This window comes from Enterococcus sp. LJL120, from assembly GCF_054871765.1.
On record NZ_JBTXLV010000004.1, the window covers coordinates 1 to 56,426 of the forward strand.

Genomic DNA, 56,426 nt, shown 5'->3' on the forward strand with positions numbered 1-56,426 from the left:
GAAATTAGCCACCTGGCTAAGTTAAAGGCAGAAGGCCTTTATTTTTTTGCCCAAATTTGAATGAGTAAAACAAAAAATAGGCTTTTAGAAGAATTTTACTTCTAAAAGTCTATTTGTCTACAGTCTGAACCTCTTCTGGAAAGAAGAGGCTTACTAGTTTACTTAAAGGACACTTGTAAATAACCAATAACCGAGGACGATAATTCCGAGCACGATTCGGTACCAGCCAAACACTGTGAAGTCATTGCGTTTGATGTAGTTCATCAGGAAGCGAATGGCAATAATCGAAACGAAATAAGAAACAGCTGTACCGACTAACAAGACGACAATTTCGCCAATGGAAAAACTATTGCCGGCTGTAATAAATTTCAAAATTTTGTAGCCGCTGGCAGCGAACATTGTCGGAATTCCTAGGAAGAAGGAGAATTCCGTTGCCACAAAGCGGGAAGCCCCAATCATAATACCACCTAAAATGGTAGCGCCAGAACGAGAAGTTCCGGGAACAAGTGACAGGACTTGGAAAAAGCCGACAATTAAAGCTGCTTTATAGGTGAAGCGATTCAAATCCGTACATTTCGGCTGTTTTGTTTTATTAATTCTTTCGACAATAATAAAGGCAATCCCATAAATAATCAGGACGATAGCCACACTAACAAAGTTTTGGAGATGAGCTTCTAAAAAATCATTAATCAGCAGTCCGATAATACCAGAGGGGATAAAAGCAATAACGACTTTACTCCACAAACTCCACGTATCTTTTTTCTCAATTTCTGTTTTAGTTTGGGAAAAAGGATTTAACTTATCGAAATAGAGGACAACGACGGCCATAATCGCTCCCAGCTGAATGACCACATTAAACATGTTCATAAATTCAGCCGACAAATTCATTTTAATAAATTCGTCCAGCAAAATTAAATGACCGGTACTACTTATCGGCAGCCATTCGGTGATGCCTTCAACAATCCCAAAGAAGACTGCTTTAATAATATTTACAAATAAAACCATTTTTTCATTCCTTTCATCAGGGTAATTATAATTAAGCGAATCAAATAACTGAAATACCTTTTCTAGTATACCGATAATCTTGAAAAAAACCAATGCTATTAGAAAAAATAAAAAAACTGCCAACAGGTTTCCTTAATGAGACAGTTTTCACAGCTCATTCACAAAGGCCTGCAGCAGTTTATAAACATTATTATTGTAATAACTCGTGGGAAATCTTTTTGCCCGCTTCAATATGGCTGATATCATTAATCCCTTCAATCGAAAATTTACTATTTTCGTAGCTGAGTTTGGTGACTGAGCCGTTCTCAATGCCGGCGCCCATTGGTTGTTGATTATCAATCAGACTCAATAAAAAGGCAATCGTCAAACCGTGGGAGACAACCAAGACGTTGCCGCCACCAGCTTTTTCCCGTTTATAAGCGATGTCTTCAAAGCCAGTCCAAACCCGATGGCGTAACTGTTCGTAAGTTTCCGCCCAGTTGGCTGTGTCCGCTTGGAAAACTGCATCAGCAACTTCTTTAAAGTCCATTTGATTCATAGGCGTATCGGGATTGATATTTAAAACGCGGGGAATAATGCCCCACATTTCCGCATCATAAGCGCCTTCAAGGGAACCAAAGCACCATTCACGAATACGGGGATCTGTCGTATAAGGAATTTGACGGCCATTAAAATGTTCTCCCAAAAGGATGCGAGAGGTTTCAATTGCTCGACCGCTATCAGAGGAATAGGCTTCCTCAAAAGGAATCTCCCGCAAACCCAGAGCTGCAAAGTGAATTCCTTGCTGGCCTTCTTTAGTCAAAGGCGTATCACACCAGCCTTGAACACGGGTTAAAGCATTGAACATTGTTTTTCCGTGGCGCACAACATATAAAACTGTTTTTGTCATGGTAAAGTCTCCTAGCTCATTTTAAAGTAATAATTTTTTTTCAAAAATTTAGGTTTATTTTCGTACGTATACCATCCCACTAGATTGTTTCTCTAAGATAAGTGGTAGTTATTTGCCTTATTGGTTTACGTTTGTTAACTGGAAGAGTGGGACTGGCATCCTAGCTCATTTTAATGTAATAAATTTTTTTCAAAAATTTAGGTCTATTTTCGTACGTATACCATCCCACTAAGTTGTTTCGCTAAGATGAGTGGTAGTTGTTTGTCTTGATGGTTTACGTTTAACAACTCGAGAATAGTGGGACTGGCATCCTCATTCGTATTAAGGTACTAAATTTTTTTACAAAAATTTAGGTTGATTCTCATTCCGTATACCATCCCACTAGGTTGTTTCGTTAAGATGAGTGGTAGTTGTTTGTCTTGCTAGTTTACGTTTAATAACTCGAGAAAAGTGGGACTGGCACCCTAGCTCATTTTAATGTAATAAATTTTTTGCAAAAATTTAGGTTTATTTTCGTACGTATACCATCCCACTAGGGTGTTTTGACTTGGTGAGTGATAGTTGTTTGTATTGTTGGTTTACGTTTGTTAACTTGGGAAAGTGGGACTGGCATCCTAGCTCAACTTCAATTAGTTATTGAAAAAAGGATTGGTTTTGCGTTCCCGCTCGATTGTAGTCGCTTCGCCGTGTCCGGGGAAGGCAGGCATTTCGCCGGGCAGGGTGAACAATTGGGTTTTGATGCTGTTTAATAATTGTTCCAAATTGCCAGTGGGTAAATCGGTGCGGCCAATACTGCCACGGAATAAAGCATCGCCGACAACCGCAAAGTCATCGAAGATAAAGCTGACGCTGCCAATTGAATGTCCCGGTGTTGCTACAACTTCAAAGCGCATGCCGCCAAGAATGTACTCCTTTAAATCAAATTCATATTCTGCTGGCTGAACGATAATATTATCCATATCATCGTGGCGGCCTAAGCCAGATAGATTCAAGAGGGGATCACTGAGCCAAGCCTGCTCTAATGGGCTGACATAGACTGGGATGTGATAAAGTGCCCGCAGGTCCTCCACGGCACCAATGTGATCATAATGGGTGTGGGTCAATAAAATCGCTATGGGTTTGCGTTGCAATTTTTTTATTTCTTCTGCGATGACTAGCGCATCTTCACCTGGATCGATGATTAATAAGTTTTCTTCGTTTGATACCAGATAGCAATTTTCTTCAGCGATACCGGTTTTTATTTGTAAAATTTCCACGAAATAGCCTCCTTTGGTTCTTCTTGTTTCATTATAGATATTTTTCTTGGATTACGCTAGGGACAGCTGCTAACTTTAGTAAAAAGACGAGGCCGTGACATTAGTCTTGTTAACAGATGGAATCCCGAATTATATTGTATTTGCGACTGTGGCCCAGTAGGTCCTCGACGCAAATTCTCAATACTTGATGGTGCTTGGCAGATATTGTTCGGAAAAATCAGTTCTGTCTTAACTAATGTCACAGCCTCATCTACTGTTTGTTAACGAAAATTGGTAAATTGTAATTCAATCGGCAGGTCCAAATCTCTTAATAGGGTAATAATTTTTTGTAAATCATCGCGACTTTTGCCGGTGACACGAATCTGATCGTCTTGAATTTGTGATTTTACTTTGATTTTGCTATTTTTGATGGCCGTGTTAATTTTCTTGGCATTGTCTTTATCAATGCCGGTGATAAGATCCGCTGATTGGCGAACGGTTCCACCTAAGGCGTGTTCACTCTCAGAAAAATGAATATTTTTTACCGGTACTTCTCGTTTGATAAGTTTACTGAATAAAACATCTTTAATTTGCTCCATTTTAAAATCATCATCGGCGACAACGACAACTTTTCCCCCCTCCAATTTGATTTCAACTTTGGCCCCTTTGAAATCAAAACGGTTGGTAATTTCTTTTAAAGCGATTTGAATCGCATTTTTAACTTCTTCTAAATTTACTTCGCTGACAACATCAAAGCTTGCATCTTTTGCCATAAGAATCCCTCCAATTGCTTTTCATCTATGGTATCAAAGTTTCCTGAATCAGACAAATTTTCAAAAATAAAATTGTTCTCATTAAATCACGGCATATCTTGCTTTTAGACTAATTTCTAGCTATTCTAGCACTAGCGATTTTGAAATAGCTTAAGAAGTGAGGGCAGTTGTGTGAAAATTCAACAACGGGAGTTTATAAAAAAGATTTTAGTGATTATCCTCTGCGGGCTGACCGGTGGTTTGGCCTTAAATTTCTTTTTAATTCCGGGTCATATTTTATCGGCCGGGATGAACGGGGTTGCCCAAATTATCACCAGCGTGCTGTGGCAAAACTTTCAAATCCATGTTAGCACTGGACTGTTTATTTTCCTTTTGAATGTGCCATTATTTATTTTAGGATTTGTAAAATTAGGGAAAGAAAATGTGATTTACAGCTTTGCTAACGTAATTTCGGTCTCACTGTTTACAATGATTATTCCGCTGGGGGAAATTACCGATAATATTATGATGAACGGGATTGTCGGCGGGGTGCTTTTAGGAATTGGCGCTGGTTATTCACTAAAAATGGGTTTTACCAGCGGCGGTATGGATATTCTTTCGTTGGTTCTATCAAAAACGACGGGCAAGACCGTCGGCAAATATATGTTTTTGTTAAATGGCGTGATTGTTTTGATGGCGGGGCTAATTTTTGACTGGGAGAGTGCTCTGTATACGATTATTTCCATTTTTTGTATGAGCCAAGTTGTTGACGTGATTCACACCAGTCATCAAAAATTGACAGTTATGATTGTTACACAGAAGGCTGATGAGGTTGCTGACAAAATTAGCCGGCAATTATTCCGCGGGATGACGCTTTTTCCATCGAAGGGTGGCTTTTCAAAAGCCGACAGCACCACAATTATGATGGTGATTACCCGCTATGAATTGTATCAACTGGAGCAAATTTTAACGGCCGTTGATGAAGGGGCTTTTGTCAACGTCATGCCGACACAAGCGGTCTTAGGCCAGTTTGCCAATGAAGATGAGCAAAAATATTTTCAGACAACGGGCAATTTTCCTAATTTAAAAAAACATAATAGCAAACGCTAATAATAGTAGTAAACTCTGTCTCAAAATTGTTGCGGCAGAGTTTTTTTCGATTATTTTCTGAAAAAAGAAAAAAAAGCGTGATTTTTCTACTGATTATGCTATCATGCTACATATGAATTCTTTGGAGGTATGTGTATGTTATTCGGGACAGCAAAATTTAATCAAGACAATCATTTAGAAATCGGCGGGGTGGATACAACTGAGCTGGTCAAAGAATATGGCAGCCCGCTCTTTGTCTATGATGTGGCTCATATTCGGCAAATGGCCCGAGGCTTTAAGCAAACCTTTGAAGAAATGAAGTTAAAAAATAAAGTGATTTATGCCAGTAAAGCCTTCAGCTGCTTGGCAATTTATGATTTATTAAAAGAAGAGTCCTTGTCCTGCGATGTGGTTTCCGGCGGCGAATTATTCACCGCTTTAAAGGGAGGCTTTCCGGCGAGTGAAATTGAATTTCATGGCAATAATAAAACAGCTGTCGAGCTGAGAGAAGCTGTTGCAGCTGGAATTGGTACTATCATTATCGATAATTTTTATGAAATTGAATTACTCAGCAGCATTTTACATGAAGCTGGGAAAAAACAAAAAGTGCTTTTCCGAGTATCTCCGGGTATTGAAGCTGAAACCCACGAATATATTTTAACTGGTCAAGAGGATTCAAAATTTGGCTTTGATGTTGCCAGCGGTCAGGCGGAACAGGCATTACTAATGTTGTTAAATGATAATGCCTTTGAGGTTGCTGGTGTTCATTGCCATATTGGTTCGCAAATTTTTGACACGACGGGCTTTAGTTTAGCAGCCGATAAAATGATTGAACTTTTGGCTGCTTGGGCGAAAGCTTATCATTTTGAAGCCAAAATTTTAAATGTCGGCGGTGGTTTTGGCATTCGCTATACATCATCAGATGATCCATTGCCTCCGGCGGAATTTGTCAAAATTATTGCCGCAAAAATTCAAGAACATTGGAAAAAAATCAGTTATCCATTGCCAGAAATTCAAATTGAACCCGGGCGGAGCATTGTCGCAGAAGCCGGGACCACTTTATATACTGTAGGCTCGCAAAAAGAAATTCCCGGCATTCGCAATTATGTGTCTGTTGATGGCGGGATGGGGGATAATATTCGCCCGGCCTTGTATGAAGCTGAATATGATGCTCATCTAGCAAACCGAGCAGGGGACAATCCTGAAAAAATCCGTTTGGTCGGCAAATATTGCGAATCCGGCGACATCCTCATCCGCAATATTGAAATGCCGCGATTAGTTCCAGGAGATTTAGTTGCCTTAACCAGCACCGGTGCCTATGGTTACTCGATGGCTAGTAATTATAACCGCAATCTTAAACCAGCTGTGGTCTTTGTTGAGAATGGTGCAGCGACTTTAGTTGTTCGCCGGGAGACCTATGAAGATTTAATTGCGCTGGATGTCCCTATCAAATAATAACAACTCGTTTACACTTACTAAAAAAAAGAGTAAAATAAAAGAAATAATTTGTTTGGCAGCGTGATTACGCCAAACAAAATAATTAAAGGAGTGGTTCCAGTGACTGAACAAAATCAAGAATGGTCCCCAACAGAAATCGAAGCCATTAAAGAGCGGATTTTAACCGCTTTGGAAACCGTAATCGATCCCGAGTTAGGCATTGATATTGTCAACCTTGGTTTAGTATATGAAATTGAATTTGAACCAGATGGCGAAACAGTCATTAAAATGACTTTGACCACCATGGGCTGTCCTTTGGCGGATATTCTAACAGAACAAATTCATGAAGCGATGAAAGAAGTGCCAGAAGTTGCCAATGTTGAAGTCAAACTCGTTTGGTATCCTGCTTGGACAACGGATAAAATGAGTCGCTATGCTCGGATTGCTTTAGGGATTCGTTAAAAATTAGAAAAAATCAACTCCTGATACAGTTTTAGTATCAGGAGTTTTTTTTTGAGTTGCGATGCCACTTCTTTGATAAAACAACATACGTTTAGTTTATAAGGAATAATCGGAGAAACCTGTGATTTTTTCTCTGACAGCCTTTCAATTTTCTGCTATCCTTATAGGAAGAATAGAAACGTGCAAGAGAGGAAACATACTATGACAAAAATCAAAACCTACTGGCAGCAATTCGCTGCCAAACATAATCTAGCCACCGAATTGCCAGAGGCCTGGATGTTTGGCGATGGCAGTCCAGAAATGGCTGATGAATTAGGTCAACTGGTAGTTAAGGGAATAAAGACTGGAACCTGCTCAGCTTTTCCTTTATATAAGCTTGAAGGGGAGGAGATTCCTCAAGTCGGCCAATATGAGATTATTCTTGATGGCCGTAATTTACCATTAGCTATTATCCAGACCACCAAAGTGGAAATTTTGCCGATGAATCAAGTCTCTGAAGAATTTGCCCGCTCAGAAGGGGAGGGAGATTTAAGCTATCGTTATTGGTATGATGCCCACGAAGCTTTTTTCCGACAAGCGCTACGGGAGTTTGACCTTGAGTTTACCCCAGAATTATTGCTAGTCTGCCAAAACTTTCAGGTGGTTGGTTGATACCAAACTACTTAGGAGGCAAAATATGGAAAATAAAACGACAGAGTTCACTGTTTTACTCCAAAAAAATGATTTTTTTATTTATCATATTTTATTGATTCCTGAAGTACTAATGCCGACTGTTCAGGCAACTGTCACAGAAGACAGCATCACAATTCAGGAAAACTTTCCAGAGGACTTGAAAAAATCAATTGGATACGATGAAGAGTGGCGCTTTCTCAAAATTTTTGACCAACCAGAAAAGTCAATTGGGCAATTAGCTGACACTTTCATAACTAGTTTATTGAATTATTTGATACGGGATTCGAATAATCAGTTTATCTGTAGGGTTGTTATTGAGACACCGGCATCCCAGCTATTAGAAGCAGCTATCAAAAAAGAGCTGTTTCGCTTAACGAAGGTTTCGCTGGGGAATAGTAATCTATTTAGCCAATTGCTAAATCTTAAAGAAGTTTATCACGCGGAGTTTTTACCAAAGAGCCCTTTTGAAGAACCTCTGGATTTTTCAGAAATAACCTATATTAGAGAACACTTTACCGACGAACTATTGTTTGAGGAGCTGCTGCGGTGTAAATACGCTGAAAAAACTTTGCTTCAATTATTGCAGCTCCCGCCTGAATTACAAAAATCTTTGGCTGAATTAATGTCAGTAAGACCTTACTATTCAAAAGCGGGGATTCATTATCTTGATTTTACCGCACTTTTCTTGGCTAATCTTGAAAAATTGTTTCGGGGAAATCCGCAGATTTTCCGCCAAGATTTAATCAAGGAAAATTTAGCAAAGACCAATCTTTTTTTGCAACTTATGTCGTCTCCCCAATAGGTAAAATAAAAACACTTAAACAGCGAAGACTTTTATCAAGATTCTGATTGGAAACTTTGATAAAAAGCCATCTAAACCGTTTAAGTGTTTTTTTTCTTCTGAAATTATTGGGCTGATCTAACTTTTTTTCCGTAAAAGTAGCGGACACAGAAAAGTAAAGCAACGAGTAATAAGGCTAATAAAAAGAAAATCGCAATTTGCGAACCAAGGATTGTTCCTTGTTGGTAATCGGTTTGGCTCGCTTGGGCTAAATCAATAATACTGGCGACAATTGCCGTGGAGACAGCACCAGAAAATTGTTGCAGTGTATTAAATAAAGTATTGCCATCGCCATAGTCTTTTTCTGAAAGACTATTCATCCCTGTGGTCATCAAATTACTATAGCAAAGACCGCTACCAATCATATAAGTGACATGGGCGGCGACAAAGCCCCACAAAATTGGATTTTTCAATAAAAGTGCTAAGGCTAACCACCCAATAGCAGAAAGACTGAAGCCAATGATAATCGGTTTTTTGGCACCGATATTATCTAATAGGCGTCCAGAAAATGGCGCCAATAACGCTCCGACAGTTGCCCCCGGCAGCATCACTAAGCCGGCGATAAAGGCATCTTGGCCTAAAACAACTTGTAAAAAATTCGGCAAGATGAAAGAAATTCCCAATAGTAAAAATTGGCAAACTAAAAAGCCAAAAAGAAAGGTACTAAAACTGGCTTTTTTCAAGACCGCCAAATTGACTAACGGTTCCGCCACATTTTTTGCTCGCTGTAGATACACAATTAATCCGACTACCGCAATGGCTAAAGCAATCCAACCTAACCAACTGCTGAGGTAGCTTAAAAAGATTAAAGCCCCACTAAAAAAGATTCCTAAGGCTAACAGACTTTGCCAGTCCAATTTTGCAGAGCTGTGGACCGCCATTTTCGGAATGGCGTAAAGACCCAAGGCTAAAGAAATTAGCATCAAAGGGATCAGAAAAAGAAAAATATAATGCCACGACAAAGCAGAGGTTAAAATTCCGCCATAGGTTGGGCCAATCGCTGGGGCAATTGAGGTGGTCATGGTCCCTAAGCCCATCATGGCACCACGATTTTTTAGCGGCGTATAGGTTAAAATAATATTGAACATCAATGGCAAGGCGATGCCGGTGCTAATCCCTTGGAGGACACGTCCCACCAGTAAAATGGAAAAATTTGGTGCCAAGAAGTCCGTTAAAAGACCGACTAGGAAAAATAAATTAGCAGCCAAAAACAACTGTCTTAGCGTAAATTTTTTCAAGAGATAATTGGCTAAAGGCACCATAATCGAAATGATTAATAAATAAATTGTCGTCACCCATTGGACCATCGCGGTAGTCACTTGAAATTCTGTAATCAAAGTTGGAAAGGTGACATTCATGGCAGTTTCGATTAACACGCCGGAAAAAGACATGATTCCGGTTGCCAAGACGGCTAAAACTAAGTGGATTTTTTTCTGTTGCATTACTACACCTCATATTTCTTCTCACAAAAAAAGAGAGGGGTTTCTATTTTCATAGAAACCGCCTCTCTCTCGACATGGGCTCGCCCATGTTATCTGTACGATTTTTTTGCTTTACTTATATTAGCGGAACATTCGACCTGCGTCAAGAAAAAATTCTCGCTGGAGGGCTAGTTTCTTTTTTAATCTCAGCAACTGACCTCAACATTTTGAATCAACGAGACTAAGAGAAGACTGCCTTAAACTTAGTAAACTAATCAGCAAGCGGGACAAATTCTGACATTGTCTTTTGCAAAACTAGTTTAGGTGCGTGCTCTTTAGCAAGATGGGCCTCCCGATGCTCAGCTAAATGTTCGGGGCGCTTCAACCAGTTTTGAAAATCCTTTTTGTCCTGCCATTTTGAAACCATTTGAAAGACAACGCTCTTCTTATTTTCCTGCAACCACGCTTCACTTGATAGGCAGCCTGCTGCTGTTTTTAATGAAGCTAAATCTTTTTTTATTTTTTCTTGAAAATGGACCTTGCCTTCAGGCACCACTTCAAAAGTAACCGTCTTAATAATCATCGAAATCCACCTTTCTTTCAGATTAGTATACGGTCAATTGAGAATGGTTGTCAATTAGCTTTTTTTGAAATTCACTTTATTATATTGGAAAATTGTTTCGTGCTATAATAATTTTCGAAATAAAAGAGGTGTCGTCAGATGAATTGGTTGCAGAAAAATGGTTTTTTTATCTTATTGCTCGGCGTTATCAGTGATTTTTTAACGCCTTATGTTTTAAATTTATTTTATCCAGGCTTTAATCCGCTGACTATGTATGTCAGCGCTTTGGGCAGTGACGATAGTCCAGTCCAGCTGGCCTTTAATCTCTGGTCGATTATTTCCGGCTGCTTAATGCTCTTAGGTATTCCAGCAGTCTGGCAGCGGTATTCCAGAAAAACACCGCTTTTGGCCGTGCTGTTATCGTTAGCGATTGCTTTTTTTGCAATTGGCGATTGTATATTTACCGGTGTCTTTACTTATTCGGCTGAGACAGGGTCGTTGACCTTAGAAATGCTTGTGCACAACCTTGCTTCTGGAGCCGGAATTGTTGGCTTTATGGTGGTGCCGCTGCTATTGAGTATTTATTTTCGCAGGAGTCATCCCAAGCGCTCCCGCAATTTATTGATAGTCTTTTTCTTATCAACGATTATTTCAATCATATCTGGTTCTAAAGATTTGCCCTTAATTAATCAAATTCCAGTGACCTATGAAGGCGTTTGGCAACGGCTTAATCTTTTCTTTTTATATTTGCCAGTAGCCCTTTTGGCGATTTTTGAAATTCAAAACAGAAATCACCAGAAAGAGTAGGCGGGAAAAAAGTTTTTTGGTAAACTGTTGACAGAAGGTGGGAATTATATGAAGGTATACGTCAGAAAAGCAACGATTTTGGATTTGGACCAAATCGAAAAAATCATTGAAGATGGCAAACGTTATTTACAGGCTCAGGGGTCGCCTCAATGGCAAAACGGCTATGGTCCAACACGGGAGAAAATTCAAGCGGATATTGAAAAAAAGGAAAGCTATGTTATGTTAGTTGAGGGCGTCATTGCGGGAGTGGCGGCTTTAGTTTCCGGGGTTGATCCAGTTTACACAGCAATTTCAGCCGGCAGCTGGCAGGAAAATTCTGCCGAAAATTATCTGTCGGTACACAGAGTGGCCTTTAACCAAGAGCTAAGAGGGCAGGGCTACGCTAAATTGTTTATGCAATTATTAGTGACGGTGGCTGCCACTATTGGTTGTCGTGATTTGCGGATTGATACCCATGAGATGAATCAAATTATGCAAAAAGTGATTTTAGGAGCTGGCTTCACTTATCAAGGGGAAATTGAATTCCCCATGCCTAATGGTGAACGGCGGGCTTATCAAATTATTTTAGATTAAAGGCAAAGAAAGACTTGCTTTTTTTGCGGATTTTGACTACCATAGAAAAGAAATTGGAATAGTAATAAAAAAATGTTTTTAGAGAGTTTGACCTCGGCTGCAAGTCAGATAACCACTTTTTTTATGAACCTGCCAGAAAATTGATTGCCAACAATCGGTGTGAAGACCTTATCCTTCAGCGAGCTGGACTGTCAAACAGTCAATAAAGGTGGTACCGCGAAATCCAAGCATTTCGTCCTTTTTCATAAGGGATGAGATGCTTTTTTTATTTGCTGAAATTTGTAGCCGGCCGCAAGCGCAACTAACTTACAATTTTATCAGGAGGAACAACATGGCAAAACAGACAAATGATTTTACAGAATGGTACATCCAGACGATTTTAAAGGCGGAATTAATGTCATACTCGCCAGTCAAAGGCTCGATGATTTTCCGGCCAGATGGCTATGAATTGTGGGAACACATTCAAGAGGAGTTCAACAAATTTTTACGTTCAGAAGGGATTCGCAATGCTTATTTTCCCATGCTCATTCCCCAAAGCTTCTTTATGAAGGAAGCCGATCACATTGAAGGCTTCGCTCCAGAATTGCCATGGGTCACAGAAGTCGGCAATGAAAAATTAGAAGAACCCTTAGCCCTGAGACCAACCTCTGAAACAATGATTGGTTCAGCCTTTTCCGATTGGATTAATTCTTACCGGGATCTGCCCTATGAAATTAATCAATGGGCGAATGTCTTCCGCTGGGAAAAGAAAACTTTACCATTTTTAAGAACTTCAGAATTTTTATGGCAGGAGGGCCACACTGCCCATGCCAATGAAGAAGATGCCCGCATCAGAACCATGAGTGTCTTAGAAGAATATGCTCGCCTATGCGAAGAATTCTTGGCCATTCCGGTCTACAAAGGACAAAAAACTCCTTCCGAACGTTTTGCTGGCGCAGTCGATACCTATTCAATTGAAGCGATGATGCAAGACGGCAAAGCCGTGCAGGCGGGAACCAGCCATTATTTAGGGACAAAATTCGCTGACGCCTTTGACATCACATATTTGACAAAGGAAAATCAGCACACTCATGTTCACACAACTTCTTGGGGAGCTTCCACTCGCTTGATTGGCTCCTTGATTATGACCCATGGAGATGAAAACGGCCTAGTTTTCCCACCAACTGTGGCGCCAACACAAATTGTTTTGATGCCAGTCGGCCCGTGGAAGAAAAATCCAGCGATTTTAGAAAAATTGTCGGAAATTTTTGCCAGCCTTAAAAATAAAGGCTATCGTGTTCGCCTAGACGACACAGACAATTCTCCTGGTTATAAATTTAATGAATGGGAATTAAAAGGTGCTTGTGTGCGGATTGAATGCGGACCAAGGGATTTAGAAAATAATCATGCGATGGTTAAGGTGCGGGATTTAGCTGATAAGGAAGCTGTTGATTTTGCGGACTTAGAGGGCTACGTTGAAGCGCAACTGGAATTGATGACGCCTCGTCTACTAGAAAAGGCTCAATTGCGTAATCAAGAAAATGAACATTTAGAAATCGAAACCTTAGCAGATTTAAAGGCCCATATCGAAAAATCACAAGCCGAAGACAAAGTCCCGGGCTTTGTTTTAATCGGTTGGGATGGTAGCGAGGAAACCGAAGCAAAAATTAAAGAGGAAACTGGTTTTACGACCAGAAATATTCCCTTTAATCCACCTGTTGAAAAAACTGTTGACTTAATCAGTGGCAAACCAGCTAAACACACAGTCTGGATTGCTAGAGCTTATTAAGCTGCTTACACAATAAGAAGGCCCGCTAACACTGAAGTTAAAAGCTGTCCTTAGAAATGTTAACATTTCCAGACAGCTCATCTTCTTAAAAAGTTAGTGGGCTTTTTAGTTATGCTTTTTTCTTTTGCCTAAATTCACGGGTCATCGCGGTTAAACTTTGATTGGCATCAATTTCAATCAAGAGAGGATAGCGATCTAAGCTTTGATTAGCTTTGACCTCCGTTTGAAAGAGGGCCAAGCGCTTAGTGATACTTTGATCGTCTTCCCCCCGTTGCAGCATCCGTTTTTTCGTTTCTTCCTTTGAAATATTTAAGCGCACAGGAATAATCTGCTGACCAAAGCGCTGATAAAGGTTGATAAATCCCGGCAAAGTCAGCACATCAAAACAGTCATCTTGCAGCAATTTTTCTTGAATCGCTTTTAAGGAAACCCCATAATAATTGCCATTATAGCGGTCAAATTCCGCAAAGGCTTCCTCAGCAATCATTTGTTCAAAAATTCTCGGCGTCACAAAGAAATAATCCCGCCCAGAAATCTCCCCGGGGCGAGGCGCTCTGGTGGTGTGGGAAATCACTTTTTGCTGCTGATGAAACACCGCTTCAGCCAAGCTAGTTTTACCGGAACCACTGGGGCCCACAAAGATATAACAAAGATTTTTCATACGCTCCGCCTTCTCAAGTTCTAGATTATTCTCAGTATACACAAAAGTTGGCAAATCCAGCCACTTTTTAGACTGAAAAAAGTCTAGACAATGCTATAATCATCTTGGGAGTGGAAAAATGAAAACTTTTATCAATTTTTTTAGAAGTGATTTGCTGTTTAGCCTGTCATTTATTTTAGCAATTATCGCTTGCGGGGCAGGGCGCTTTGCTTTGTCATTCGTTGATGGCGATGTGATTTTGACTTTACTTGGTCTGATGGCAGTTATCAAGGTCCTTGAAAGACTTGGAGTGTTGGATTTTTTTGCCGCCAAGCTGATTCAATTATCCAAAGATGAACGGGCCTTAGTCACCAATCTGACTTTTTTAGCTTTTTTTTCATCGATGATTCTCACCAATGATATTGCGATTTTAACTTTATTGCCGGTGTTTTTAAAAATTATCGGCCACAATAAAGCCTTTAAAAGTAAAATTCTTGGAACCACACTGATTATTATTGCCGCAAATTTAGGGAGCAGTAGTCTGCCCTTTGGCAATCCGCAAAATTTATATTTGTACGGCTATTACGATGTGCCTTTTGGCCAATTTGAAGTCTGGATGCTGCCATTTTTCCTATTGTCAGCCGTTAGTCTCTTAGTTATCACACGTTTTATCAATAAAAATCCTCTAGAGGTCAACAGTCCGCAGCTGAAAAAAATTTCGACCAAGCAATTGGCTTTGGCGCTCGTTGGTCTGCTTCTGATGATTTTGGCAATCCTGCATATTCTGCCGCTGACAATAGCAGTTGTTGTCAGCATTTTATTAGTGGTCTTAGCTGATTTAAGAGCCCTAAAAGAAGTCGATTATCGGCTCTTGGCAACTTTTGTGTTCTTTTTTTTAATCGTCGGCAATCTAGCGGAAATTCCAACCTTTGTTACGTTTATCCAAAACATCATGGGAAATTTCTTGTCAGTGCTGGTGGGCTCCAGCTTAATTAGTCAGCTGATTAGCAATGTACCGGCAGCTTTGCTGTTAGCTCCCTTCACTGAACAAAGTCAAGCATTACTCTTAGGGGTCAACATCGGTGGGCTTGGGACTTTAGTCGCTTCCTTAGCTAATTTAATCGGCTTTAGAGTGTTCTCCCTTTATGCACCAGGGGAGAAGGGGCAGCTTTTGCGAAATTTTTCCCTGTTAAATTTCTGCCTGTTAGCCGTCTTTTTACTTTTCTTCAGCCTCTTTAATTTTTTCTAATTTGACTCTTGAGGAGCCTTTGATAAATTGGTAAGATATGACATGAGGAAGGTGTCCCATGAAAAAAAGATTAAAGAAAAAAGTGGCTTATAAAGCCTATATTCGCAATATTTTTGAAGGCTACGAAAAAATGCTCCAAGATGCTAGCATCCCTGAATTAACCTTTACTTATTTAAAGGAGAAAACAATTCTCTCTAGGGATGATCAAGGCGCCATTCACTTTTTAACTAAAGACATGTAAAGGGAGTTCTGGGATAAAATCTGTTACACTTTATCCTAGAGCTTTTTTTGCTGCTTAGAACTTTAAGAAAAATCAAGCATTTTAAATAATGGCTTAAGATAACATTTTTTTGACTGATTGCCTTTACGAATAGACTAAAATTAAAGAAACGAAAGGAGTCTACCATGAAAATTTCAAAAATTGGCTTACTTACAAGCACTGCTTTACTATTCAGCAGTCTTTTAACAATTCCCACAGCAGCTTTAGCCACTAGCAGTTCAACTACTAGTGAAGAAACAACCTGGGATAAACCGATGTTTGTCGCTGGCGCCGGATTAACAGCCGCGCAATTAAATGAAACCATGAGTTTATTAAATATTACTGCAACTGATGTCGATACGGAGGTAGCAACGGCTCAAGATTTAATTAATTATCTTGGCTCCGGTTCTGGTGATGATTCCGCTATGTTAAGTTCCGTTGTTGTAACCAAAGAAGCAAGCGGCAGCGGTATTCAAGTGGATATTGTGACGCCTGCTAATATTACGTTAATTACGGCGGAGCAATATATGAATCCATTGGTAACTGCCGGCATCACCGATACCTCAATTGAAGTGGCTAGCGTTGTGCAAGTCACCGGCGAAAGTGCCTTAACGGGGGTTTATAAAGCCTTTGAAGCCCATGGCGTGACGATTGATCCTGACCGCGCGCAACTGGCGCAAGAAGAATTAACAACAACCACAGATATTGCCGATGAAATTACCAGCGAGGCATCTCAAGACAGCACGTTATCTTCTGAAGAACAATCAGCCGCAGATGAAGCTTATCAAACACAATTGAACCAAGCTTTAGTTGATATTAAAACAGAGTTGGCCACCCTCAAAGAAGCGCAAGGGGACAATGTCACAGCTGAAGATGTTGAAAATGTGGTCAACCAAGCCTTAAAGGACAATGATTTGTCGCAATATATTTCTCAAGACAGCATCAATCAGTTGATTGCCTTGGCGCAAAAGTATTTGGAGACTGATGGCGTTTTATCACAGGAATCTTTAGATCAGCTGCAAAAAATTTCAGACAGCTTTAAAGATACCCTCAGCCAATTAGGCGACCAATTTGGCGGATTAACAGATGCCTTGAAGGCTAACGAAGGCTTTTTCCAAAATTTATGGACCTCGGTTAAAGACTTCTTTACCAATTTGTTTAATTAATAGGTTTTTTGACAAAGAATTTTTAGCGTGCTACGGTGTTACAAGAAAAGTTTTGATGGTGGTGAAAAGATGAAAAGTCAGGAATTGGTGGAACAGCTGAATAAAAAAGTACCCTTGACAAAGCGGTCGATTTTGCTGATTATTTTAGCGGCTGTTTTGCTTTTTCTAGTTATTTTTTTCGGCTTTTTCGTTTCCCAAGGAGTTGTTGATGGTGATTCCATGAACCCGACGTTGACTGATGGCGATCGGGTTTTAATTTTTAATTATGAAAAGGTCGATCGCTTTGATATTGTCGCCTTTAATCCACCGGGACAGCCGGCTGAAGAATATGTCAAACGGGTGATTGGAATGCCTGGAGATGATGTGGCTTTTGATGATGGGGTGTTGTATATTAATGGAGAGGTCACTCCAGAGGACCATCTAGAGCCTGAGGACAATTACAGTAGTCCTTTTTGGAATTTTGACCTGCAGGATATTTTGGAAATTACCCCGAGTTTAGCCGGTGAAGCCATGCCTGCAACAATTCCTGATGAGATGTATCTCGTCTTAGGGGATAATCGCAATAATTCTGAGGACAGCCGGACCTTTGGCCTGATTTCAGCAGAGGAAATTATCGGCGTGGTCCATTTCCGTTACCGCCCACTAACTGATTTTGGCATTTTACATTAAAGAAAAGGGGAGACCATGACAGACAACAGCCCATATCTAAGAAGAGCTCAATATTATGAAACCGATCAGATGGGAATTATCCATCATTCCAATTACATTCGCTGGTTTGAAGAAACTCGTTTAGATTTTCTCGCAAAAAATCAAATCTCTTATCAAAAAATCGAAGAGCTGGGAATTATCATCCCAGTGCTTGCCGTAGATTGTCAGTATAAAGAGATGGTTCATTTTGATGACCAAGTCTTGATTTATTCAACCGTAGAAGCTTATACAGGAACCCGTCTGACAATTACTTATGAAATCAAAGATACCAGTGGCAAACTTTATACGACCGGCGCCAGTCAGCATTGCTTTTTATCCAAGGAAACTGGCCGGCTCATCAGTTTAAAGAAAAGTTTTCCTGAAGTGCATCATCAGTTTGAAGCGTTAAAAAATCAGACAAAGGAGTAACTAAATGGAGATAATTGACTACTCACTGCAAAAAAATAATCAAGAACTGACGGCACTTTTAAACGAACATCAATTAGAAAATAGTGATGGGCCTATCGGTAAAGCTGTTGAATTTTCTTTTGCAGCATTTTCTGAAGGCAGCTATCTGGGCGGAATCAGCGGTCACAAATGGCTAAACACTCTGCATATCAGCCTGTTGGCGACTAAACCGGCAGTGCGTCAGCAAGGTTTAGGGACTCAGCTATTAAATCAAGCCAAAGACTTTGCCTTAACAAATGACTGTCGCTTTATCACAATCAATACACAGGATTTTCAGGCTAGGGATTTTTATCTGGATTATGGTTTTGCAATTATCGCCGAAGTCGCTGATATGCCATTTGCTGGGACTACTAAATATTTTATGTTAATGGATTTAACAGGAATCGAAAATACTTAAAAATGGTTTAAGCGATTGGGGAAAAAAGTAGATAACTCACCGTATTTACTACGTTTCAATGAGTCAGCTGAATTGCTATTTTAAAAAGAGTCTTTATCAACAGTGTTGCCATTTTAAAAGGAGTCTTCGATGGATCAAACGATGCGTTTATTAAAAAAATTTTTTGTGGAAAATGCAGACTTGCGAGTCTTTGCCATGAATGGCTCACGGGTGAACCCACAAATCGCTGATGATAAATTTAAAGATTACGATGTGGTGTTCTTCACCGATCAAGTTAAGAAATATCGACTTCAGCAAGATTTTTTACAAAACTTTGGTGAGGTTTTAATTATGACAGAACCCGAGGATGACGATTTATCGCCGCCTTGGTTTCCAAAAGACCAAGGCTACATTTTTTTAGTTCAATATACCAATGGGGTGCGAATTGATTTCCAGTTTCGTTCTTTGAAACTGTTACCGGAGTATTTAGAGGAAGATTCGTTGACTCAAATTATTGCTGATAAAGAGGGACTGACTGAGCAAATTGTCTCAACAGATCAAGATTATTGGCTGACCTATCCCTCTCAAAAAGCCGTGATAGCTTCTATTAAAGAATTTTGGTGGCAATCCCTCAGTGTCTTGAAGGCAACTTTGCGGGGAGAATTGCTGCTGGATCAATTTTATTTACGAATCACCCGGGATGAAGTGATTCGACTGATGACCTGGCAAACGGCCTTGACTTATGGATTTGAACGCAGTTATGGCAAACAGCAAACACAAATTTTGCCTTTACTCGATGAAAACGAGAGGGCAGCACTACTGGCAACCTATCATTCTGACGGCTCTGAAGCGATTTATACTTCACTGCTGCAATTAATGGCATTGACAATGAAATTTTTCCAGCTGCTTAAAAATGAGTTTCACTTGTCTGAAGGTTTTTTACAGGAATTACCAAAAATTCCTGAGAAATATCTTTTAAGCAAGCAGGAAAATGATTTAGCTGAAACATTCAAACTATAAAAAATTAGGAGAAACATCTGGCTATTGCTACAGGTTTCTCCTAATTTTTTTATTATTCTTCTGTAATACTGGAGTCAGTCGCCATCAGACTTCTTTGCGCCTCTAAAGCGGCATCCAGAGTCGCTTGGTCAGTTTCTTCAGTGACTAAAATTTCGCTGTAATTTGGAATAAAGGCTGGGTAGCTAAAGCCGATGATTCCGCTATAAGTGATGTTAACCACTAAGCCGGCAATCAATTCGCTCGTCGCTGGTTCATTACCATTTTCCATTTTCACCTTGTCCAAATCAACTTCAAGTCGATACATATCGGTGCCTTGACCGACTCGGGCAACGACTAAAACATTATTTTCATTGGAAACAATCACACTTTCTAAATGTTCAGTTGTGTCAACCATGCTAGTCATACTGCTATCCTCCGTCACTGAGCTGCTTTCAATTGTCGTTGTAGTAGAGCTAGCCGTGCTGTTGGCAGAATCGCTACCACCACAGCCAGCTAATATTAATCCGCTTAAAAGGGTGACACCCAATAGTTTTACTTTCATATAATCATCTCCTTGATTCTTGCTTGTTACGTTATTTTATCCGCTTTCTTTTTTATTATGACATAAATTAACAGAGAGAGAAACCCTTTCAAGCTATCAACTTTCTAAAAAATTTATGTTATGATAAAGGCGTGTAAGGGGAGGGTGACAGGATGCGGGTCTTAGCCAATTTATTTAGTTTTTCGCGAATTATAGCAGCACCCTTCTTAATTTTCTTTGGGACAGAATCTTGGGAATTCTTGGCAATTTATTTGTACTGCGGTGTCAGTGATATTCTCGACGGCCGTATCGCCAAATCAGCAGGGATTGCAGATGAAGCTGGTTTTCATGCTGATTTAATCGGCGACTTAGCCTTTTTATTTATTGCGTTAATCAGATTGGGCCCTCAGCAAACATTGCTTTCATGGGAACTTGTTTGGTTAGCAGGTATTTTGTTTTTTAAAGTGGTGGCAATCGTTATTGCCTATGATAAATTTCAACGATTTATTCTCGTGATGCCCACGTTTTTAAATCGCTGGGCATGGATTTGTCTCTTTTTTGTTCCATTCTACGATTATCTGGACGGTTATCTGGAGCAATATTTAAAAATCGAAACCAGCAGCAACTTTTTATTGCTGGCATTTTTACTGCTTGCCAGCTTAGCGGTTATCGAAGAATTATCGATTATTTTGTTGAGCAGAGAGTATGATTTTCAAGTCAAATCTATCTTTATGATAGAAAAAATATAGAAATGACTGTGACAGTAGTCATGTGAACAGATAGATTTTTGAATGATATTGTATTTGTCTCTGTGATTCGGTGGGTTTTCGAGACAGAAAGTGCGTGTAGGACTGCAGCCCAGGAGTTCCTCATCGCAAATTCTGAATATTTTGTGGTGCATGTCGGCTATTGTTCAGAAAAATTTTCTCTGTTTAATCTAGTGTTACAGCTTCTATTTTATCTCGGTAAAGCCTTGATGTTTTAAGAAGTCCTTCAACTGTGGTCGTTTGGCAGTGGCAAAATAATCAGTGACTTTTTGGCTCCAGTTGGTTTGCTGCTGATTGTTACTTCGCTGAGTGTAGTAGTTTTCCATGGCTAAATCATAATCTGTAATTTCCTTCATATCAAAATGATAGCGGTCAATTGGTGCAGCAAGTATTTTTGGCAGTCGTCGCTTCACTTGATTTTTATTTTTTGGATAACCAATTACCAAACCAAATAAGGGGACAGTCAGCGGTGGTAATTCCAAAAGATTCGCAACTTCAAAAATTTGATTGCGAACACCGCCGATAAAACAAATGCCCAGACCTTGACTTTCAGCAAAGGTCGCCATGCCTTGAGCTGCCAAAGTCGTATCAATAATGGACACAAGCAGCGGTTCCATCGTTTTTAAATGGGTAGTATCTTTCTGCTGCGCCTGCAAAATTCTGGCATGCCGCTGCAAATCTGCAACAAATACATAAAAGGTCCCAGCCTGTGAAATAAATCCCGGATTACGACTATAGCTCTCAATAGCACGCAATTTTTCAGGATTACGAATTTCAATAATGGAATAGGCCTGTAAAAAATTTGAGGAAGAGACACTCTGAGCGGCAGCCACCAATTGCTCCTTTAATGCCTTCGGGATATCCTGCTGAGTAAAATCTCGAACTGATGTATGTTGAATCATGGTTTCAAATAAATCCAAAAGAAAACCTCCTAAAATAGTGATAGTAACAGTGTAACAGAGTTAAGAAAAAGAATACTGGTTAGAAGTTTAAGTGAGGAAGTTTTTTTATTAATGTCAGTAATTTTAATAAAGAATCTAAAGCAATAATAATTGTGGCTAGATGATGGAGATTTTCCTTTTGTGATTTTAAGTTGATCATGTAAATGAAAATAAAGTTTAATAGTTATGACTAAAATATCAATTATTTCAAAGCAAGCAATATTGATTTAATTCACAGCGCTAGACTGGTGAAACATAAACCTAAACTGGCAAAAAAAACTTTCAACTATTTTTCTTCGTAATTTCGATTCGTTTTAGCAATAGAACAGCGATTTTATAGAATCTGCATTTTATACTTTGATTTTGCAGGCGGAGGAGAGGTTAAAACGAGTAGAATTGTCTGGAATTATGTCGAGCAGCTAAAATTTTATATCTTAGTTTACATAATATATATTATACAAAGTTAACTTTGTTTTAAATAGAAAAAAGCAGATTGAAATCCAATTCATTTCAACCCACCTACTGATTCTTTTACTAATCCACTATCTATACATAACTTAATATTTTCTCTATTCTTTTTACTATTTGGAATTCAAAACTTAAATCTATTCACTTTCTAACAAACTAAGCTGTTGTTTGATTTCAGCAAGCCATCTAGGTTGATTATGATTTTGATTTGCGTAGTCATCAGCAATTCGGTGATAACTTTGGATGGCGTCATTGACAGCAGTTTTACCAAAAGATTCTGACCAAATGATACTAAATAACGCCGTATGATAAGCATAAACTTTGAACAATAGCCAAAAGCTTTCCGGCACATTGTCATTAAAATAACCAGAAATCTGGCCCCACGCAAAAGCTGTTGAATCTTCGACGGTAAAAGCTTCAACTCTGACAAATTCCTCAAAAGGATCACCGATATCCCAGCGATTAAAATCAATCACCGCTAAAGTATTGTCCGGCTGCAAAACTAAATTACCAGGATGATAATCGCCATGTTGATAAGTTATTGGTTGCTGCATTATAAAATCAAGATTTTGCTGAATGAAATCAATCATCGCATCTTGATTATCTAAATGATAATTAGCCTGCAAATAGCGGTCCAACTGGCGGCGTTTTTTTGCAATAACTTGCTGTAGACAATCCTCTGCTAAAATTTTTTCTTCAAGAGGTTGCTCATGAAGCCTTTTTAGAAATCTCCCTGCAGTTTGGCCTAATTGATATTGCTCTGATACCGGCAAATCTGAGAGAACTCCTGATAAAGTCTCCCCTTCTAGATAAGATAATTTCATGTAAGCCCATTCAGAATCATTAATCTGCCGGCACGAAATTGGCTGAGAACATTGAATACCAGTTTGATAAACAATTTCAACAAAATGAAACTCTGCTAACTTTTCAGCAAATAAATCATTGGAAAACAAGCGATATAAATAACGCTTGTTGTTGATTGCGGCAGAAATTTTGACATCATCTGACCAGCCTTTCTTAATTACCTCATAAGACTGCCACTTATCAAAGTCCTCAATTTTTTGAAAAATTTCCTGCATGGTCTCTTCCCTTCTCAAACAAAATTACTAAATCAGTTCTTTGATTTCAGCAACTGCTGCTGAAACATCTAAAGCAGTAGTATCGATTTTTATCGATTCAACCCCTCGATAATTTTCTAAACGAGCTATTGCCGTAGCAATTGAATCGAAGCTCCGGAGACCCTTTACAATGTCAGCTTGAATATTTTCTGTCAATTTTTGCGGGCTCGCAACAAGTGAGATAGAAATTACTTCCGTATCGGATAGCTTCAATCCCGCTAAAACATCCTCAATTATTTCTTGGTGATCCATCACCCAGCAAAAAATAATAAATTCAAAGCTTGAATTATCAATAAAGGATTGCAGCAAAAATTGAATGTTTTTCAAAACCATCTTTTTATTCTCTTCTGTAAATTGCCACGGATGCATTTGCCAGCACCAGTCACCATCCAACATCACTGAGTTGTCTAACTCTTCATTTAATGCAGCAGTCACGGTACTTTTCCCAATCCCCATTGGGCCACCAATCAAGATAAGCTTTTTCATTTCAGGTTACCTCTCCTTAAAAATGTTCTTAGAGTCCATTCGTAGATTGAAATCTAGGATTAAGTTTTCCTTCAGACTTCTAAAACTAATTTTCAGAACTAAAATTGGTTTTCAAAAATGTTTGCTGAAAGTAACAAACAACTAGATAAGCACTTTAGCCCACTTTCGAAAGGCACTGATGCTAACTTGTTTGCCAACATTTATTTTCCCGTCTTAACCCAATGGCGCAAATATTTAAAAATCAGATAGAAGGACGTAATTGTAATAACAAGCAAAATAAGTTTAATCAATGCTCCAAAGATATGAAAAAACGTGTCCGCTATGATTAAACCAAATAAAACAATCAGCCCAACTAGCAGCCACCCAACTACTCGCCCAGCTCTAATGGCGGCTTCTTTCGGCAAGTCACCAAAGGTATTGCCAGCAATTAAGCGCAGCCATTTACCACGAAACAGTTGAATTGCCAGAATTAAAAACCCGAAAATCACCAGACTCAGAAAAATATAGGTAAACACTTGCCTTCCTCCCTTCATATTTTCAATGATTTCAGCAGTATTTTTGCGTATTTTATTGAAAGAAATCTAGTTAAATTATAACATAGTAGTATAAATGTACTCAAAAGTGAACTGGAGGGCTTGCTATGAAAAACTTGGGCAATTTTTTTGGGGCAATAGCGGTTTATTGTGGCCTGATTTTTTTCCTACAAAAAGATCAGCGTTATTTGTATGGGTTGCTGTTTTGTCTTTTGTTATGGCTATTGTTGAATTTATATCCGGTCTTCAGTCAAAAGCACCGTTTTGCTCGAGCGGAGCTGGCGACTATTGATGAAATGTCGGGAATTGAATTTGAACAATACACAAAATTTTTATTGACTAAAGTTGGTTACCTAAAAATCAAAGAAACCAGCAGAGTCGGTGATCAAGGCATCGACCTGCTAGCTCAAAAAGATGGTGTTTCTTATGGATTTCAGTGTAAACGCTGGAAGAAAAAAGTTGGCAATAAAGCGGTCCAAGAGGTCCACGCCGGCTTAGGTTACTACGGCTTAGATCAAGGGATTGTTATCACCAATAATTATTTTACGAAATCGGCTAGCGAATTAGCGACCAAATTAAACTTTCGTTTATGGGATCGTGACGACTTAGCAAAACTTTTACGGGAACAGCAGAAATTACAAGCTACTAAAGAGAAAAAAGCATCCTGATGCTACGTCCTTCTTGCAAACTAAATTTTTATGCTCAACCACTAAAAAATTTCAACGCAACTGGTAATCAGCAAGATAATTACAGACCCCGCAAGAATTACAATTCATTTAAAAAATCTTGTAGTTCTTGCCGGTAATTATTTTCTTGAATAATTTTTTCCAGTAGTGCTTTATCATGGGTATGATTGATTCGTTTGCTGATTAATTCTTTATATTGTGGATAAAATGGCATCTGCAATTGCTCCCCTAAAGCAATTTCCTTTGAAACATCATAGGCAACTCTTCTAAAATCAATGTCGATAATTTTCTCTTGTTCCACTTGCAAAATTGTGTAATAGGCTTGGCCATCAGAACGAAATTTGGACCAAGAACTAAAGGCTTGCCCGATAGAGCCGGGGTTTAAAATCAATTGGTCTTGGCTACTGTAGCGCAATGTTTGGTGGTGCACATGGGCATAAATAGCAACATCTAACGCTTTTAAATCCCCTTCAAAAAGTCGGTCATAGTCAGCTTGTTTGCCAACTGTTGACAAGCTACTGCCCGAGTTTTCTGTCGGTAGATTATGACTGATTCCAAAATTAATTCCTTCCACTGTCGTCGACTGATGCAATGGCAAATTTCGCAGCCAGTCAATATTTTCCAAAGACAAACCTTGGTAAACAAATTTCGTCAGCATACCAATGTAAACGTCAGTTGGGTTAGCTAAATCAATCTTTTTATCCAGTACCTCTAGCAGACAGTCATCCCAATTGCCTCTGACAGCTATCGAAAGCTTTAATTTTTTTAGCTCCGCAAAAATCTGCTGGCCAGTTGGACCTGGCAACAATAAATCCCCAAGAAACCAATAGTCCTCCACCGCTTTTTCTTGACAGTCTGTTAGCACGGCTTTAAAGGCGGTCAAATTTCCGTGGACATCAGCGAGCAATGCAATTGTTTTAACCATCTTTTCCCCCTCCAATCAGCTTTGACATTAATATTTCATCGTAATAACGATTGTCCCACTTCAATGCGTTTTTTTCGTAGCCGTATTCTTTGAAACCTAGTTTTTGATACAGGTGAACGGCCGCCAAATTTTCAGCATTCACCCAAAGACTCACTTGTTCAATCATTGGAAAAGTTTGCGGAATTTCAGTAAGCAATTGCTGCAATAATTGTTGGCTATAGCCTTTTTTACGAAATTCCGGCAGCAGATACATGCCGAAAATCACACCTTTATGAGCTAACTTCAAACCCTTTTCTTGATAGCAGCCCACCATGCCGACTAAAGTTTGATTATGGAAAAAGCCCAGCAACATTTTCTGATTTTTGTCGGCGAGTCGCTTTTGAATTTGTTCTTCCGTATAATCTTTTTCCTGCTGATAAGTTGCCGCGAAAGCCTCCGGAGCTTCCTGCAAAGCCTGCAGCCGCAATTGATGATACGCTGCGGCATCTTGTTGTGTTAAGTCACTTATCATGTGTATCCTCCCCAGAAAAATAAATTGGCTGGTAGTGCAGTACTGCTAAATATTTTAAAAAATCAGCATAGTCTAAAATCACTGTCGCATCATTTTGATTTGGATGAAACCCGATTTTTTGATTGCGGGGGATATCTTGATGAAGTAAAACCTTTATAGAACTGCTCCCCTCACCTCTTTTTTCAGGCAAAGCCAAGGGCCCCACCGCCCCCATCTGTAGGCCGAACTTCTTAGCTAAGTCCTCAGCTGACACAAAACTTAAGCGTGTTTCGTTTAAAAATAAAGCCAGTTTTTTTAAGTCCAACTGGATGGAATCTGGCATCACCACCAGATAATAATGGGGATTGTTTTTGCCCTTCCCTTTCAGTAATAGATTTTTCACTGCAGATGCGGGAATCTCAAAATCGATATCAGCGACCGTATAAACAGCTTTGTGCTGAATAACTTGATAGGCAATCTCTAATTTTTTTAAGCGCTGATAGATATCAGCTGCTGGTAAAATCGTCATCTCGTCACCCTTTTTTATAATTTGCTATGCCAATAAAGTAGCAGCAGAGAAAACAAGCATCTCACTACTAAATGTCGCCAGTTTATTCTTCCATTTAGACTCAGTCCGTTCAAAATTGCTGCACACAATAAAATACTTAGCCCGCCATAGAAAAAAATTGGCCTAATGGGTGCTAAGAACACACAGCCGCCGCCAACTAAATTTATTAGCAGCAGTTTTGAAGAAAGTTGTTTTTTATTTTTCATAATACTACTGGCAACTAGCATCAAGCTGCCATATAAATCAGTCACGATATAAAAAATTAGGGTCATGTTTTTTTCCTCCTTTTGGTATACTAAGTAAAACACAGGGGGTTAACCCCCTGACAAGGAGAAAATAAAAATGAATATTTCCCAGTTTGTAAAACAGCAAAAGACAACTGTTGACACCGTTAAACATTATCTAAAACTAGAGCTTTTAACGCCTCAAAAAAAGCAGAGCTGGTATGATTTTACAGAGCAAGAAGTCGCTGATTTTGAAAATATTCAAGCTCTAAAGAAATTGGGATTTTCCCTCGCTTTAATCAAAAGGCTGAAGGAAAGCCATGAAAAGTATTGTGGAACGTCCCAACAGTGGCAGCAAAATCTGCTCATTATCGAAGAAGCTCTAACACAAGTTGCCATTGAGAAAGCAGACCTGCAGTTAAGAGAAAATAATTTATTGCTGACGAAAGGCCAACTTTTAGAAAAATTGGCGGAATAATTCTATTTTGCCCGAATCAAGTTTACATAATATTTATATTGGAACTCTGACTAAGCTTTTTTTACGCTGAATAAGTAATGAGGCATCTTTAGCCCATAATAATCTTTTGAAAATCGCTCCCTCACCAGCATCCCATTGCGAATAGCTACATTCATCGAAGCTAAATTCGTATCACGAACGATTGAAACAACTTCATTGGTAAGGTGCTCAAAGGCATATTCCTTACAAGCACGAGCAGCTTCAATAGCATAACCGTGTCCCCAAAAGCTTTTTTGCAAATGGTAGCCAATCTCCAAATAGTTTTTACCGGCCACCTGCTGTGAGGTTAACCCACACTCGCCGATAATTTCGCCGATCGCTTTTAATTCCATCGCCCACAAACCAAATTGATTCTCTTGATAAGAAGTCAGATTCCATTGCAGCCAATTTTTTACCTCGGCTTCAGAAAAGCCATGCTCATAAGCGTACATCACCTCAGGATCAGCTAAGAACTTACTTAACTCAAGCTCTTCACCCGGCTGCCACTCCCGCAAACGCAGTCGCGGTGTTTCTAAAACATAATGCATCCCATCACACCCTTTTTAAATTTCTTTTAGTTTAGCATAAGAATTCTTTCAAAACACCAATGGTATTGATTTTTAAAGGTTAGTTGTAACGCTAAGAATCGACGGATTTATCTTCTTTAATCCCTTTAAAAGCGGTATAATATAGCCATACCTGAAAAAAACATGATTTTTTTTGAAAAAAGTTGCAATATAATTTGAAGGACTGGTGGGAATAAGATGATTGAATTAGTAAATGTTGCCAAGCATTACGGGGATAAAATTGCTTTAAAGGATTTAAATTTAAAAATTCGCGAAGGAGAAATTTTTGGCTTTCTCGGACATAACGGTGCCGGTAAATCGACTACGATTAAATGTTTAGTCAGCACGATTAATCCAACGAGCGGAGATATTTTTTTTGACAACCAAAAATTAGCGGACAATCGTCTGGCGATTAAAAAGACGATTGGCTATGTTCCTGATACACCGGATTTATTTTTGCAATTAACAGCCAATGAATATTGGAATTTAATTGCTGTGGCCTTTAGTTTATCTGAAGCTACAAAAAATCAGCAAATTGCGAAATACACCAAGCTGTTTGATTTTGAGGATAAGGGTAATGAATTATTGGATAATTTTTCCCACGGGATGCGGCAAAAAGCCATTTTGATTGGTGCCCTACTCTCCGATCCAGATGTCTGGATTTTAGATGAACCGATGCAAGGCTTAGACCCGCAAGCGGCATTTGACCTAAAAGAATTGATGAAGGCCCATGCAGCCAAAGGAAAAACGGTGATTTTTTCGACCCACGTTTTAGATACTGCGCAGCAATTGTGCGATGAATTGGCGATTTTAAAGCAAGGGGAATTAATTTATAACGGTTCAGTGGATGACCTCTTGGCTTCAGCAGGAGATGAGTCTTTGGAATCTGTTTACTTAAAAATGGCTGGGCGCCAATCAGAACAGCAGGCCAGCGCTGCGCTTAGTTCAGAAAGTTCTGAGGCCTAGCCCATGAATAAAACTCAAGTATGGGAACTTTTTAAAATTAACCTGCTCTATGCTAATCCGCAGACAACCATGCAGCTTAGAAAGAAAAATCGTCAAGACAAGTCATTGACCCGCAGCTTATTGAGTCAGTACGTTTTGATTGCGGTGATGTTTGCCTTTATGTATGGCTTGATTATGATGTCAGTGGATTATCCAAACTACCCCGGCTTTTTCACGTTTTATTGTTTGATGTTTGGTTTGATGTCTTTTTCTCAATCAATTTCTATTTTATTCAATGTCTTTTATGACAGCAAAGATTTAAAAGATTATCTGCCGTTGCCTTACACCCAGGCTTCTGTCTTTATGGGGAAATTTTTAACGGTCGCCTTGACCGTTGCCCCTTTTCAGCTGCCGGTTTTTGTGCTATTTTGTTTCACTGCTTTTCGCAGCAGTGCCGCACCAATCATTAATTTTGTTATTGCGATTGTGTTGGGCTTGGCCTTCTTTTTCATTATTTTAGGCTTCAGTGCCCTTTTGGTTTCCGTATTGGTCCAATCGAAATGGTTTAATCGCCACAAAAGTGTTTTTACTACTTTGTTAATGGTAATTCCCACAATCGGGATGGTGGCCGGGATTTTATATGTTAATTCTCAGCAAACTTATGTCTATGAAGGCGTGCTGCCAGATCAGACACCGCTGCCGCCATTTTTACCCTTTCACATGGCCATCGTGCATCCCTTTAGTTTAGGAGGAATCCTGTCGATTATCGGAATATTAGGGGTGACCGGCTTGATTTTTGTTTTGGCGATTAAATTTGTCGTGCCAAGAATGTACAATTATGCCAGCGGAGAATATACTCCGGTCCTTTCGGAAAAAGCCAGCAAGAAAAAAATTGCCTATCGCAGTTTAAATCGACAGCTGATGACCTACAACTTGTCACTGATTAAAAATCCAACGTTAATGCTGCAGGCTTTTAGTTCGATTGCCTTGATTCCTTTGATTATGCTAATCAATATGATGACTTCTGGTTTTAATTTAGTCGGGATAAGTGCTGATTTTTGGCCGATTGCCTTTGTAATTGGTGTCTTTTATTCCGCCTTTACAATTAATACGACCTCCATCGGCAGCATGATGATTTCTTTAGATGGCGATAATTTTGAATTTATCCGTTCGTTACCGATGAATTTTAGTGACTATTTAAAGGTGAAATTCCGTTTTGCGGTCATTGTGCAAATGATTTTAACGGGACTTATGGTGTTGATTATCAGCCTGGTCATGCAGGCTAATCCACTCTTAATTATCGGCGTTCTATTAGGAGATTTTTTAGGGACTTATTTATTAAGCTGCTATTATTTCTATCGAGATTATCGCCTTTTGACGACCAATTGGACCAGTGTTTCCCAATTATTTAATCGGGGTGCTGGTACTTGGGGAATGGTTTTCATTTATTTTGGTGTGTTGATTATCGGCGGACTTGTGACAGCAGCTCTGGGCTTTTGGCTCGTGCTAACCGGCCAGACCCTCTTGATTACTTTGATTACGCTGGTGATCTTTGCCATCATCACCTTTGCCGTGAACCGCCACTATCAAAAAGTTTTTTGGTCTCAGGATTTATTGAATTAAATGAACTTAGAGGTAATAAATAAGGAGGAAAAATGATGAAGGAAAAAAATACTTTTCATGTCAATGGTTACTTAGCTTTAATCGTTTTAATTTTGGCAATTTTGGGTGGTCTCTATTTATTTTTTATGGGTGTCTCTGGAGATGATATTCGCGTTCTGCCGATGCTTTTAGGAACGGTGATTATTATCTTAGCTTTTCTTTTTCTCAGTTCTTTTACCATTGTCAGCCCGAATCAGGCCAAAGCAGTTTTGTTTTTTGGTCAGTATTTAGGTACGATTAAAGACAACGGATTGTTTGTTATCACGCCCTTTACGAATAAAATCAACGTATCTTTAAAAGTTCGCAACTTTAACAGCTCACTATTAAAGGTCAATGATTCAGAAGGTAATCCGATTGAAATTTCCGCTGTTGTTGTATTTAAAGTGGTCGACACCGCTAAAGCTTTGTTTGATGTTGATTACTATCAAGATTTTGTCGAAATTCAAAGTGAGACAGCTATTCGCCACATTGCCACACAATATCCTTATGACAGCTATGGAGACGGCGATATTACCTTAAGAGGCAATACAAATGAAGTATCTGCTGAATTGGCCAAAGAATTACAAGATCGTTTGGCAGTAGCCGGCGTTGAAGTGATTGAAACTCGTTTGAACCACTTGGCCTATGCAACCGAGATTGCTAGCGCTATGTTGCAGCGGCAACAGGCTAAAGCCATTTTATCTGCCCGCCAAACGATTGTTGAAGGGGCCGTTTCAATGACCCAAATGGCCTTGGAGCAAATCGAAGACGGCCAGGAAATTAATTTTACTGATGACCGCAAAGTCCAATTGATTAATAATCTTTTGGTTTCCATTATTACCGACAAAGGTACTCAGCCTGTAATTAACACCGGCGACGTCGAAAAATCTAAATAAAGTTTTTATTAAATAAACAGACTCTGAGAAGATTGCCGACTGGCTTTCTTTTTAGAGTCTGTTTTATTGATTAATTTGGCTATTGGCTAAAGCAGCTTTGCCATATAATATTCATCTTGATAACGATTGTTCATAAAAATACTGTCTTTTTTAGTGCCTTCAATGACAAAACCCTTGTTTTGATATAGCTTGAGGCCCGCTTGATTTTCTGTCATAACAGTCAACTCTAAACGATGCAGCGGCTTTTGTTTCGCCCAAGTTTCCAGTTCTGTAAAAAGCCGGCTGCCAATGCCCTGCCCACAATAAGCTTGCCGAATACCGATAACGATGTAAGCAGTGTGTTGGATTTTTTGCAAGGGTGTTACCTTAGCTGAAATATAACCAATCAGCTCCTCTGAAACCTGCCACACACCCAACAAAAATCCAGTTTCGTTGGCCGTTGTCAAAATGTTTTCCAGTGCCGCCAGATTTTCCTCCCGTTCATCCGGCAGATATAGCATATAAGGGGTCTCTTGATCCAGCTGTTTAGATAGCTGGTAAAAAGCCTTAGCATCTTCTGCCTTAAGCAAACGATACTTAAGCATAAGGATATTCCCACTTGTTATCGACAAAGTCTTGAATTGTTTGTAACACACCGTCCTCGTTATTACTAGGCACAACCTTTTGGGCGATTGCTTTAATCGCCTCTTGCCCATTGGCCATCGCAAAACCATGCTCCACAAATTTCAGCATTTCTAAATCATTGCCGGCATCACCGAAAGCTATCATTTCATTTGGTAAAATTTGATATTTTTCCCCTAATAATTTCAAGCCATGGGCCTTGTTAACCCCCGGTAAGATAATGTCAATATCCTGATGCCCACTATTCACGGGAATCATTTCACCGGCTAATTTGTCGTTTAAGACTTTCGTCAACTCCGCTGCATGTTCCGGATTTTTAACAATATTCGCAAATTTTAAAAAGCGGTCGGCTGGCAACGGCCAAAATTGCTGAACTTTTTCCATCCGATAATAATATTCAGCGATGTAATCCACCAACTGTTGATTGTCAGTCGTGTAATAGGCTTTTTTGCGGCCGCATAGTAAAGTGGCCACTTGATACTCTGCCAAGATCTTTAAGGTTTTTTCAATCACCTCAGGAGGGATATTGCCGACAAAAATTTCTTCTTCGCCGTCTAGCACTAAGCCGCCGTTTTCGGCAACAAAGGGAATACTTTGCCAGTCGTCAAAAAAACTCCGTAGCTGGTAATACTGATTGCCGCTGGCGACGACAAATTTAACGCCATCAAAAGTCATTTGCTGCCGCAGCTCCTTAAACCAATCTCGGTTGTAAGTTTTATCTGAGTGTAAAAAAGTACCGTCCATGTCTACTGCAACTAATTTAATCATCTACTCGCTCCTTTGTCTTCTTTCTCCTTCAATGAAACCATAGGTAAGCGCAAAAAACAACCTTCATATCCCCATATGAAGGCTGCTTTTCATTTTATCTGATAACTTTTTAAAAACGGTAATCACGATAGAGGCAGTCTTTGCCGCTCAATTTTTGCAGAGGCATCTGCTTGATTGCTTGAGCCAATTTTTTCGGTAACGGCCGTAGAAAATCGATTTCCTCGAAGACCAGCATCGCTTCAGAGCTGCTGGTATTTAAAATCAAAAGGGCGTAATCCGTCTGATCTGCTCGTAAAACAATCATAAAATCTTGGTAATAACCAAAATACACTTCACCTTCTGCTAAAACCGCTTTTTCTTTGCGGCGCTTGCTCCAGTTTTGATAAATATTTTTTACTTTTTCATTCTCCCGTCCCCACGGGTAAAACTTGCGATTATCTGGATCTTTGCCGCCAGTCAGACCAGCCTCGTCCCCATAATAAATACAAGGGACGCCAGGCACACAAAACATAAAGGCGACGGCTTGCTCTAAGGCTTTGATATTTTGATCCAATAAAGAAAAAATCCGTTCGGTATCATGGGTACTTAAATGATTCAACCCATTGAAGAAATTGGCTCGCGGATAATTTTCCCGCAGACTCGTCAACTCCCACGCGACTCCTTCTGGCGTTTGCCGGTCAGTCACTAAGGCAACGATGGCATTTTTTAAAGGATAGTTCATTACTCCATGTAAACTATTCCCTAAAATATAATCCCGCCGCTGATTGTAGGAAATTTTATTGGAGGCGTCCTCCCAGACTTCGCCAATTAAAATTTGGTCTTTATGATGATTTAACCGATTGCGAATGCCCCGCAGGAAAAAGTCAGGAAATTCATCGGCAACGTCAATTCGCCAACCGTCAACTCCATAGTTCGACCAATAATCAATCACGCCGTCTTTGCCATAAATAAAATCTTGAAAGCCGGGATTTTGTTTATTGGTTTCCGGTAGATTTTTAAAGCCCCACCAAGAACGATAGTCTTCTGGAAAATGGCCAAAATTAAACCACGGATAATACGGACTTTGTCGTGATTGATAAGCACCGAGACTATCATAACTACCATCGCCATTAAAGTAACGGCTATTGCGACCAACATGGTTAAAAACGCCATCTAAAATTACACGAATGCCTTCTTGATGAAGTTGTTCGACAAACTTTTTAAAGTCTTCATTATTGCCAAGGAAATCATCGATTTTGAAATAATCCCCCGTATCATAACGATGATTGCTGCCGGCTTCAAAAATTGGGTTCAAGTAAATCAAAGAAACTCCAAGTTTTTTAAGATAAGGCAGTTTGGCTAAAATACCGGCAAAATTACCGCCGTAAAAATCCCAGCGAACCACTTCGCCCTTTTCGTCCTTAATATAATAAGGCGCATCTGTTTTATTTAAGTAATACAAACTATCTGCCCTATTTGGCAGAGTATCCCGCACTTCATTGAATCGGTCTGGAAAAATTTGATAGGCAATCGCCTGACGGTACCACTCAGGCGCTTGATCAATTTCTGCCTCAAAGGAGGTCAATTGAAATTCCCAGACTTCTTCTAAATCCCCCGTTAATTTTGGTGCTAAATTCTGATGATTTTTACCGACATAAGCCACAATGTCGCGTTCTGGCTGATGGACTTCAATTTTAAAATAATAGAAATACAAGCCAATTTCTTTGGCTAATTGAAAATCAATTGTATAAAAATTATCTTCTGTCGCCTTCATCAAACACTCTTCTTGAAAACTGCTTTCCTTACGAATCACTAAAAAAACTTTCGGATTTTCAGCAGTTACTTTTAAATTAAAGGTGACAGTCTGATTTACTGCCACCGCACCAAAAGGTTTTTTAAAAGTCTCCTGCCATGGATTGAATTGGACGTTGATTTCTGCCATTTTAACGACTTCCTTTAGGGTCTATTGCTTGGATATGCCAGATATCATCGGCATATTGTTTGATGGTATCATCCGCTGAAAAGTGTCCAGCGTGGGCAATATTGATTAAGGACATTTGCTGCCACAGACGTTGATCGCCATAATCTAAATCAAGGCGTTTTTGCGCTGCAACATAACTTTCAAAGTCACGTAAGACAAAATATTCATCATTGTAATCAACCAGGGTCTTATACAATTCGCCGCCTTCAATTCGGACATTAGGAATGGTGCCATCAATCAACGTATCGACTACGCGGCGAATCATTTGATTATTTTGATACAGTTCCCGCGAGTTATAGGTGCCATTATGATAATATTCATACACTTCTTTTTCAGTTAAGCCAAAGATAAAGATATTATCATCGCCGACTTCATCACGAATTTCGACATTGGCGCCGTCTAATGTCGCCATAGTTAAAGCGCCGTTTAGCATGAATTTCATATTGCTCGTGCCGGAAGCTTCTTTGGAGGCTAACGAGATTTGTTCGCTGACATCGGCTGCTGGAATAATACTCTGAGCTTTGGTCACGTTATAATCTTCAATAAAAATAACCTTTAATTTTTGATTTACATCTGGATCATTATTGATTAAGCGGGCGGCTTCGTTAATGCACTTGATATTCATTTTGGCAAATTGATAACTCGGTGCAGCCTTGCCGGCAAACATAAAGACTCTTGGATGCATCTCTAATTCAGGATTTTCTTTTAAATCCAAATACAATTTCATAATATGCAATAAATTCAGCAATTGGCGTTTGTAGCCGTGGAATCGTTTAATATGAACATCGAAAATTGCTTCAGGATTTATTTCAATCCCTTGTTTTTCAAAAATCCATTGAGCCAAATGTTTTTTATTCGTCAACTTAGCAGCTGCTAAATCATTAAGCACTTGGTCATCTTCAATAAAGTCTTCTAATTGGCGCAACTGATGAATATCATCCCGCCAGCCATTGCCAATGGCTTGATCTAAAACTTTACCTAAAGCTGGATTAGAGAGATGCAGCCAACGGCGAACATCAATCCCATTGGTTTTATTATTGAATTTTTCTGGATATAGTGTGTAAAAATCATGTAGTACAACATTTTTTAATAATTCAGAATGCAGTTTTGCTACGCCATTGACACTGTGGCTACCGATGATTGCTAAATTCGCCATCCGCACCCGCTCATTTGCGATAATACGAGTATTTTCAATCAAATAATTGGGATGCTTGCCGGTCATTTCTTCGACAAAACGCCGGTCAATCTCTTCAATAATTTGATAAATCCGTGGCACAACTTGTTGAACCATGCCAATCGGCCAAGTTTCTAAGGCCTCCTGCATGATGGTGTGATTTGTATAGCTCATAACCTTAGTTGTCACATGCCATGCTGTATCCCAGCTGAGATCCTCATCATCAATTAAAATTCGCATTAATTCTGCAACAGCCATCGCCGGATGAGTGTCATTAATATGCACTGCGATTTGATGATGCAAAGCTTCCATTGGAATATGATTTTTCTTTTGGAAATTGATAATGCTCTGCAGTCCAGCAGAGACAAAAAAGTATTCTTGCGCTAAACGAACCAAACGACCATATTCATTGGAATCATCTGGATACAAAACTGAGGTCAAGTCTTCAAATTGACGTTTTTCCTGCAATGAATCATAACGCCATTCCTCTGAAGCCGGAATTTCCACTGACCATAGACGCATATTGTTAACCGTATTATTGTGATAACCAATCATACCAGTGTCATAGGGAACCGCCCGTAAAATTTGCGCATTTTCATAGACCGGTTTAAAGTTGCCGTTGGGTAGCGGTACAAGGTAGACATTCCCGCCAAGGCGGACATTTTCTGCCCGGGATTCCTTGCGAACTTCCCAGACATTGGGATTTTTCAACCAATCATCAGGAATTTCAACTTGATAGCCGTCGACAATCCGTTGTTTAAATAAACCGTAGGAATAGCGAATACCATTACCGTGACCAGGAAAACTGCCGGCAGCTAAGGATTCCATAAAACAAGACGCCAAACGGCCAAGACCGCCATTACCTAAAGCCATATCCTTTTCAACATTGGCTAATTTTTCAATATCGATGCCCATCTCAGCCAAGGCAGATGTGACCGTGTCTAAGAGGCCTAATTTTAATAAATTATTTTTTAACATTTTTCCCGGTAAAAACTCGATGGAAAAATAGTAGGCCTGCTTGACGTGGTGACCTGCATAAACTTTGTTGGTTTCGACAACATTTGCGTTGTAATAACTCGTGATAATCCGGCCTAAGGTATTTAATAATTCTGCATCCCCGGCTTCTGAAATATCCAAAGCATAATATTCTCTTAGTTTCTGAATGAATAGTTCTTCAAAATTTTCTTTCGTTATCTTCACAAAATTCACGACCTTTTTATTAAACTAACTCCTAAAACAGCTTTTGATAAACTTTTTGATACTCACTACTGCGGGTGGTCCAACTAAAATCAGTGGTCATCCCCTGAGCCATCATTTTTTGCCAAATTTTTGGTTCTTCCACAAAGACCTTCAAGGCTTTTTTGATGGTTTCCATAAAGATATAGCTATCAAAATCGACAAAGCCAAAGCCGGTTCCCGTTTTCGTCAGCGGATTGTATGGAATCACCGTATCCTTTAAGCCGCCAATTTCATGGACGAGGGGCAGTGTGCCATAGCGCATGGAAATCATTTGAGACAAGCCACAGGGCTCAAAGGCTGAAGGCATCAAGAATAAATCGACACCAGCATAAATTTTCTGAGCTAAATCTAAGTCAAAATCAATGATGCCTCGATGTTTTTTCGGATAGGCCCCGTTAAAGTAGCGGAAGGCCTCTTCAAAAGAATATTCACCGGTTCCTAACACTACCACCTGCACATCAAACTGCAATAGATTATTCATCTCATTGACTAAAAGCTGAAAGCCCTTTTGATGGGTTAAGCGACTGACAGCGCCAATTAAGAGAACGTCTTTTTTCACTGGCAAGCCTAATTCCTTTTGCAATTGTGCTTTATTCTCTGCCTTCCCAGCCGGTTTTTGGCTGTCAAAGTTTTGATAAATATGCGGATCTGTTGCCGGATCAAAGACATCATAATCAATCCCGTTTAAGATACCCGTCAAATGCCAGCTTTCTTGATTTAAAATCGCCTCTAAATGTTCACCGAATTCCGGCGTTTTTATTTCTTCTGCATAGGTTGGACTCACGGTGACAATTTGATCTGCGTAGATTAAACCGGCCTTCATAAAGTTGACACAGTCATTGAAGCGAATCGTACCGTCATAATATTTTTCGAGACCCATTCCGAAAAGATCTGCTAAGATTTGTGGCGCATAAATCCCCTGAAATTGTAAATTATGGATTGATAAAACTGTTTTGATCCCAGAGTAAGCATTAATCCACCGATATTTTTCCTTTAATAGGAAAGGAATCATCGCCGTATGGTAATCATTGACATGCAGCACATCGGGAATAAATTCAATCCGCTCTAGGACTTCAATCACGGCCATTTGGAAAAAGGCAAAGCGTTCGCCATCATCAAAGTACCCGTAAATGCCATCTCTGCCAAAATAATACTGATTGTCGATGAAATAATAAGTCAGGCCATCTTTTTTCAAAGACTTGACGCCGCAATATTGCTCCCGCCAACCAACTTCGACGATGAAATTAAATTCATCCTGTAAATCAGCTTTGAATTTTGGGGCCATGATTTTCTCATAAAAAGGAAGAATCACAGCGACTTCTTCCCCTTTTTTTGCTATTTCCTTAGGGAGTGCCCCCATGACATCCCCTAATCCCCCTGTTTTAAAAAATGGTGCGCATTCTGCTGCCGCATAGACAATTTTCATGCTGTTATCACTCGACCTTCTACATTCTTAGTGATATGGGAGCCCTTACTGATTACCACAGGCTCATTTAGCGTGCCGGTAATTTTCACATCGTCATCAATCACTACGTTCTTATCTATAATAGCATATTGAATCTGAACATTCTCACCGATTTTTGTGCCTCCCATAATAATTGAATTTCTGACAATCGATCCCAAGTCAACTTTGACTAGTCGAGAGATAATTGAATTTTGGACAGTACCGCGAATCACACAGCCGGCACCAAAATGACTTTTCTTGACATTTGAATCTTGGCAGTAATAAGTCGGTGCTTCATTTTTCAATTTGGTGTAGACTTTATTTTCACCAAATAATAAATTGTGCATTTTGGGATAGCTCAGCATATCCATATTACTTTGGAAGTAAGACTGAATATCAAAAATATTGCTGATATAGCCATTGAACTCATAGCCGACGGTTTTTTCGCCGCCTAATAACGAGCTGTAAATTAATTCCTGCAACGTCAGATTTTCTTGTCCTTCAATCGCCAACTCTAAGCGTTTGATTAACCATTTGGTATCGACAACAAAATCATTTAAGCTTAAACTCGTATAGGTATCCTGCGGTTCGGCTGACTCGCAGGTAACTCCAGTGATTACACCAAACTCATCTAATTCCAAAAGGTTGCAGTATTGGGATAATTTATCTTCTAAAACATTTTTATAGATGGCCGTAATCACAGCGCCTTCTTGATGATGAAAAGTGACCACGGGATTTAAATCAACGTTGGCGATAATATCAGTTCCCATCACAAAGGTGACGACAGATTTTGATTTCTTTAAATAATCAATCAGATTTTCATAATAAATATTGTCTTTGTATAAATCCTGCGGGTCCGTTACGTAAGTAAAGTAACGTTTACGAATCCCATCAAAGCCCCACTCACGACCACTACCAAGGTGGTCGGAAACTGATTGGAAAGAGCGTTGGCTTAAGGTGAAATAAACGGTATTGCAATCCGCATTCATCGCATTAGAAAGAGGAAAGTCAATAATTCGATATTTACAATCAAAGGTTAAGGTAGACAGGTCTCGGCGCTCGGTTAGTTCAGAAACTTTTTCTTTATTATCAATATTTGAGATGATACCGCAGATTCTATTATTCATATTACTCTCCTCCTATTACTTCGCCGTGACCAACTAACTGAATGCCTTCGCTACCATCGATTGTCACACCATCATTGATAACAGAATTTTCACCGGCAATCGTCCGATATAAGCGGGCGTTTTTACCAACTTTAGCTCCCGGCATCAGGACGCTCTCAATAATTTCTGAGCCTTCGCCTACTTGCACATCCGTCGATAAAACGCTTCGATGGACCTTACCGGCAACATAGCATCCATCCACGACAATTGATTCATTTATCTCAGCCGTCTCATCAATAAATTCCGGTGGTGCCATGGTATTTTTCGTATAAATCCGCCAAGAGCGATCGTGAATATTTAATTCATTGTCCAAGTTTAGAAAATCCATATTGGCTTGCCATAAAGAATCCACTGTGCCGACATCTTTCCAGTAGCCGGAAAAACGGTAAGCGACAACATTTTTTTGATCGTTAATATATCTTGGAATGACATTGGAACCAAAGTCTGACATATCCACGCCAGCTTCTTGGCTGTCCACCAATAGTTTTCTTAAAGACTGCCAATTAAAAATGTAAATACCCATGGAAGCCAAATTACTTTTTGGATTGGCTGGCTTTTCTTCGAATTCGACAATTTGATCGTTCTCATCGGTATTCATAATCCCAAAGCGCGACGCTTCATCTAAAGGAACCTCAATCACCGCAATCGTTAAATCAGCATTGTTTTCTTTATGGGTTTCCAGCATGTGATCGTAATTCATTTTATAAATATGGTCACCGGATAAGACCAATAAATACTCGGGATCTTCGTGATCGATAAAGGCGATGTTTTGTAAAATCGCATCTGCGGTTCCTTCAAACCATTTGCCGCCAGCAGAAGATGAGAATGGTTGTAAAATCGTTACACCGGAATCAATACCGCTTAAGCCCCAATTTACACCGCTGCCAACATGGAAATTAAGTTCGCGAGGTTCGTATTGGGTGACAACGCCGACATCATTAATGGAAGAGTTGGCACAATTGCTTAAAGTAAAGTCGATAATTCGATACCGTCCGCCAAAGGGCACTGCCGGTTTGGCGACAGATTCTGTTAATTTTTCTAAACGGGTTCCCTTGCCCCCCGCTAAAATCATTGCTAGCATTTCTTTTTTCATCACGATTCCCCCTACTATTGTAGCCATTACTTATTTTTTGCTGCGGACATTGACACTTTTTGGTTTGATAATCAAAGTTCCTAAGGCAGGAACCGTTGTTTGAATTAGATGAGGTAGTTGATTAAACTGAATATCCTGTGATTTTTTATCAGTATTATGGGCCGTCCAAGTGCCGCCCCATTGAACCATCTCGGTATTGAAGACTTCTTGATAGACGCCTGGATAAGGTACGCCAATATGAAAATCCTGGCGCTCGACTGGTGTCAAATTCATCACGATAATTAAAAAATCACTTTTGGTTTTACCTTTACGCATAAAGCTCAAGACGGTTTCACTTGTATTATTAGCGTCGATAATTTCAATCGTTTCCCAAGAATCGTCGTGAATCCACAGTGATTTTTCTTCGGAATACATGCGATTTAAATGCTGAGTAAAGTTCTGCATTTTTTTATTTAAATCATCCTTTAAATCGACCCACTCTAGACTCTGGTCATACTTCCACTCTAAGAATTGCCCCCACTCACTACCCATAAACAATAATTGTTTGCCGGGATGAGTCGCCCAATAAGTGAACATCGTTCTAAGCTGAGCAAATTGTCGATAACGATCGCCCCACATCTTATGCATCAGACTCTTTTTGCCGTGAACCACTTCATCGTGGGAAAAAGGTAGAATAAAGTTCTCATCCATCATATACATGAAAGAAAAGGTTAATAAATTTAAATTATCTTTGCGATAAATTGGATCCATTTCGAAAAATTTCAAAACGTCGTTCATCCAGCCAAGGTTCCATTTATAATCGAAGCCCAGTGAACCGCTTTCTACCATGCCGGTAATCTTTGTGTCAGATGAGCTTTCTTCTGCCACCATGATGACATCTGGATGAGCCAGCTTAACCACTGAATTTAATTTTTGCAGGAAGTAAAAGCCTTCAAAATTACGATTGCCGCCTTCATGATTTGGCGACCAAGGTCCCATATCGTAATCCCGATAAATCATGTTGGAAACGGCATCGACTCGAATGCCGTCAATGTGGAACATCTCAATCCAATATAAAATATTTGAAATTAAAAAGCTTTGGACCTCTGGCTTGCCTAAATCAAAATTCAGCGAGCCCCAGCCGCGATTTTCCGCTCGGTCGATGTCGCTGTATTCAAATTGTGGTGTGCCGTCGTAGTAAGCCAATGCGTCGTCGTTGCGGGAAAAATGTCCCGGCACCCAATCGACAAAAACGCCAATATTATTAATATGACAAGTTTCTACAAAAGTTTGAAATTCTTCTGGAGTTCCGTAGTAGGAGCTTAAAGCAAAATAGCCCGTCAGTTGATAGCCCCAAGATGCGCCAAGTGGATGCTCCATCAAAGGCATAAATTCAATATGGGTGAAACCCATTTCTTTAACGTAAGGAATTAATTCATTGGTTAAATCGGAAAATGTAAAAAGTCGGCCATCAGGATGACGGCGCCAAGAACTTGCGTGAACTTCGTATATGTTAAGAGGTCGTTTAAAGTGGTTGCTGCGTTTGCGGCGGCCTAGCCATAATCCATCCTGCCATTTTTTTTCTGGAATCGTGTGAAGGACAGCCGCATTGCCAGGTCGTTCTTCAAACTGAATCGCATAGGGATCAAATTTAAATACCTCTGATCCATCTGCCCGTTGAATTATGTACTTGTATAATTGTTCTTCTTGGGGAATGTCCGTAAAAATCTCCCAAATCCCACTGTTGCTATCAAAGGTTAAAGGTAAACTTTTATCCCAATCATTAAAGTCCCCTGCTAACCAAACCTGTTGCGCATGGGGTGCCCAAACACGAAAGGTATAACCCTCAATTTCGTCATTTTTTGAGGGCCTTGCACCGAGTAGATGCTGACTGTAAAAATTTTCACCGGTATTGAAAGTGCGTTTAAATTCGGCAATCTGTTTTCTCATTTTTTTCAATTTCGCCCCTCGCCTCCTCACTAAATTTTCATTTTCTCCGTATATTAAAGATAACATATATTTCACAAAAGAGAAAAGGAAAATTATGTTTTTTTTGTAAACAAGCTAAATTAATCTTGTTTTTTAAATTAAAAAACTTTTCGACCAAATTTAAAAAGAAACATTTTTAAATGTGAACAAAGCTTTCGTTTTCATTTTCACAAAAAAACTTGCTTTCTTTCTGAAAACAGTCATAAAAACTCATTTTAATCTAATCTTCTTTCATTTTATTCTAACGCAATCACCGAATTCTGGGAAGCCTTCTCGATAAGATTTCAAATGTTATTTTTTGATTTGTGGTCTAAACAAAAAAAACACATAAACTTTACCTTCTTAATTTTCTTAAGGAAACTCCTAAAAAAACGATGGATAATAAAGTCGATGTGTTTAATTTTTTAAATTAAAGATAACGGCTGATTAATTCAATTAACTGCGTTGGGAGTGTTTGCAAATCAGAAATATCTAAAAAGCGCTGTTCCCCATAAATATTTTTGATGATTTCTTTGTCTTGACCAATCGCAGCAGCTAAGAAAATAATCCCCTGCCGTTCATAATCGTTTAAGACCTGTTGAATATCAGCTTTGGCCTTTTGACCAGAATAATCCGGTAACGCTTTTGGCTGACCGTCACTGATATTAATTAAAAGCTTAGTCGTAGCGGTTTGCTGAACTAACTTATCGGCAATCAAGCGCAGAACGACGCCATCACGATTATTTTGCCGAGGTGTCATCGTCATTAGCTTGCCGTCGACAAATTGAAAACTATCTTCAAATTCTTTATAAGAATAAACCGAAGTTTTTTCCCGCATATTTTTATCAGCCGTATCGCCATAAATTAAAAGCGGAATGTTAACTTCTTTCGCAAATTCGTTGACAGCCAGAGCAGCAGCTCGTGCTGATTCTATGCGCTGATCACGAATCATTGAACCGGATTCGTCAATTCTTAAAGCAAGGGCTAAAGAAGGCTCTTCAGTTGGTGGATTTTGGCGATCAAAATTTTTAAAATCGCCATAGGCAACCCGACTCGCATTAAAGCGGCTGCCTTCATATTTACCAGTTTGATAATTTGCCGGCTGCTCTTTTTCAAGAATCGCTAACATCTGGCGGCTTAATTGGTCAACTGTTTTTAACAAGGGTTGCTTTGCAATCTGCGCGGCCTTCAACAATTCAGCATCCACTGTCGGCCTATGAATTATTAGACCACTTTTATTATGAATTGTCTGCTTCAAGAATTCTCTGGCAGCTTTATTCAACTCTTTTTTTTCAGCCGACTGGGCTTCGTTAAAGGTGGTGAGTGCCCCTTCGCCAAGGCCAGCTTCCGTTTTTTCAGTAAACTCGCCACTTTCTGAATGTTCAAGACTGGCTTGCCTTTCAAGCTCGTCTGTAGCCAGCTCTTCATTGGTTCGACTTGGAGTTTCTGTAGTATTAGTTTTGGGTGTTTCCTCCTGCTTTTGCACTTCTTCAGTTTCTGCAGCCTTTTCTTCAACTGTTGAAAGTTCATCTATTGGTGCCACTAAATTGGCAGTTAAACTGTCCTCAAAAATATTGCGCTCTTTGGCTTCCGTTTGAGAAATTTTACGGCCAGCCTTTTGTCGAGGCTGCTGGTTGATAATCCCCCGCAGCTCAAATAGGAGTTGGCTTTCTGCTAAGGCATCTTCTAAAATTTTGAGTTCATTTTCATCAGTGGTTAGCTTATATAAAACCTTTTGATAAATGGTTGCAAATAAATCTTCTTGATTTTTATACGTATTGATCCAATAAAAATACGAACGCATACCAGCGACACCCTTGATGGCATTGTTTTTTGCTGTCAAATCCAATAGCCGAACAATTTCTGCCATTTTTTCCAGCAGCTCTTCTTGATTGATGCCACTTTTGGCGATACCCCGTTCCACCATTACCGATAAAGGCGGTAAATCCATTTTTTCGGCATGCTGCATGCGATCCCGCAAGGATTCATTCAATGGGCGATTGCCCTGATAATTGCGATTGGTGGTAATCACAATCACACAATCCGGATGCCGCTGCACCATTCCGGTGGGCAGATTCAACATGCCATCGGATTCTAATGCCGAATTTAATGCCACTAAAACAGAGGCATCGCGAATCACAGTCGGTTCTTGAATTTCCAGAAGATAGCCCTTCTCGATGGCCCGGACAATTTCTGATGGATAATATTTATATTGAACAGAACTGGTGTCACCAGCTTCAATCCGATTAATGAAGGCAACTAATTTTTGTTTGGCATTGAAGGCGTCAATGGAATAATGACGGCCGATTAACTCGAGCACCGTTTCAAGGCTTTCAGTCTGGTAAATACTTTCCAATAATTCTTGATTTTCCTCCCGATCACTCTCAACAATCGGCAACAGAGCACCAAAGACATCTGATTTATCCATGTCGGCAAAGCAAGTGATTTTAGTATAGGGCAGCTGCAAATCAGCCGAGAGAGCTTTGGCCAGCTGGGTCTTTCCCGAGCCAGCGTCCCCTTCTAATAAAATATTGTTGATTTTTAATTCTGTATCTAACCAGTTTTCTTTGATTTCACCGGCAATCCGAATTTCTTCTTGACTGGTTTGATGACTTTCAGGCTTGCGCCAAATCATCTGCTGTTCTAGTTTTGTAAATGGTCTTCCATTGGTGATAACGAAATCCCTCATGCTGCTTCCTCCAAATCTATTGCGGGTGTGATAACGAAAATTTTTTTGATAGCTAAATGGTTCAAAAATTAATAGTGAAGTGCTTACTGCAGCAAAATTATGCTAATAGCCAGCTTCGTCTAAAAGACGCTTTAATGTCCTCAGCCGTTCACCAATCAATTCGCCATCTTTTTGTAAGGTATCGTGAAATAATAAAATATCTTCATCAATTTTTGGATTGTCCATCGCTATTTCCACTGTCATCCGATTGCCCTGTAGGCCGATGATTTCCACCACCGGATTGGTGACATCATAAAATTTTTCAAAACGATAGGCATCCTGAAAATATTTAGTCGTTTCAACTACTAAAATTGCTAAATCTAAAATCCGCGTAATTGGTAGTTCTTCTGATTGGCGGGACCATTTTTCACCGGTATAGCGCCAGACTTTTCCAGAAATTTCGACCTTGCCCCGGTCATTCCACTGGGCCAAGCCTAGCGAGAGCCCTTTCGCATCTGTTTCCCAGGCAAAATGTCCGTCGATTTTATCATAATCTTCCACCACAATTACGGGTTTATGTTTAAGCGTAGTTGGTATTTTCAAAATAATTCCTCCTTTAGTAATTTAGTAAATTACTAATTTACTAAATTATACGGAGACTGCTTTTGAAAAGCAATGAATATGGATTGCTGTGAATATTGCTCTTGGGGTAAATTGTCTTTCTGTGGAGAAGTAAATCCTTTCACGAAAAATCTCACGGTTTGCGTAGTTAAAATGCCTTGTCTCGTTGGCGCAATTTTTATGTTAGTACTTAACCTAAAAATATATTTAAGCAAATTTTCTTTTTTATATCCTAGAATTATTTCTTCAGCACTTTACAACCGAAGGCAAAAGTTGATAATTTTTTTCAAAGAGACTCTCGACAATAAATGACCCAAATCCAGTTAGTTTCTTTGATTCATCGCTGTTTTAAACAGCTGTTAGATTAGCTTCCTGCGTCTTGTTTAATCGCCAGATATTCCCCTTGCAGCAACCTTTGATAACATTTACACAAGCTGTTTTCTCCTATATAATTAAAGGAGAAGATAATAAGGAGTGATGACCATGACTGCCGATAAAAATCTCAAAGCCTCCTATGACAATTATGAGCCACAGCTAGACAGCGTTGATCGTAACCCAGTTTCCTACAGCAATGCCATCCCTTCAGGCAAACAGCGAAAAGAAAGTGCCAATAGCGGATTTAAGAAAATTGGCATCGCCCTCTTGCATACTATCATCTTTTTTATTCTTGTCTATCTCGTTAGTTTCATTTTACCCGACGAAATAGTTAATAACTTGACGTTTCTAGCTGTTACTTTAAGCTTAGGCGGCTTGTTATTTCTGTGGCGCTCCAGTCGTGAATAATTCTCAGCATATTTAAGAGCTCCGCTAAAAAAGCGACCTGAAAAAGTCTAATTCAAGACTTTTTACAGGTCACTTCATAAATAGTGGGGCTTTTTTTATTGTGCTTAAAAATCTTTTTGAGAATAAACTTGTTTGTGCAAAACAACTGCGCCAATACTTCTGTCAATCTTTTTAAAGCTATTCCCTTACTAAAATTCCCTCCTACGCATACAATTGCCTTCAATCAGATAGATTGTGCTCCTTTGTGGCAAGTTTGGTCCATCTGGTAACCGCCAGTACTAAACCCAAACCAACTACGAGAAAAATCAACCACAAAAGCTTGATTTGTCCTCTTTGCAAAAACAGTTCAAAGAGCCTTCCACCCAGTAAATTTCCTAAAGTTCCACCAATCCCCCAGCCAAAGGAAACAAAACCTAAATATGTGGCCAAACGCTGGCTAAGGGCAATCGTTGCCGTCAGATCATCAATGATGGGAATGATACACATGACACCTAATGAAAAGCAAAAGGTAAAAAACACTAGCAGCAGTAGCTTTTCTCCCAAAGTCAACCAGAAAAAGCCGTTGTAAAATAAAACTTGCGACAATAAAAATCCTTTGCAGGCTTAAAAATTTTTGCAACCATCCTAATAGGATCATTTGTAAAATCAAAGCTAAGGCACCATCCAAACTGTAAACCATGCTGATTAAATTATCGTTACTGAAAAAGTTGCTGATATAAAGCGGAATCGTCAAGGAAAACTGACTATACAAAAACCAAAAGCCGCTGGTTATACTCGTTAGCGCAATTAATTGTCGATCTTGAAAAACAGCTGGCAAATCCAGTTTTCTTTTTCTCTTACCAATTGGGCGATTTTTTTGCGTAAATGTTTGCTGGCTAAGTAAAAAAGCAAACAGCAGATGAGTAATGCTTGTTATCAAAAAAATCCATTGGTAATTTGTTTTGAAGAAAGCTGCCAAGAGTGGCCCTAAAAATTGTGCCAAATTCCCCGTCATCGCTTTGCCAGTAAAGGCCATCAGACGTTTTTTTCCCGCAAAGAGAACTACGGTAGCATTCAAGGTCGGATCTTTGAGGGCGCCGCCAAGTCCCACAAGAATTGAGCTAAGTAAAATTAAAGGAAGGTTCGTTGCCGCCAAGTAGGAAAAATAACCGATGGTCCGTAAAAGTAACCCACTGACCAAGATTTTTTTCGTGCCAATTCGGTCGCCAAGCAGTCCACCAAAAAAAGTAAAACCCCGTTGACTAATTAAAGAGACTGTCAAAACTAAGCCAATTTGACTGGCGGTTAATCCGATATTTTGACTGAGATAAAGAGTCCAAAAAGCGCTCAGCATAAATGCACTGATATTCGTAATAAAGATACCAATATAAGTAGTGGAAAGCGAAGTGAAGGTAATATTTTGAAATTTCCCCATAGATAATCCCCCTTTTTTTGCTATTATAAAGGCAATAGTAGGTTTATTATTATGGAGTATTTTCATTGGGGTATGCCAAGGAGGAATAACGATGGATTTTACAGACCTAGAAATTTTGACGATGATTGCCCGCACTAAAAATTTGAGTCAGGCAGCTGAGGCTTTACATTTAACCAAGCCAACAGTTTCAAAACGAGTGAAAAGCATCGAGGCAGAAGCTGGTTTTGTCCTTTTTAAAAGAAAAAATAATGGTGTAACGCCGACTGCTGCCGGAAAAGTTTTGCTGGACCAAGCGGCTATCTCATTGGAGCAAATGAAACGCAGTCTTGATTTAGCCCGCAATATTTCCCGGGAAAAAGTCTTAAAAATTACTGCTCCCACTGCGGTTGCCGAAATTATTTTTCCAAAATTAATCGCTTTTTTTAATCAAGAAAAAATTGCTTATGAGTTCCATCATTTCCACTCAGCAGAAATCGAAAAGCTTTTACTAGCCGGTGCAATTGATATCGGATTGAAAGAAAATCCCTTTGATAATCACCAGCTAAAGCAAAGAACGGTGGTCGATAGTCCAATTATCCTGGTAAAAAAAGAAAATCAGCCGCCAATAACTGCGCTTGCTGATTTCACTGACTTTAATAATCATTTATTGCTGCTATACCCTTGGGGAACAGATTTTTCTAAGCTTATTGAAAATTACTACAGGCGCCTGTCGCTCAAAACCAAATGCGCAGGATTGCTCCGTTAGCTGTTGTTAAAGAGCTTTTGCAAGTTAGTGATGCTGCAGTCTTTTTACCACGACTTTTTGTTGAAAAAGAACTTCAACAACAGGAATTGGTCGAAGTCCCAACCAAGCTGGCGCAATCTTGGCACTATTCTGTCAATGTCGCTTACAACCACTCCCAGGTAACCGCGATTTAGCGAAAGGATTCATTGAGATTCTTCAATAATATTCAGCAGAGAGAGTATACCAAATCAAAAAATTTTCACAGAATTTTAAACTAAGGTTTTCCATTGATTAACAGTTTTTCGTTTTGTCGCAATTCATAAAACTCAATTTTTTTATCCAAACGTTGAAGGGTGCTCCCCAACTCTTGATATTTTTGCTGAAGACCTTCTCGTTCAGCTTGTAAAATTTGTTGCCGCTGCCTTTCCGTGTCTGACCCTTCAAGAAATAGAGTGGTGTACTGGATTAGCGCTTCGATGGATAGGCCAGCAGAGCGCATGCATTTGATAAACTTAATCCATTCAATATCTGGTAGCGAATAATTTCTAACGCTGCCATTTTTTCTTTCAATTGGAGGAATCAAGCCAACTTTTTCATAATACCTTAAAGTAACAGCGGATAATTCAGTTTCTTTTGCAGCTTGGGAAATATTCATTTGACTCCTCCTTTCATCAGGTGAACGCTACTGTCACTTGACCGAGTTCGCTAAGTTGCGTTGAAAATGCAGAATCCTCCACTCGACCAACTGGTGTATAAGCATATGTTGTTTGAAAACTTTCATAGAAAATAACCAGACAATCTTCGCCATAAAGCATAATATCTCCGGCATTGATTTGAGAAACATGTTGGGGATTCGTCGGCAAACTCGTTTCAAAATAATAATATTTTTCATTGCTATGTAAATCCTGCATCGTTATTTCTAGTGGTAGCAATTCTTTAATAGCTGTCACTGTAGCATTGTCGAAAAACTCTACATTGTAGGTTTGATTTTGAATTGTCAGTTGTTGGAGTGAACTTGGACTCGTTACAGTAGTAGACTCAGTTTCTTGTGGGATTGAAGTGTCACTTGTCACTGAATTTGCTGATGAACTAGCTGCCGTCTGAGATGACGATACAGTTGAAACAGTTTCAGTGTTTTCTGTGCTTTCTTCAAAGGACTGACAGGCAGTTAAACTCAGTCCAAATAATGCAGATAAACTATAGAATAGAATTTTTCTCATCTCCAAACCGCCTTCATTTAAGCTTCAAGGATTGTTTTGACAATCTTTGCGGGACTCCCTGCTACGATAACATTGTCCGGAACATCTTTGGTGACCGTTGCATCGGCGGCTACAATTGAATTTTCTCCAATCGTTATTCCCGGTAAAACGGTGGCATTTGCCCCAATCCAAACATTTTTTTTAAGCAGTATTGGTGCAACTTTGACACCCCGACGCTTTTTAGGGTCAGTCAAATGATTAACCGTAATCAAGCGGGCCCCGGGGCCAATCAAAACCTGATCTTCTAGTGTAATGCCCCCTAAATCAACAAAGGTCACATTTAGATTGATAAAAATATTTTTCCCAAATTGGATGTGTCTGCCAAAATCTGAGTAAAATGGCAGTTGGACCTCTACCGATTCTTCAATTGGTTTGCCGGTAATTGTTTCCAGAGCATCATGAATTTCGGCTTTGCTGTGAAAGCCAGTATTCAATTCAGCTATGCGTCGTTCATTCTGTGCTTTTAGCACATGAATGTCTTTAAAAATTTCTGAGCCTGCCAAAATTTCTTTACCTTGAAGTTTTTCTAATAAATTAGCTGATGTCATAAGTAGTTGCTCCTTTGATAACTTTGTTGTATCTAGCATAACTTGTTATAATAGCCTTGACTAATATTTATATTGAATACTTAGATATGTCTTTAAGCTATAGGAGGCGCGCAAAATGGAATTACGTGTTTTAAACTATTTTTTAACAGTGGCCCAAGAAAAAACCATCAGTAAAGCCGCTGAGGTGCTACATCTTTCTCAGCCCACCCTGTCTAAACAATTAAAAGAACTGGAAAATGAATTAGGTGTGCAATTATTTATTCGTGGCAATCGGGAAATTTCTTTGACCGAAGATGGCTATTATCTCGTCAATCGTGGTCGGGAAATTCTCAGCTTAGTGGCCACCACTACGGAAAATTTAGAAAGAAAACAGGCCGTCGGTGGAGAAATTACTATTGGAGCCGGGGAAACGGAAGGAATGAAAATCATCGGAAACTATTTACAGGTTTTACTCTCAGAGAATCCTGCAATTAAAATTAATCTTTTCAGTGGCAATGCCGATGATTTATTAGAAAAAATCGATCGAGGATTGTTGGATTTTGGAATAGTCGTCGATCCGGTGGAAAAACAAAAATATGAATATCTTAATCTGCCCCATCAGGATCAATGGGGCGTGCTAATTAATAACCATCATCCTTTGGCGGACCAAAAACACATTACACCAGCAGACTTGCAGGCTGTACCTTTACTAATTTCTAATCAAAGCTTTGTCGACAACCAACTGGCCAGTTGGCTTGGCGGAAATTTAGCCAACTATCAGATTTTAGGTACCTATAATTTATTGTACAATGCTTCTTTATTAGTTAAAGACGGATTGGCCGCCGTTCTTTGCTTAGACGGCATTATCAATACAACGGGGACAAATTTAAGCTTTTTACCCTGTGAGCCACCCTTAACGGTCTCAGTTAGTTTAATCTGGAAGAAAAATCAAGTTTTCTCCAATGCTGCGAAGGCCTTCTTAACGATTCTCAAAGAAGGCTAATAAAAAAATTTATCAGATTAGAGGAATCCCCTCTTTTTTTGTCAAAATGATTTTCGAAAAGCAAAAAAACCTCAGAAGAAATAGATTTTGTTTTGTATCCTCTGTTCTTAAATCCTCTTCTAAAGCCGGATTAAGATTTTTGAGATTCAAAAGAAAAATCTAGTAACTTCTGAGGTCATTTTTTTATGCTATTTAGTCATCATTTAATCATCGACAGCTTCTAAACTTTCCGCAGTCAGACTGTCATTGGCTTTTAATTTAGCAAAATATTTTTTAGTTTCTTTGAAGACCACCGGACTTAAGGCTGCCAATGCAATCAAATTAGGGAAGGCCATCAAGCCGTTGAAAATATCTGCCAACGTCCAAACCGCTGATACCGTCATATAAGGACCAATGAAAACGGCTAAAATATAAACAGCTCGGAAAATTTTAGTGCCCTTGGTACTGCCGTTAGTCAGATAGCTTAAGCACCGTTCTGAATAATAATTCCAGCCTAAAATTGTTGTAAAGGCAAAGAAAGTCAGACACAACATTAATAAAAAGCTCGCGACCGTATAAGAAAACGGTGACGCCTCTGAAAAGGCATAAATTGTCACAGCTGCACCGTCTAGGCCTAAATCCCAAGCGCCTGTCATAATAATTGTCAAACCAGTCATCGTACAAACGACAATCGTATCAATAAAGGTGGCCGTCATTGAAACGAGCCCTTGCCGCACTGGTTCTTTCGTCCGGGCCGCCGCTGCCGCAATCGGCGCACTGCCGAGTCCCGATTCATTGGAAAAAATTCCGCGGGCGACACCCTTTTGCATCGCAACAATCATCGCGCCTAATGCGCCACCAGAAATCGCTCGTAAACCAAAGGCTCCTTGAAAAATTTCACTAATCGCTGCAGGCAGATTTTGAATATTAAAGCCAATTGTAACTATACAAAGTCCGACATAAACAACAATCATCGCTGGGACAATCAACTCGGCAACCTTACTGATACGCTTCACGCCGCCTAATAAAACGGCGGCCGCACCAAAGGTTACCATTAAGCCGACAATAATAATCGCAATTGAATATTCTCTACCAAATAAAGTGACGGTATTTAAAAAATGAGGATCAAAGAAACTTTGGGCTGCACTAGTAATCCCATTGATTTGAGTGAAGGTACCAATCCCCAAGAGGCCGGCTAATAAGCCGAAAAAGGCAAAAAATTTCGCCAACCAGCGCCACTTGCTGCCCATGCCCCGCTCGATATAATAAAAGGGACCACCTAAGACTTTTCCTTGGTCATCAAAGGTGCGATATTTTACCGCTAGCAGACCTTCTGCATATTTGGTAGCCATTCCTAAAATGGCGGCCACCTCCATCCAAAAAAGTGCACCGGGACCACCGGCAACAATGGCTGTGGCGACACCAACAATATTTCCAGTTCCAATTGTCGCAGAGAGCGCCGTACAAAGAGCCGCGAAACTGCTGACATCGCCTTGTCCCCCCTCTTCATTTGATACCATATACTTTAATGCTAAAGGCAGCTTACGAAATTGCAGCCCCTTTAAACCAAATGTTAGCAAGACGCCAATTCCCATTACTAAAATAATTAATGGCAGGCCCCAGACTAAATCGTTGATACTTGTTAAGAAATCACCCATTTTTTTGTCATCCTCCAGCTTTTTTTAAATTGTACCACAAATTATAAATAAATGAGAAAATATTTACAAAACAATTAGCAAAAATAATTTTTAGATTATTTCACCTAGCTGAAGCTCTAACATTCCTACAAAATAAAAAACTCTTATACTCCTTCAGCTTCTGCTGATAAAAGTATAAGAGCGGATTAACTATTGAGCAGACACAGCGATTCCAATCGCTTTTTCCCCAAGATGACTGCCGATTACTGGACCAAAGTGGCCAATAATTATTTCAGCATCAGGGTATTTTACCTGCAGTTTTTCTTTTTCTTCTTCTGCTACTAATAAATTATTAGCATGAATCACATACAGTTTAGTCGGATGTTTAATTTCAACAATCCGTTGACCAATAATTTCTTCGGCACGATTGAAGGCTTTTTTGGTTGAGCGGATTTTTTCAAACAAGACAATCTTTCCGTCCACAAAAGTTAAAATCGGTTTGATTTTCAACAAACCGCCGATAATCGCAGCGCCATTGGTTAAGCGGCCGCCCCGGACTAAGTTGTTTAAATCATCGACAATCAAATATGCATAAGTATTATCTCGAATAATATCTAAATGCTCCAAAATCTCTTCTAGATTTTTTTCGGCTTCATTTAATTCAATAACAGATTCCACCATATGGCCCATTGGCATACTGGTGATTTTCGAGTCATAAGGAATAATTTTAACCCCATCAATGGCATCTTTAATCCCTTCAAGATTATGAACAAAGCCAGAAATTCCACCAGAAAGATGGATACTGATGATGGTATCATAGCCCTTTTTACCAATTTCTTCGTATAAAGAAAGTACTTCGCCTAAAGAAGGCTGGGAAGTTTTCGGAAATTCCTTACTGCTTTTGAGTAGAGCATAATATTCGTCAGCCTCAATATCGACGCCTTCATTATAACTTTTTCCGTCTAAAATAACCGGAATCGGTACAATAAATAAGTTTTCTTTATCTTTAATATGTTCAGGTAATACCGCAGTACTGTCCGTCACCACCGCTAATTTCATTTATTTCCCTCTATTCACTTTTTTTTGCATTAAAAATAATATAGCATAAAATGCTTCACTTTAAAAACTTTTGTTAAAATTTATTCATTTAAAAAAGTTTGGACAGCCGAGTAATTGGTGGCCTCATCGATTTCTAAAACACTGCCGGCATCATCATAATAACCGTTTGACCAAGAGCCATCCACAGGAACCGACAATGTGCCAATTCCGCTTGCACTATTGGCTAAAGTAAAGATATGCGTTAACAAATAAGTAAAAGCTAAGTTTGTCGAGGTGTAGCCCATGACTTTTCCAGCTGCATAAGGCATCTGTAAAATCGCCAAAGGATTTTTGACTTGGCTGAAAATTGCGGACATCACCTGTTGTTGACGTCTGACACGGCCAAAATCACTTTCGGCGTCATGACGAAAACGGGCGTATTGCAACAAGGTATTGCCGTCCATTCGCTGCTGACCGGCTTCAATTGTCACACCATCCAATTCTAAACTAGTTTCGGCATCAATTTCAATGCCGCTTGGAAAGAGCGCATCAATCACTTTTTCAAAGGATTGAAAGTCAACAATTGCATAGTATTCAGTTTCCACGCCAAAATTTTCAGCCAACGTTTGGCGAACTAAATCGGCACCGCCATAAGCATAGGCGGCATTTAATTTATTGTAACCATAGCCAGGAATATTCACATAAGTATCCCGCATAAAAGAAATTAATTTTGGCTGATTCGATGGATTATCCAAGTTCACCACCATGATTGTATCGGCTCGGGAAGTTTCACCTTCCCGTGAGTCACTCCCTAAAAGCAAAATATTTTTAGCGCCGCTGCTATCTGCTGTTCCGCTAAAGGTCTGGAGCTCCTGTTGCGGAATCGAGGAATCCGCCTCTGCTTGAAATTTTCCCAAGAAAAAACTGCCGATTTCCAGCAATAAAAAAATAATTAAAATAATACCAATTCGTTTTTTCCAGGATTTGCTTTTTTTCTTAGGCTTTTGACCAGAGCCGCCACCGTTATTACTAGCCTTAGCTTTTTTCTTTTTGGTTGAAAAAAAGCCGTATTTGACTTGTTCTTCTTCATTAGAAGGCTGCTTATATTGTGCTTGCCCCCGCTTTGATTGCTGATTTTGCTGCTGATATTGTTGATCAAATTGATAATACTCGGGATTTTGATAGTGATTGTCCTTCATCGGCTCTTGCAATTGATCATCGTTATTTTCTGAACTGCGATAATAAATGTGCTCACCATCATCTGGTCGCTCCGGTTGCTGCCGTTCTTTACGGACCGCAAACCCCTTCCCTTTTTTCTCATATTTATCTGATTCGTCATGGACTTTTTTATACCGATCCATTCGGCTCATAACATCCCCACCTTACTTTTGATAGGTTACCTCACTTTTCAGGAAAAAGCATCTTTTTTCACTAGAATTTACTTTTTCTCAAAAAACAGTTGTCCGCCCCATCAAATAAAATTACATCACTTCATTTTTAGACAAAAAAAACCAGACACAGCTTTTTTACAAGTCTGTCCGGTTCCCTTTTAATCGACTGCGGGAATTAAATGCACATCGTATTTACCAAAAACTTTAATCTCTCCCCCTAAGAGTTCAATCTCCTCTAAGGCATTTTGAATTAACTGTAGCGGCTTGTCGGCATTGATATCAACCAAGAAAAAATATTCCCCTAAGCTCGTTTTTAACGGCC

61 protein-coding genes (1 of these 61 running past the window's edge) are annotated in these 56,426 nt (G+C 39.4%); 25 read left to right on the plus strand and 36 right to left on the minus strand.

Annotated features, from left to right (window positions below):
- Positions 1-162: 162 nt before the first annotated feature.
- The 4 genes from ACYSNU_RS07445 to ACYSNU_RS07460 form a co-directional block, all read right to left on the minus strand.
- On the minus strand, positions 163-1,005 hold the full coding sequence (locus ACYSNU_RS07445; RefSeq protein WP_461736552.1) for an undecaprenyl-diphosphate phosphatase: 843 nt from the start codon (positions 1,003-1,005) through the stop codon (positions 163-165).
- Positions 1,006-1,195: 190 nt separating this feature from the next.
- The gene (locus tag ACYSNU_RS07450) at positions 1,196-1,894 is read right to left on the minus strand and encodes a histidine phosphatase family protein (protein WP_461736553.1); all 699 of its coding nucleotides are present in this window, start codon (positions 1,892-1,894) and stop codon (positions 1,196-1,198) included.
- A 629-nt stretch (positions 1,895-2,523) separates the two neighbouring features.
- On the minus strand, positions 2,524-3,150 hold the full coding sequence (locus ACYSNU_RS07455) for an MBL fold metallo-hydrolase (RefSeq protein WP_461736554.1): 627 nt from the start codon (positions 3,148-3,150) through the stop codon (positions 2,524-2,526).
- Positions 3,151-3,410: 260 nt separating this feature from the next.
- Complete coding sequence (locus ACYSNU_RS07460) at positions 3,411-3,902, minus strand: YajQ family cyclic di-GMP-binding protein (RefSeq protein ID WP_461736555.1); 492 nt, start codon at positions 3,900-3,902, stop codon at positions 3,411-3,413.
- A gap of 171 nt (positions 3,903-4,073) precedes the next feature.
- Between ACYSNU_RS07460 and ACYSNU_RS07465 the strand changes: the two genes are divergently transcribed.
- The 5 genes from ACYSNU_RS07465 to ACYSNU_RS07485 all read left to right on the plus strand — a co-directional run bounded on the left by ACYSNU_RS07465 (position 4,074) and on the right by ACYSNU_RS07485 (position 8,343).
- Entirely contained in the window at positions 4,074-4,991 is a 918-nt protein-coding gene (locus ACYSNU_RS07465; RefSeq protein WP_461736556.1) for a YitT family protein, read from the plus strand.
- A 129-nt stretch (positions 4,992-5,120) separates the two neighbouring features.
- The gene (lysA, locus tag ACYSNU_RS07470) at positions 5,121-6,425 is read left to right on the plus strand and encodes a diaminopimelate decarboxylase (protein WP_461736557.1); all 1,305 of its coding nucleotides are present in this window, start codon (positions 5,121-5,123) and stop codon (positions 6,423-6,425) included.
- A gap of 102 nt (positions 6,426-6,527) precedes the next feature.
- The gene (locus ACYSNU_RS07475; protein ID WP_461736558.1) at positions 6,528-6,869 is read left to right on the plus strand and encodes a metal-sulfur cluster assembly factor; all 342 of its coding nucleotides are present in this window, start codon (positions 6,528-6,530) and stop codon (positions 6,867-6,869) included.
- Positions 6,870-7,070: 201 nt separating this feature from the next.
- Positions 7,071-7,520, plus strand: coding sequence for an ASCH domain-containing protein (locus ACYSNU_RS07480; protein ID WP_461736559.1), 450 nt, complete (start codon positions 7,071-7,073; stop codon positions 7,518-7,520).
- A 25-nt stretch (positions 7,521-7,545) separates the two neighbouring features.
- Complete coding sequence (locus ACYSNU_RS07485; RefSeq protein WP_461736560.1) at positions 7,546-8,343, plus strand: hypothetical protein; 798 nt, start codon at positions 7,546-7,548, stop codon at positions 8,341-8,343.
- A gap of 104 nt (positions 8,344-8,447) precedes the next feature.
- On the opposite strand, the gene ACYSNU_RS07490 is transcribed toward ACYSNU_RS07485, so the two are convergent.
- Positions 8,448-9,824 (minus strand): MDR family MFS transporter, encoded by a 1,377-nt coding sequence (locus tag ACYSNU_RS07490; protein ID WP_461736561.1) that lies wholly within the window; start codon positions 9,822-9,824, stop codon positions 8,448-8,450.
- Positions 9,825-10,074: 250 nt separating this feature from the next.
- Positions 10,075-10,386, minus strand: a complete 312-nt coding sequence (locus tag ACYSNU_RS07495) for an antibiotic biosynthesis monooxygenase family protein (RefSeq protein ID WP_461736562.1) — start codon at positions 10,384-10,386, stop codon at positions 10,075-10,077.
- A 138-nt stretch (positions 10,387-10,524) separates the two neighbouring features.
- Here ACYSNU_RS07495 and ACYSNU_RS07500 point away from each other — a divergent pair, with 138 nt between their 5' ends.
- The 3 genes from ACYSNU_RS07500 (at position 10,525) to proS (ending at position 13,513) form a co-directional block, all read left to right on the plus strand.
- On the plus strand, positions 10,525-11,172 hold the full coding sequence (locus tag ACYSNU_RS07500) for a DUF998 domain-containing protein (protein WP_461736563.1): 648 nt from the start codon (positions 10,525-10,527) through the stop codon (positions 11,170-11,172).
- Between the two features lie 48 nt (positions 11,173-11,220).
- Positions 11,221-11,745 carry a GNAT family N-acetyltransferase gene (locus tag ACYSNU_RS07505; RefSeq protein WP_461736564.1) on the plus strand — a complete coding sequence of 175 codons (525 nt, stop codon included), beginning with the start codon at positions 11,221-11,223 and terminating at the stop codon, positions 11,743-11,745.
- 331 nt (positions 11,746-12,076) lie between these two features.
- Complete coding sequence (proS, locus tag ACYSNU_RS07510; protein ID WP_461736565.1) at positions 12,077-13,513, plus strand: proline--tRNA ligase; 1,437 nt, start codon at positions 12,077-12,079, stop codon at positions 13,511-13,513.
- A 109-nt stretch (positions 13,514-13,622) separates the two neighbouring features.
- Here the strand turns inward: proS and ACYSNU_RS07515 are convergent, their stop codons facing one another.
- Positions 13,623-14,174, minus strand: a complete 552-nt coding sequence (locus tag ACYSNU_RS07515; protein WP_461736566.1) for a guanylate kinase — start codon at positions 14,172-14,174, stop codon at positions 13,623-13,625.
- A gap of 118 nt (positions 14,175-14,292) precedes the next feature.
- On the opposite strand from ACYSNU_RS07515, the gene ACYSNU_RS07520 reads away from it, so the two are divergent.
- The 7 genes from ACYSNU_RS07520 (at position 14,293) to ACYSNU_RS07550 (ending at position 19,378) form a co-directional block, all read left to right on the plus strand.
- Positions 14,293-15,402: an SLC13 family permease gene (locus ACYSNU_RS07520; protein WP_461736567.1), complete on the plus strand. Its 1,110-nt coding sequence runs from the start codon at positions 14,293-14,295 to the stop codon at positions 15,400-15,402.
- A 58-nt stretch (positions 15,403-15,460) separates the two neighbouring features.
- On the plus strand, positions 15,461-15,643 hold the full coding sequence (locus tag ACYSNU_RS07525) for a hypothetical protein (protein ID WP_461736568.1): 183 nt from the start codon (positions 15,461-15,463) through the stop codon (positions 15,641-15,643).
- Between the two features lie 164 nt (positions 15,644-15,807).
- A complete protein-coding gene (locus tag ACYSNU_RS07530; protein WP_461736569.1) occupies positions 15,808-16,827 on the plus strand; it encodes a DUF1002 domain-containing protein in 1,020 nt (339 codons plus the stop codon).
- A 69-nt stretch (positions 16,828-16,896) separates the two neighbouring features.
- Entirely contained in the window at positions 16,897-17,496 is a 600-nt protein-coding gene (lepB, locus tag ACYSNU_RS07535) for a signal peptidase I (RefSeq protein ID WP_461736570.1), read from the plus strand.
- A 15-nt stretch (positions 17,497-17,511) separates the two neighbouring features.
- A complete protein-coding gene (locus ACYSNU_RS07540) occupies positions 17,512-17,943 on the plus strand; it encodes an acyl-CoA thioesterase (protein WP_461736571.1) in 432 nt (143 codons plus the stop codon).
- 4 nt (positions 17,944-17,947) lie between these two features.
- Complete coding sequence (locus ACYSNU_RS07545; RefSeq protein WP_461736572.1) at positions 17,948-18,379, plus strand: GNAT family N-acetyltransferase; 432 nt, start codon at positions 17,948-17,950, stop codon at positions 18,377-18,379.
- A gap of 129 nt (positions 18,380-18,508) precedes the next feature.
- Positions 18,509-19,378: an aminoglycoside 6-adenylyltransferase gene (locus ACYSNU_RS07550; protein ID WP_461736573.1), complete on the plus strand. Its 870-nt coding sequence runs from the start codon at positions 18,509-18,511 to the stop codon at positions 19,376-19,378.
- A 52-nt stretch (positions 19,379-19,430) separates the two neighbouring features.
- Here ACYSNU_RS07550 and ACYSNU_RS07555 read toward each other — a convergent pair whose 3' ends face one another.
- Positions 19,431-19,919 carry a hypothetical protein gene (locus ACYSNU_RS07555; RefSeq protein ID WP_461736574.1) on the minus strand — a complete coding sequence of 163 codons (489 nt, stop codon included), beginning with the start codon at positions 19,917-19,919 and terminating at the stop codon, positions 19,431-19,433.
- Positions 19,920-20,071: 152 nt separating this feature from the next.
- Here ACYSNU_RS07555 and ACYSNU_RS07560 point away from each other — a divergent pair, with 152 nt between their 5' ends.
- Entirely contained in the window at positions 20,072-20,647 is a 576-nt protein-coding gene (locus ACYSNU_RS07560) for a CDP-alcohol phosphatidyltransferase family protein (RefSeq protein WP_461736575.1), read from the plus strand.
- A 203-nt stretch (positions 20,648-20,850) separates the two neighbouring features.
- Here the strand turns inward: ACYSNU_RS07560 and ACYSNU_RS07565 are convergent, their stop codons facing one another.
- The 4 genes from ACYSNU_RS07565 to ACYSNU_RS07580 all read right to left on the minus strand — a co-directional run bounded on the left by ACYSNU_RS07565 (position 20,851) and on the right by ACYSNU_RS07580 (position 24,193).
- Positions 20,851-21,585, minus strand: a complete 735-nt coding sequence (locus tag ACYSNU_RS07565) for an NADPH-dependent oxidoreductase (RefSeq protein ID WP_461736576.1) — start codon at positions 21,583-21,585, stop codon at positions 20,851-20,853.
- 626 nt (positions 21,586-22,211) lie between these two features.
- The gene (locus ACYSNU_RS07570) at positions 22,212-23,153 is read right to left on the minus strand and encodes an aminoglycoside phosphotransferase family protein (protein ID WP_461736577.1); all 942 of its coding nucleotides are present in this window, start codon (positions 23,151-23,153) and stop codon (positions 22,212-22,214) included.
- Positions 23,154-23,180: 27 nt separating this feature from the next.
- Positions 23,181-23,678, minus strand: a complete 498-nt coding sequence (locus ACYSNU_RS07575) for an AAA family ATPase (RefSeq protein WP_461736578.1) — start codon at positions 23,676-23,678, stop codon at positions 23,181-23,183.
- 200 nt (positions 23,679-23,878) lie between these two features.
- Entirely contained in the window at positions 23,879-24,193 is a 315-nt protein-coding gene (locus tag ACYSNU_RS07580) for a hypothetical protein (RefSeq protein ID WP_461736579.1), read from the minus strand.
- 125 nt (positions 24,194-24,318) lie between these two features.
- On the opposite strand from ACYSNU_RS07580, the gene ACYSNU_RS07585 reads away from it, so the two are divergent.
- Positions 24,319-24,879: a restriction endonuclease gene (locus ACYSNU_RS07585; RefSeq protein ID WP_461736580.1), complete on the plus strand. Its 561-nt coding sequence runs from the start codon at positions 24,319-24,321 to the stop codon at positions 24,877-24,879.
- Positions 24,880-24,976: 97 nt separating this feature from the next.
- Here ACYSNU_RS07585 and ACYSNU_RS07590 read toward each other — a convergent pair whose 3' ends face one another.
- Genes ACYSNU_RS07590 through ACYSNU_RS07605 form a run of 4 tightly spaced genes read right to left on the minus strand, consistent with a single transcriptional unit; the run spans position 24,977 to position 27,152 of the window.
- Positions 24,977-25,822 carry a metallophosphoesterase family protein gene (locus ACYSNU_RS07590; RefSeq protein ID WP_461736581.1) on the minus strand — a complete coding sequence of 282 codons (846 nt, stop codon included), beginning with the start codon at positions 25,820-25,822 and terminating at the stop codon, positions 24,977-24,979.
- Entirely contained in the window at positions 25,815-26,333 is a 519-nt protein-coding gene (locus tag ACYSNU_RS07595) for a GNAT family N-acetyltransferase (RefSeq protein ID WP_461736582.1), read from the minus strand. The genes ACYSNU_RS07590 and ACYSNU_RS07595 overlap by 8 nt, the downstream gene beginning before the upstream one ends.
- Positions 26,323-26,841: a YbaK/EbsC family protein gene (locus tag ACYSNU_RS07600; protein ID WP_461736583.1), complete on the minus strand. Its 519-nt coding sequence runs from the start codon at positions 26,839-26,841 to the stop codon at positions 26,323-26,325. Before ACYSNU_RS07600 ends, ACYSNU_RS07595 begins: the two co-directional genes overlap by 11 nt.
- A gap of 14 nt (positions 26,842-26,855) precedes the next feature.
- A complete protein-coding gene (locus tag ACYSNU_RS07605) occupies positions 26,856-27,152 on the minus strand; it encodes a hypothetical protein (protein WP_461736584.1) in 297 nt (98 codons plus the stop codon).
- A 70-nt stretch (positions 27,153-27,222) separates the two neighbouring features.
- On the opposite strand from ACYSNU_RS07605, the gene ACYSNU_RS07610 reads away from it, so the two are divergent.
- On the plus strand, positions 27,223-27,582 hold the full coding sequence (locus ACYSNU_RS07610; protein ID WP_461736585.1) for a MerR family transcriptional regulator: 360 nt from the start codon (positions 27,223-27,225) through the stop codon (positions 27,580-27,582).
- 50 nt (positions 27,583-27,632) lie between these two features.
- Here the strand turns inward: ACYSNU_RS07610 and ACYSNU_RS07615 are convergent, their stop codons facing one another.
- Positions 27,633-28,148, minus strand: a complete 516-nt coding sequence (locus ACYSNU_RS07615) for a GNAT family N-acetyltransferase (protein ID WP_461736586.1) — start codon at positions 28,146-28,148, stop codon at positions 27,633-27,635.
- Between the two features lie 216 nt (positions 28,149-28,364).
- Between ACYSNU_RS07615 and ACYSNU_RS07620 the strand changes: the two genes are divergently transcribed.
- The 3 genes from ACYSNU_RS07620 to ACYSNU_RS07630 are packed head-to-tail and all read left to right on the plus strand — an operon-like array spanning position 28,365 to position 31,648.
- Positions 28,365-29,132 carry an ABC transporter ATP-binding protein gene (locus ACYSNU_RS07620; RefSeq protein ID WP_461736587.1) on the plus strand — a complete coding sequence of 256 codons (768 nt, stop codon included), beginning with the start codon at positions 28,365-28,367 and terminating at the stop codon, positions 29,130-29,132.
- A gap of 3 nt (positions 29,133-29,135) precedes the next feature.
- A complete protein-coding gene (locus tag ACYSNU_RS07625; RefSeq protein ID WP_461736588.1) occupies positions 29,136-30,734 on the plus strand; it encodes a hypothetical protein in 1,599 nt (532 codons plus the stop codon).
- A 35-nt stretch (positions 30,735-30,769) separates the two neighbouring features.
- Positions 30,770-31,648, plus strand: a complete 879-nt coding sequence (locus tag ACYSNU_RS07630) for an SPFH domain-containing protein (RefSeq protein WP_265457500.1) — start codon at positions 30,770-30,772, stop codon at positions 31,646-31,648.
- An 86-nt stretch (positions 31,649-31,734) separates the two neighbouring features.
- On the opposite strand, the gene ACYSNU_RS07635 is transcribed toward ACYSNU_RS07630, so the two are convergent.
- The 10 genes from ACYSNU_RS07635 to ACYSNU_RS07680 all read right to left on the minus strand — a co-directional run bounded on the left by ACYSNU_RS07635 (position 31,735) and on the right by ACYSNU_RS07680 (position 46,331).
- Positions 31,735-32,232 (minus strand): GNAT family N-acetyltransferase, encoded by a 498-nt coding sequence (locus tag ACYSNU_RS07635; protein WP_461736589.1) that lies wholly within the window; start codon positions 32,230-32,232, stop codon positions 31,735-31,737.
- Positions 32,225-33,037 (minus strand): Cof-type HAD-IIB family hydrolase, encoded by an 813-nt coding sequence (locus ACYSNU_RS07640; protein WP_461736590.1) that lies wholly within the window; start codon positions 33,035-33,037, stop codon positions 32,225-32,227. The genes ACYSNU_RS07635 and ACYSNU_RS07640 overlap by 8 nt, the downstream gene beginning before the upstream one ends.
- Positions 33,038-33,146: 109 nt before the next feature.
- A complete protein-coding gene (locus ACYSNU_RS07645; protein WP_461736591.1) occupies positions 33,147-34,958 on the minus strand; it encodes a glycoside hydrolase family 13 protein in 1,812 nt (603 codons plus the stop codon).
- Position 34,959: 1 nt separating this feature from the next.
- Positions 34,960-37,371 (minus strand): glycogen/starch/alpha-glucan phosphorylase, encoded by a 2,412-nt coding sequence (locus ACYSNU_RS07650; RefSeq protein ID WP_461736592.1) that lies wholly within the window; start codon positions 37,369-37,371, stop codon positions 34,960-34,962.
- A gap of 31 nt (positions 37,372-37,402) precedes the next feature.
- Positions 37,403-38,836, minus strand: coding sequence for a glycogen synthase GlgA (gene glgA / locus ACYSNU_RS07655; protein WP_461736593.1), 1,434 nt, complete (start codon positions 38,834-38,836; stop codon positions 37,403-37,405).
- Positions 38,833-39,981, minus strand: coding sequence for a glucose-1-phosphate adenylyltransferase subunit GlgD (gene glgD / locus ACYSNU_RS07660; protein ID WP_461736594.1), 1,149 nt, complete (start codon positions 39,979-39,981; stop codon positions 38,833-38,835). Before glgD ends, glgA begins: the two co-directional genes overlap by 4 nt.
- Before the next feature lies 1 nt (position 39,982).
- A complete protein-coding gene (locus tag ACYSNU_RS07665) occupies positions 39,983-41,113 on the minus strand; it encodes a glucose-1-phosphate adenylyltransferase (RefSeq protein ID WP_461736595.1) in 1,131 nt (376 codons plus the stop codon).
- Between the two features lie 30 nt (positions 41,114-41,143).
- The gene (glgB, locus tag ACYSNU_RS07670) at positions 41,144-43,042 is read right to left on the minus strand and encodes a 1,4-alpha-glucan branching protein GlgB (protein WP_461736915.1); all 1,899 of its coding nucleotides are present in this window, start codon (positions 43,040-43,042) and stop codon (positions 41,144-41,146) included.
- A 448-nt stretch (positions 43,043-43,490) separates the two neighbouring features.
- Entirely contained in the window at positions 43,491-45,749 is a 2,259-nt protein-coding gene (locus ACYSNU_RS07675; protein ID WP_461736596.1) for an AAA family ATPase, read from the minus strand.
- Between the two features lie 102 nt (positions 45,750-45,851).
- On the minus strand, positions 45,852-46,331 hold the full coding sequence (locus tag ACYSNU_RS07680; protein WP_265457511.1) for a DUF6530 family protein: 480 nt from the start codon (positions 46,329-46,331) through the stop codon (positions 45,852-45,854).
- 501 nt (positions 46,332-46,832) lie between these two features.
- On the opposite strand from ACYSNU_RS07680, the gene ACYSNU_RS07685 reads away from it, so the two are divergent.
- On the plus strand, positions 46,833-47,132 hold the full coding sequence (locus tag ACYSNU_RS07685; RefSeq protein ID WP_461736597.1) for a hypothetical protein: 300 nt from the start codon (positions 46,833-46,835) through the stop codon (positions 47,130-47,132).
- A 219-nt stretch (positions 47,133-47,351) separates the two neighbouring features.
- On the opposite strand, the gene ACYSNU_RS07690 is transcribed toward ACYSNU_RS07685, so the two are convergent.
- Positions 47,352-47,618: a hypothetical protein gene (locus ACYSNU_RS07690; protein WP_461736598.1), complete on the minus strand. Its 267-nt coding sequence runs from the start codon at positions 47,616-47,618 to the stop codon at positions 47,352-47,354.
- A complete protein-coding gene (locus ACYSNU_RS07695; protein WP_461736599.1) occupies positions 47,596-48,546 on the minus strand; it encodes an MFS transporter in 951 nt (316 codons plus the stop codon). The genes ACYSNU_RS07690 and ACYSNU_RS07695 overlap by 23 nt, the downstream gene beginning before the upstream one ends.
- 91 nt (positions 48,547-48,637) lie before the next feature.
- Here ACYSNU_RS07695 and ACYSNU_RS07700 point away from each other — a divergent pair, with 91 nt between their 5' ends.
- On the plus strand, positions 48,638-49,291 hold the full coding sequence (locus tag ACYSNU_RS07700; RefSeq protein WP_461736600.1) for a LysR family transcriptional regulator: 654 nt from the start codon (positions 48,638-48,640) through the stop codon (positions 49,289-49,291).
- The gene (locus ACYSNU_RS07705; protein ID WP_461736601.1) at positions 49,270-49,464 is read left to right on the plus strand and encodes a hypothetical protein; all 195 of its coding nucleotides are present in this window, start codon (positions 49,270-49,272) and stop codon (positions 49,462-49,464) included. Before ACYSNU_RS07700 ends, ACYSNU_RS07705 begins: the two co-directional genes overlap by 22 nt.
- A gap of 80 nt (positions 49,465-49,544) precedes the next feature.
- Here ACYSNU_RS07705 and ACYSNU_RS07710 read toward each other — a convergent pair whose 3' ends face one another.
- From ACYSNU_RS07710 to ACYSNU_RS07720, 3 genes are read right to left on the minus strand one after another with little or no spacing between them, the layout of a single operon-like run.
- Positions 49,545-49,925, minus strand: coding sequence for a MerR family transcriptional regulator (locus tag ACYSNU_RS07710; protein WP_461736602.1), 381 nt, complete (start codon positions 49,923-49,925; stop codon positions 49,545-49,547).
- 16 nt (positions 49,926-49,941) lie between these two features.
- Positions 49,942-50,490, minus strand: coding sequence for a cyclophilin-like fold protein (locus tag ACYSNU_RS07715; RefSeq protein ID WP_461736603.1), 549 nt, complete (start codon positions 50,488-50,490; stop codon positions 49,942-49,944).
- Between the two features lie 17 nt (positions 50,491-50,507).
- Positions 50,508-51,077, minus strand: a complete 570-nt coding sequence (locus ACYSNU_RS07720) for a DapH/DapD/GlmU-related protein (protein WP_461736604.1) — start codon at positions 51,075-51,077, stop codon at positions 50,508-50,510.
- A gap of 115 nt (positions 51,078-51,192) precedes the next feature.
- Here ACYSNU_RS07720 and ACYSNU_RS07725 point away from each other — a divergent pair, with 115 nt between their 5' ends.
- Positions 51,193-52,059, plus strand: a complete 867-nt coding sequence (locus ACYSNU_RS07725; RefSeq protein WP_461736605.1) for a LysR family transcriptional regulator — start codon at positions 51,193-51,195, stop codon at positions 52,057-52,059.
- 203 nt (positions 52,060-52,262) lie between these two features.
- On the opposite strand, the gene ACYSNU_RS07730 is transcribed toward ACYSNU_RS07725, so the two are convergent.
- The 4 genes from ACYSNU_RS07730 to pheA all read right to left on the minus strand — a co-directional run.
- Positions 52,263-53,696, minus strand: coding sequence for an alanine/glycine:cation symporter family protein (locus ACYSNU_RS07730; protein WP_461736606.1), 1,434 nt, complete (start codon positions 53,694-53,696; stop codon positions 52,263-52,265).
- A 189-nt stretch (positions 53,697-53,885) separates the two neighbouring features.
- Positions 53,886-54,734, minus strand: a complete 849-nt coding sequence (locus ACYSNU_RS07735; protein WP_461736607.1) for a DegV family protein — start codon at positions 54,732-54,734, stop codon at positions 53,886-53,888.
- Between the two features lie 80 nt (positions 54,735-54,814).
- Positions 54,815-56,083, minus strand: a complete 1,269-nt coding sequence (locus ACYSNU_RS07740; RefSeq protein ID WP_461736608.1) for an LCP family protein — start codon at positions 56,081-56,083, stop codon at positions 54,815-54,817.
- A gap of 179 nt (positions 56,084-56,262) precedes the next feature.
- Positions 56,263-56,426, minus strand: partial view of a prephenate dehydratase gene (pheA, locus tag ACYSNU_RS07745; protein WP_461736609.1) — the 3' end only. Its footprint extends 688 nt past the window's final position; the window shows 164 of its 852 coding nt (coding positions 689-852); its start codon lies beyond the right edge, outside the window — the gene reads right to left on this strand; it ends in the stop codon at positions 56,263-56,265.

Excerpts from the sequence above, each read along its gene's own strand:
- ACYSNU_RS07445 (WP_461736552.1), bottom strand. The coding sequence starts at position 1,005 with ATGGTTTTATTTGTAAATATTATTAAAGCAGTCTTCTTTGGGATTGTT.
- ACYSNU_RS07450 (WP_461736553.1), bottom strand. The coding sequence starts at position 1,894 with ATGACAAAAACAGTTTTATATGTTGTGCGCCACGGAAAAACAATGTTC.
- ACYSNU_RS07460 (WP_461736555.1), bottom strand. The coding sequence starts at position 3,902 with ATGGCAAAAGATGCAAGCTTTGATGTTGTCAGCGAAGTAAATTTAGAA.
- lysA (WP_461736557.1), top strand. The coding sequence starts at position 5,121 with ATGTGTATGTTATTCGGGACAGCAAAATTTAATCAAGACAATCATTTA.
- ACYSNU_RS07480 (WP_461736559.1), top strand. The coding sequence starts at position 7,071 with ATGACAAAAATCAAAACCTACTGGCAGCAATTCGCTGCCAAACATAAT.
- ACYSNU_RS07485 (WP_461736560.1), top strand. The coding sequence starts at position 7,546 with ATGGAAAATAAAACGACAGAGTTCACTGTTTTACTCCAAAAAAATGAT.
- ACYSNU_RS07490 (WP_461736561.1), bottom strand. The coding sequence starts at position 9,824 with ATGCAACAGAAAAAAATCCACTTAGTTTTAGCCGTCTTGGCAACCGGA.
- ACYSNU_RS07495 (WP_461736562.1), bottom strand. The coding sequence starts at position 10,386 with ATGATTATTAAGACGGTTACTTTTGAAGTGGTGCCTGAAGGCAAGGTC.
- ACYSNU_RS07500 (WP_461736563.1), top strand. The coding sequence starts at position 10,525 with ATGAATTGGTTGCAGAAAAATGGTTTTTTTATCTTATTGCTCGGCGTT.
- ACYSNU_RS07505 (WP_461736564.1), top strand. The coding sequence starts at position 11,221 with ATGAAGGTATACGTCAGAAAAGCAACGATTTTGGATTTGGACCAAATC.
- proS (WP_461736565.1), top strand. The coding sequence starts at position 12,077 with ATGGCAAAACAGACAAATGATTTTACAGAATGGTACATCCAGACGATT.
- ACYSNU_RS07515 (WP_461736566.1), bottom strand. The coding sequence starts at position 14,174 with ATGAAAAATCTTTGTTATATCTTTGTGGGCCCCAGTGGTTCCGGTAAA.
- ACYSNU_RS07520 (WP_461736567.1), top strand. The coding sequence starts at position 14,293 with ATGAAAACTTTTATCAATTTTTTTAGAAGTGATTTGCTGTTTAGCCTG.
- ACYSNU_RS07525 (WP_461736568.1), top strand. The coding sequence starts at position 15,461 with ATGAAAAAAAGATTAAAGAAAAAAGTGGCTTATAAAGCCTATATTCGC.
- ACYSNU_RS07530 (WP_461736569.1), top strand. The coding sequence starts at position 15,808 with ATGAAAATTTCAAAAATTGGCTTACTTACAAGCACTGCTTTACTATTC.
- lepB (WP_461736570.1), top strand. The coding sequence starts at position 16,897 with ATGAAAAGTCAGGAATTGGTGGAACAGCTGAATAAAAAAGTACCCTTG.
- ACYSNU_RS07540 (WP_461736571.1), top strand. The coding sequence starts at position 17,512 with ATGACAGACAACAGCCCATATCTAAGAAGAGCTCAATATTATGAAACC.
- ACYSNU_RS07545 (WP_461736572.1), top strand. The coding sequence starts at position 17,948 with ATGGAGATAATTGACTACTCACTGCAAAAAAATAATCAAGAACTGACG.
- ACYSNU_RS07550 (WP_461736573.1), top strand. The coding sequence starts at position 18,509 with ATGGATCAAACGATGCGTTTATTAAAAAAATTTTTTGTGGAAAATGCA.
- ACYSNU_RS07555 (WP_461736574.1), bottom strand. The coding sequence starts at position 19,919 with ATGAAAGTAAAACTATTGGGTGTCACCCTTTTAAGCGGATTAATATTA.
- ACYSNU_RS07560 (WP_461736575.1), top strand. The coding sequence starts at position 20,072 with ATGCGGGTCTTAGCCAATTTATTTAGTTTTTCGCGAATTATAGCAGCA.
- ACYSNU_RS07570 (WP_461736577.1), bottom strand. The coding sequence starts at position 23,153 with ATGCAGGAAATTTTTCAAAAAATTGAGGACTTTGATAAGTGGCAGTCT.
- ACYSNU_RS07575 (WP_461736578.1), bottom strand. The coding sequence starts at position 23,678 with ATGAAAAAGCTTATCTTGATTGGTGGCCCAATGGGGATTGGGAAAAGT.
- ACYSNU_RS07585 (WP_461736580.1), top strand. The coding sequence starts at position 24,319 with ATGAAAAACTTGGGCAATTTTTTTGGGGCAATAGCGGTTTATTGTGGC.
- ACYSNU_RS07590 (WP_461736581.1), bottom strand. The coding sequence starts at position 25,822 with ATGGTTAAAACAATTGCATTGCTCGCTGATGTCCACGGAAATTTGACC.
- ACYSNU_RS07595 (WP_461736582.1), bottom strand. The coding sequence starts at position 26,333 with ATGATAAGTGACTTAACACAACAAGATGCCGCAGCGTATCATCAATTG.
- ACYSNU_RS07600 (WP_461736583.1), bottom strand. The coding sequence starts at position 26,841 with ATGACGATTTTACCAGCAGCTGATATCTATCAGCGCTTAAAAAAATTA.
- ACYSNU_RS07605 (WP_461736584.1), bottom strand. The coding sequence starts at position 27,152 with ATGACCCTAATTTTTTATATCGTGACTGATTTATATGGCAGCTTGATG.
- ACYSNU_RS07610 (WP_461736585.1), top strand. The coding sequence starts at position 27,223 with ATGAATATTTCCCAGTTTGTAAAACAGCAAAAGACAACTGTTGACACC.
- ACYSNU_RS07615 (WP_461736586.1), bottom strand. The coding sequence starts at position 28,148 with ATGCATTATGTTTTAGAAACACCGCGACTGCGTTTGCGGGAGTGGCAG.
- ACYSNU_RS07620 (WP_461736587.1), top strand. The coding sequence starts at position 28,365 with ATGATTGAATTAGTAAATGTTGCCAAGCATTACGGGGATAAAATTGCT.
- ACYSNU_RS07625 (WP_461736588.1), top strand. The coding sequence starts at position 29,136 with ATGAATAAAACTCAAGTATGGGAACTTTTTAAAATTAACCTGCTCTAT.
- ACYSNU_RS07630 (WP_265457500.1), top strand. The coding sequence starts at position 30,770 with ATGAAGGAAAAAAATACTTTTCATGTCAATGGTTACTTAGCTTTAATC.
- ACYSNU_RS07635 (WP_461736589.1), bottom strand. The coding sequence starts at position 32,232 with ATGCTTAAGTATCGTTTGCTTAAGGCAGAAGATGCTAAGGCTTTTTAC.
- ACYSNU_RS07640 (WP_461736590.1), bottom strand. The coding sequence starts at position 33,037 with ATGATTAAATTAGTTGCAGTAGACATGGACGGTACTTTTTTACACTCA.
- ACYSNU_RS07645 (WP_461736591.1), bottom strand. The coding sequence starts at position 34,958 with ATGGCAGAAATCAACGTCCAATTCAATCCATGGCAGGAGACTTTTAAA.
- glgA (WP_461736593.1), bottom strand. The coding sequence starts at position 38,836 with ATGAAAATTGTCTATGCGGCAGCAGAATGCGCACCATTTTTTAAAACA.
- glgD (WP_461736594.1), bottom strand. The coding sequence starts at position 39,981 with ATGAATAATAGAATCTGCGGTATCATCTCAAATATTGATAATAAAGAA.
- ACYSNU_RS07665 (WP_461736595.1), bottom strand. The coding sequence starts at position 41,113 with ATGAAAAAAGAAATGCTAGCAATGATTTTAGCGGGGGGCAAGGGAACC.
- glgB (WP_461736915.1), bottom strand. The coding sequence starts at position 43,042 with ATGAGAAAACAGATTGCCGAATTTAAACGCACTTTCAATACCGGTGAA.
- ACYSNU_RS07675 (WP_461736596.1), bottom strand. The coding sequence starts at position 45,749 with ATGAGGGATTTCGTTATCACCAATGGAAGACCATTTACAAAACTAGAA.
- ACYSNU_RS07685 (WP_461736597.1), top strand. The coding sequence starts at position 46,833 with ATGACTGCCGATAAAAATCTCAAAGCCTCCTATGACAATTATGAGCCA.
- ACYSNU_RS07690 (WP_461736598.1), bottom strand. The coding sequence starts at position 47,618 with ATGTGTATCATTCCCATCATTGATGATCTGACGGCAACGATTGCCCTT.
- ACYSNU_RS07695 (WP_461736599.1), bottom strand. The coding sequence starts at position 48,546 with ATGGGGAAATTTCAAAATATTACCTTCACTTCGCTTTCCACTACTTAT.
- ACYSNU_RS07700 (WP_461736600.1), top strand. The coding sequence starts at position 48,638 with ATGGATTTTACAGACCTAGAAATTTTGACGATGATTGCCCGCACTAAA.
- ACYSNU_RS07705 (WP_461736601.1), top strand. The coding sequence starts at position 49,270 with ATGCGCAGGATTGCTCCGTTAGCTGTTGTTAAAGAGCTTTTGCAAGTT.
- ACYSNU_RS07710 (WP_461736602.1), bottom strand. The coding sequence starts at position 49,925 with ATGAATATTTCCCAAGCTGCAAAAGAAACTGAATTATCCGCTGTTACT.
- ACYSNU_RS07715 (WP_461736603.1), bottom strand. The coding sequence starts at position 50,490 with ATGAGAAAAATTCTATTCTATAGTTTATCTGCATTATTTGGACTGAGT.
- ACYSNU_RS07720 (WP_461736604.1), bottom strand. The coding sequence starts at position 51,077 with ATGACATCAGCTAATTTATTAGAAAAACTTCAAGGTAAAGAAATTTTG.
- ACYSNU_RS07725 (WP_461736605.1), top strand. The coding sequence starts at position 51,193 with ATGGAATTACGTGTTTTAAACTATTTTTTAACAGTGGCCCAAGAAAAA.
- ACYSNU_RS07730 (WP_461736606.1), bottom strand. The coding sequence starts at position 53,696 with ATGGGTGATTTCTTAACAAGTATCAACGATTTAGTCTGGGGCCTGCCA.
- ACYSNU_RS07735 (WP_461736607.1), bottom strand. The coding sequence starts at position 54,734 with ATGAAATTAGCGGTGGTGACGGACAGTACTGCGGTATTACCTGAACAT.
- ACYSNU_RS07740 (WP_461736608.1), bottom strand. The coding sequence starts at position 56,083 with ATGAGCCGAATGGATCGGTATAAAAAAGTCCATGACGAATCAGATAAA.